We start from the raw sequence: 56,168 nt of genomic DNA, 5'->3' as shown, positions 1-56,168 counted from the left end.
GGCTGATCACCCCGTGGACCAGGGCGGGCCGCGGATGAGCGTGCTGACCGACGCCTGGCACTGGCTCACCGACCCCGCCCACTGGAGCGGCGAGGACGGCATCGGCAACCGGCTCCTCCAGCACTTCGTGCTCACCGTCGTCTGCCTCGTCGTCAGCTGCCTGATCGCGCTGCCCGTCGCCTACGTGCTCGGGCACCTCGGCCGCGGCGGCGCCCTCGCGGTGAACATCTCCAACGTGGGCCGGGCCGTCCCCACCTTCGCCGTGCTGGTCCTGCTGCTGCTCACCCCCGTGGGCGACTGGGGCGAGGGCCCCACCGTCGTCGCGCTCGTCCTGTTCGCCGTACCGCCCCTGCTCACCAACGCCTACGTCGGGATGCGCGGTGTCGACCAGGACGTCGTACGGGCCGCCCGCGGGATGGGCATGACCGGACGCCAGGTGCTGTTCCGCGTGGAGATGCCGCTGTCGCTGCCGCTGGTCCTCAACGGCGTCCGGATCGCGGCCGTGCAGCTCGTCGCCACCGCCACCATCGCCGCCCTCGCCGGCGGCGGCGGACTCGGCCGGATCATCACCGCCGGGTTCAACCTCGCCAGCACCCCGATGGTCGTCGCCGGAGCCGTCCTCGTCGCCGTCTTCGCCCTGCTGGTCGAGGGCGTCTTCGAGATCGCCGAACGCTACGGGGTCTCCCGCGCCCGGAGCGCCCGGTGAGGCGCGGCGCGGTGCTCGCCGTCCTCCTGCTGCTCACCCTCACCGGCTGCTCCACCGGCCCCTCGCTGGAGACCCAGGGCGAGGTCACCGCCCCGCCCGGCGACAGCCACCATCTGACGGTCGGGTCCGCCGGGTTCACCGAGAGCGACCTGCTCGCGCAGATGTACGCCCTGCTCCTGGACCACGCCGGCTACAGCACGACCCTGCTCACCGTCTCCAACCGGGAGCTGTACGAACCGGCCCTGGAGTCCGGCCAGATCGACGTCGTCCCGGAGTACGCGGCGACCTTCGCCGACTGGCTCAACGCGAAGGCCAACGGCGCCGACGCGCCGCCCGTCGGCTCGCCCGACCTCGACGCGACGATGAAGGCGCTGCGCCGCCTCGCGACCCCCCGCGGCCTCACGGTCCTGCCGCCCGGCCGGGCCGTCGACCAGAACGCGTTCGCCGTCAGCCGCGCCTACGCCGACAAGCACCACCTGAGGACCCTCAGCGACCTCGGCAGGTCGGGCCTGCCCGTCCGCCTCGCGGCGGGCGACGAGTGCGTCCAACGTCCGTACTGCGAACCGGGGTTGAAGAAGGTCTACGGCATCGACATCACGGCCGTCGACCCGAAGGGCGTCGGTACCACCCAGGCCAAGCGTGCCGTCCAGAACGGCCAGGACCAGATGGTGCTGACCACCACCACCGACGCCACCCTCGACCAGTTCGGCCTGGTCATCCTCGCGGACGACAAGCACCTCCAGAACGCCGACTACGTCGTCCCGGTCGTCAACCGCTCCCGCGCCGGCGGCGAACGCACCACGAAGGCCCTGGACCGCCTCAACAAGGTCCTCACCACCGCCGACCTGGCCGCCATGAACCAGCAGGTCGACAGCTGGCGCCGCCTCCCCGAGGACGTGGCCCGCACGTATCTGGAGGACAAGGGCCTGCTGAAGAAGTAACCGTCGCAGGCGTCTGCGGCTGGTCGCAGCACGCGGTCCGCCGTTCGCCGAGGGGCCCGTTGCTATCCGGCGAGCCCTGCGAGTGCCGTGCAGGCGGCCCCGGCTGCGGCGATCAGCAGGGAGAGGCGCACCAGGGTGTACTTGCGCCACGCGATGCGGGACATGGAGACGATCTGGTGACTCAACGAGGTGAGAGGGTCCGCATCGCGGAGCCGGGCTGCAAGGGGGTCCGGCTCCCACAGGCGCAGGTGGCCGAAATAGGTGAAATTGTCGCGCAGGTCCGGGCGCGACCCGACGTCCCGCATCCGGGGAATGACCACCGCGATGGCGAGCAGGACCGCGACGGCCAGCAGGAGCATGGCGGTCCGTAGCAGCCAGATTCCCGCCGGGGCGGTGACACCGAGCGGGGAGGGAGAGCCGCTGGACAGGGCCGCGGTCGCGGCGAGCATCACCGACTCGATGCTCAATGCGAAGACCGCCTTGTTGTCCACCTTGCCGGTTCCGTCGGCGAGGGACGAGTGGATCCGCCACGCCGTGTCGAGCGCGCGGGCACCTTCGGCCTCGCCGGGAACGTGCACGGGATCGCCCGCGCACGGCTCGCCGCCCCGGCGGGGCGCCGCCGGATCGGAGTCCGCCTGTACGGTTGCCTCGTCGCTCGCCAAGACCGTTCCTCCGGATCCGCGATGTCTTCGGGCCGGCTTCCCGGCCCGCGTCCCCCACCCGAACTTCGCACATAGCACGGTCACATGGGGCATTGACAGACTTCTGCGCCATTTGACCCACAGAGGCCTCTTTCTTTCTACGATGTGTCGGTCAGCGTCGGGGGAGGGCGATGTCACGTGAAAGCAGAAGACCGTTTGCCGCCAGGGCTGTCCGGTCCGCCCGAACCCTTTGGGCAGGAAGAGCTGATCGTGTTGCGTGCGGCGGGCAGGGCAAGGGCCTGGGAACGCAACGAGGTGCTCATCCGTCAAGGCGGTCACCCCGACTGCGTCATTCTCATCACCGACGGCCTGACAAAGGTCACCTCCGACTCCGGCAACGGCTACACCAGCCTGCTGGCGCTGCGCGGTCCCGGAGAACTCGTCGGTGAACTGTCCTGCCTGGACGGAGCGCCCCGGTCGGCCACCGTGACCGCCATGGTCAGGGTGGACGGCGTCGTGGTGGCCGCCGAGACCTTCCGGCGGCTGATGGGGGAACACGAGAAGCTGTCGGCCTCCGTGCTGTGCAGCGTGGTGGCGCGACTGCGCGACTCCGACATCCTGCGGGCAGGGCACGGCGCGCACACGGCCCGGGTGCGTGTGGCGCGGGTGCTCGTCGAACTCGCCAGGCGCTACGGGGTTCCCGAACGGACCCGCGCGGGTGCGATCTCGGTACACATGAACCAGCAGGAACTCGCGGGTGCGTCGGCCACCTCCCGCGAGTCGGTGGTGCGTTGCCTGCGGTCGATGCAGGACGAGGGACTGGTGGAGACCTACCGGGGGCGGACAGTCGTGCTCGACCTCGCCGGACTGCGGAAACTCGCGGAGAGCTGAGCTCTTCCGGCTCCTGGAACGAGGGCGAACAGGTGCGCACCGCAGCACACTTGGGGAACGCCATTAGCTGACGTTCCGTCATCAACCATGCACAGAAGCCAAGTTGAGCAGGCAAGGCAAACCTCGCTACTCGACGCCCAACCACATGTCCGACCCCATGTGCGTCAAATGACGCTGTGCGCACACGTTGCCGGGTCTTGCATGAAGCAGGGGCCAGAACCGGCCGACGGAGGCCTCCCGATTCATGGAGGGGCGAGCTCGATGAGAGTCAAGGCACAGCACTACGCAATCGTCGCGGTCGATGTGGAGAAGTTCGGTACCCGCGACAACCCCACCGCATTCCTGCTGCGAAAGCAGCTCTACTCGTTGGTGGAGACGGCACTCGACGACGCCGGCATCGACAGGTCCGCGGCACCGGACGCCGCGGACCGCGGCGACGGTTTCTTCCACCTGCTGCCCGGTGACGTGGACAAGCTGGATCTCACGGGTCCCTTCGTCACTGGACTGCACAACGCGTTGCGGGATCACGCGGCCGTCAGCAACTCCCGCGGTGCGCTGCGGATCAGGCTCGTTCTGCACTCGGGCGATGTCGGCTGGGACGGCCGCGGTTGGGTCGGGGAGGAACTCAACACGGCCTGCCGGCTGCTCGACATCGACCCGTTGCGCACCACGCTCGCGCAGGCGCATCGAGCCGGGCTCGCCCTGGCCGTCACCGACGACTGGTACCGGCGAGTCGTCTGCCACGGGAGCGCGGAGGCGGAGCGGGAGTCCTTCCGCGAAGTCCCCTTCGACGCCAAGGAGATCAGGGGCGCGAGCGCGTGGATCAGGGTGCCCGGCTACGACGCGCCGCCGGGCGTCCCGCCCATGCTCCGGGCGGAACCCGCCGACCGGGGCGGGCCCGTGCCGGCGAGCACGGTCACCCCCGTCGGAGCGGTGGACGCCCCGGGCCGGCTCACGGTCGGCGACGTCGGACAGCTCGTGCAGGGCGATCAGCACGTCACGGGCGGATTCACCATCCGGATGCCCGGCCGCGGCGAAGGCGGTCAGTGATGGTGGACCCCGCCGCGAATGCCGTTCCGGGACCGGCACCGGCCTCGCCGCAGGAGTCGCCCGCAGCAGCGGGCCCCCCGGCTGCCGAGGCACCCGGGCTGCTCTCCACGCTGGCCGGTCTGGCCGGGCACTCCGGCGCCGCCGACGAGCGGCTCGGCGCCGAACGTGACGCCATCAGGGGCCTTCAGGTCGGACAGTTGGTCGGCGGCAGCATCTACAACATGGTCGCGGGCCCCGCGTCGATCCGGATGTACCGCCTCTCCACGGAGGAGCTCCACGAGACCAGGGAGGCGTTCGTCCGCCCCCCGGACTGGACCGCGCTGCGACGGAGCACCCTCCAGCGGTCGGTGACACTCCTGCGCGGTCCGCGCGGCGGCGGCAAGTACGCGCTCGCCCGGGACCTGTTGCTCGACGCGGGCCACCGGACTCTTTTTCTGCTGGACCCCGACACCGACCTGAGCGTGCTCGGCCGGGCCGATCTTCAGCAGGGGGCCGGCTACCTCCTCACCGACTTCGCGAACGCCGGCGCGCTCACCGGCTTCGAGCTGAGCCGGCTGGAACACGAACTGCGTTACCGGCAGGCCCGGTTGATCGTGACCGTCGAGCAGTCCGCCACACGTGTGGACCCGGGGACGCACGGTCATCTGCTGGACGCCACCAGGAGGGCCGCCGGCCCGGAGATCGTCTCCGCGCAGGTGGCTTGGCGCCTCGGCATCGGGGCCGACGGGCGGGTCAAACGGCTCATGGCTCGTCCCGACGTGATCGCGCTGCTGCGGGAACTGCTGTCCGGAGCGCCCGCAGGGCGGGCCGCGGAGCTGGGGCAACTGGTGGCCGAGGCGGCCGAGGCGAACGCCGACGACGAGGTCGTCGCCAGGGTCAGGACCCGGCTCGCCCTGCGGGACGGCGACTCGCTTGCCACCTGGTTCGAGAACCTCGGGGACCTGGCCCGGCAGTGTCTCGCGGTGAGCGTGGCCATCTTCGGCGGCGAGGCCTATGCCTCCGTTGCGGCGCTGGCACACGACCTGGAGGAGCGGCTCCAGGTGAAGGAGACGGCCGAACACCCCGACCGGGCTCGTGGCACGGCGCTGATCGGCAGCACGAGCGGCCGGCTTGCCGCGATCCAGGCCACCCTGGTCACGTCGGCGGTGGCTACGCGGTACGGCGGTGCCCAGGGACAGGTGGTCCGGTTCCGCGACCAGGGTGTGTCCGCCCGTGTACTCGAACATGTGTGGACCGAGTACGACCGGGTCCGGCTGGTGCTCCCCGACTGGTTGCGCGACTGCGCGGTGAACGAGTCGCAGACCCTCCGGGTGCGGGCGGCAGTGGCGGCGGGGACGCTCGCCAAGCAGTACTTCGAGACTGTCAGGGCACGCATCCTGCGCCCCTGGGCGGCGAGCGACCGGGCCGAACTGCGCGACGCGGCCGCGGTCGCCGTCCGGGTGGCCGCGGTGGAGTCGGGGCACGCGCAGGCCGCCCACGCCCTGGTACGCAGTTGGAGTTTCGAGTCCAACACCCGGCTGCGCGCCACCGCCGCGCGGGCCTGGCGGGTGGTCTTCGAACTCGACGGCACCGAGGCGGCCTGGTCCCTTCTGCACGATCTCGCCGACACCGACCGCGACGACGTCATCGACGCGGTCTGCCGCAGCCTCACCGAGTACATGGCCCTGGAGCAGGGGCACTACTACCGGGACGCCCTCGACCTCATCGACCAGTGGTGCGGCGGCGGTGGCCACGGAGCGCGGCGGTCGACGGTCGGCGAGATCGCGTTTCTCTACGCGGCCGCCGACCTGGTCGAACGCCGGGGACCGGGGGCCGGGCCCGACACGACGAGGGCGGCTGCGCACCCTGGCGGACCTTTCGGCGGTTCCGGCGGGAAGGCGGCCCGCGGCCGGTCGGGCGGTCAGAACGGGCTCGGCACCATCGCGCCGCCGGGCAGTCGTCCCGCCACCGGCAACCGGGGTCCCCGGGTGTGGCCGATGCTGCTCGCCGCCGCGGACCGTGACGACGTGCGCCGCCAGGAAGTGGCGCTGCTGTGGATGCGGACGGTCAACTCGCCCCGCGTCTACGAGGCCGCCCACGAGGTGCTGGCGGAATGGGCCCGGCTTGCCGAGCCCGACCCGGTGGCCCGCGTCGCGCTGGGTCGGCTGCTTGCCGTGGCGGCAGCCGACGTGCGTACCGAGCGGATCCTCCGCAAGCAGGCCGACACGTGGATAGCGGCGGGCGAAGGACGCGGTGCCCCGCTGGCGGGACAGGAAGTGATCACCCACCTCGGAAGGAAGCCTCGATGAACGATCAGCAGTCCGGCCGGCCGGGGCCGGCCCCCCGTCCCCACCCGCAGACCGCCGACACGACGCCGCTCGTCGCCGGTCCGTACCCGGTGACGATGGGCAATCGCGGCACCCCGCCGCTGCCCAGCCAGGCCCTGGTGTTCACGACCGACGACGGCGCCGTGGTCGAACTCCCGCGCCTGCCCTCGGCGATGGGCTCCTTCAAGTACAGCTACCGGTACGAGGTCGACACCAGCGATCAGTGGTCGTCGTGGACGGAGGTACTGCCCAGCGCCACCGGCGGCTACGGCTTCCAGGCCTCTTTGGACGCCACTTGGACGGTCACCGCACCGGGTGAGGTGGTGCGGCGCAACATCAACACGGTCGGCCACGGGCGTACCGCTGTCGCCCTCGCGATGCGCAACCTGCTCTGGCCGCATGCCGGTTTGTACACCATCGACAGGCTGGCCGACCTCGACACCTTCGTCCGCTCCACCTTCTGCGCGAACCACCACACCCTTCCCGAGGGGCTGACCGTCTCCGCGCTGACCGTCGGGCTCTCCCTGGACCAGGACGCGGTGAACCACTTGCGGGCTCTGCGGCAGGCGGCCGACAAGCAGACGCTGCTCCAGGCCGAGCACCGGACCGACCGCACCCGGCAGCAGTTGGAGCAGGTTCTCCAGTCCGACCGGGAGAACGCCATCAGGCAGGCGGCCCAGGGCGACGGCGGCATTCTGATCCATCTCATCGGCCAGGACCCGGGCAAACTCCGGGAGATCGTGATGGATCTCGGCCAGCGGCAGGACGTCGCCACCGATCGCAAGATCAAGACGCTGCGGGACCTGATCGACGCGAAGCTGATCCAGCCGGCCGAGGCACAGCAGATGTGGCAGGAGATGCATCGTGCGACGCCATTGTTCGGACCGGACCCGGGCGCGGCTCTGCCCCAGGCGGGCACGCAGGCGCAGTTGATGCCCGGAGCGTTCACCCAGGCCCCTGCCTCCGCCCCGCCCGCGCCGGGCGCGCCCGCGGCGGCGCCGCAGTCGCCCGCGCAGGCACAGGTGGTGGCGGGCGTGGTGCTGGGGACCGGCCAGAACCCCGCCCCGCCCAAACCCCGGGTGCGCAGCTTCGCGCAGCCACCGCCGGGAAGCCCGGCGTCCCCGGCGCACACACCGGCACCCCCGACCCATGCCCCGGACCCTGGGGCGGCACCCTTCTCTCCCGACCCCGCGCCCGGTTCCGCCGCCGAGCCCGCCCGGCAGGGAGACGGCGGACCGGGCTCGCCCAACGTCGTCGGCACCACCCCGGTGGGATCGAACAGGCGGCCTCGCAAGCGCGGGGAGGGGACGTGAAAGGGCTTCGCCGCACAGCCGACCCCGCGCCGCGGCGGCAACAGGTGCCTGAGGCCGCCGCGCCCGAGCAGCCCCCCTCCCACCGCAGGCGGGATTCCGCGCCCGCCGTCATGCGTCGCCGACGCTGGATCATTCTCGGCGTGGCGGTGCTGACCGTGGTGCTTCTGGTGCTCACGTGCGCGGTGTCCGGGCTTCTCACACGTGTCCTGTTCACCACCACGGCCGCCGTGGCCACCCTGTTCGCGGCCTTCCTCGCCGTGGCCAACCTCCCCGGCGGCGAGTCCGCAGCACGTCCCGCCGACTCCTCGGCCCCCGCCGCCGACCGGTCCTGCCGCAAGCGCGGGAGGGATGCCTCCGGTCGGGACGGGATCGCCGCAGCCGAACCGAAGGGAAAGGCAAAAGCCGTGGAGACCTCCGTCGTCGGCACCGGTCCGGACCCGGGACCGCAGCCCTGGGGCACTGATCCCCGAACGCCGGCGCCCGACGTCGCTCCGGCGCCCGTCCGGTCGCCCGCAACTCAGGGTGTTGTCCCCCTGCCCGCCCGGTTCGCGCCGGCCGTCCCGGTGGCGGTGGGGGAGACACCGACCGGCGGGCCACCGGCGGCCCCCGGGCAGGTCGAGCCCTACACCCCGGCGGAGGGGCTGGGGCGGCCCGACGCGGATCGCGCCGAACAGCCCGGCCGGTTCCCCGTCCTGCGCAAGGCCTCGCCGGCCGCCATGGCTCCGTGGCTGCTGCCCGAGGCCCCGTCCGCAGCGGCGATCACCGCCGACGAGGCGGTCATCGGCGGACTGCAACTCCGCGCGGCCTCGGTGAGCGGTCCCTCCCACCGAAGCAGGGGCATTCCCCGGCAGGATGCGTACCGCATCGGCCGGGACCGCGCGGGACAGTACCTGGTAGTTGCGGTCGCCGATGGCATGTCCGACAGCACGCACTCGGACATCGGAGCGGGCGCGGCCGTCATAGCCCTGGTCAATACCCTGCGCGAACTGCTCGACCGGGGAACGCCGTTGGAGCAGATCAACGTCCGTGAGGTCTTCCTGTCGGCGGCTCGCCAGATGTACGGCGCGGCCAAGCAACGAGGCTGGACCGCCGACGAGGTGCGAGCCGTCGCGCTGGCGGCCGTGATCCCGGTACGGCCGGGCCAGGACGGTGTACGCAACTGCTGGCTCGGCGCCATCGGCGACGTGAGTGCCTGGCGGCTGGTCGGTGACAGCTGGGAGCGGCTGATCGGCAAGGAGAAGGGCGGCCTCGATCCCAGCGCGATCACCCACTTCCTGCCGCACCACGTGGACCATCTCGACTACGGGACGGTGCAGTTGGCACCCGGTGCCGTGATGAGCCTGACCACGGACGGTGTCGCGGACGCGTTCGCGCTCGGGGCGGACGCCCGGCAGTGGTTCGCCGAGCGCTGGCGGCAGCCGCCGTCCGTCGGAGCCTTCCTGCTCGACGTGGGCTTCGAACAGGCGCAGTTGCAGGACGACCGGACAGCGGTCGTCGTCTGGTGCGCGGACACCGTGCGCACCGCGGCCGGGGGAAGGCAACGGTGACGACGTCGGCGGCCGGCCCGTTCCGACCGGAGGTGACCAGGGCGGAGGTGCCCGAGGGACGGGTGCTGTCGTCTGACGACGGCGAGTCGCGACAAGTGTACGAGATCGCCGGACAGCCCGACTGGCTGGCCAAGCTGTACAGGACACCGGTGCCGAGAAGGGCGTCGCGCGGGCTGGAGGCACTGATCCGCCTGCCCGACGCGATGTCCGCTGCGGACCGGGCGTTGCTCGACGCCGCGACAGCGTGGCCCGTCGCCCGGATCATCGACGGCGATCACGTGCAGGGCATCGTCATGGCCAAGGCACCGGACCGGTTCTCCGCCCGGCTGCGCAACATCAAGGGGGAGTTCCAGGCCCCCGCCCCACTGCCGCTCGACTGGTTGGTGGCCTCCGACGACAAGTGCGGCAAGCGCGGCATCCTGCCCGCCGACCGTGAAGTGCGGGAGCGGGCCGTACGGTCGCTGCTCCTCGTCGGCGATCTCTTCGCGCGGCACGACGTCGTGTACGGCGACTGGTCCTACAGCAACGTCTTCTGGGAGCAGGGCACCGGCGCCATATTCGTGATCGACGTCGACACCTGCGGTATCGGCTCCCGTCCGTGGATCCAGTCGAACGGTTGGGAGGACCCGCTCTTCGACGAGACGCGCAAGCCCCCGCTGACCTCCCTCAGCGACCGCTACAAGCTCGCGGTCCTTACCGTGCGCTGTCTGACGGGGGAACGCGGCGACCCGATGGAGGCCCATCGCTCGCTGGAGCGTCGAAATGGCTTGACAGCACTGTCCGCGGCACTGGCGATCAGCCTCAACGCCCCTTCGGCGCAAGAGCGTTGTACGCCGGGCGAGCTTCTGGCCGCGTTCGACGGCCACGCGTCCAGCGGACGTGCGGACACGACCGGCCGATCCGCTCAGGGCACCGCGGCAGACCCTTCGAACGTGACCGGTTCGATTCCGGTGGGGCCGTCGTCGAGGACCACCACCGGGACGGCGCCCGGGGCCCGGACCGCGTCCGGCACGCCGTCCAACGTGACGGGAAGCGTGGACCTGCGCGCCAGATCCCGCACCGGGGACCCGTGGACGCGAACGCCGTCGACGCAGCCGGACCCGACGACCCGCAGCGCCCCGACAGGCGGCCCACGAACGGTGAACCCGTCCACCGCCGCGGAGGCGAGACCATCGGCGAGCTCCTGCTCGACACCCTTCGCGGGGACGCCGCGGCCGTCCTCAGCGGCAACACCCCCGCCCGCGGCCGGCTTCGGTCCGCCACCATCCATGGCCCGCCCCGACCCCTCGCCCGCCCCGCCAGGCCCTGGCGCCCAGCCCGGCTGGCCCCCGCCTGAATCGCGCAGGCCGGGCGCGCTCCTGACCTTCATATCCACCTTCCTCGTCGGCTCGATCGTCATCCTCCTGGTGATCCTCGGCGCGACGCTCCTCTTCAACTGAACCCTCGGAAAGCACGGCGGAGGAAACATGAGCACACAGCCCGGCTTCGACAACTCCTACAAGGCCAGGGGCCTGCCGACCTATCTGGTCCTCGACACCTCGACGTCCATGAAGGGCTTCGAGAAGCTCCTCAACGACACGCTGCTGCACATCTACGACACCCTCTTCACCCGCCCGGAGATCTCGGAGTTCATTCACCTCTCGGTGATCTCGTTCAACACCGCGGCCCACGTGGTCACCCCGATGACCGACATCGAGCAGTTGCAGAACCTGCCGACCGTCACCTGTTCTGGCGCCACCAACTTCCTGCCGATGGCCCAGCTCGTCCGCGACCAGATCGACCACGATGTGGAGACGCTGTCGGCGTCGTCCGTCGCCGTCCTGCGGCCGGTGGTGTTCCTGCTCACCGACGGCGCTCCCACGGACCGGCCGGTCGGTACCTGGATGAACGGCGTGGACCTCTTGCAGGACCCGGGCTGGAAGCGCCACCCGCACATCGTCACCTATGGCTTCGGCAGCGCCAGTGAACAGGTGCTGAGCAAACTGGCCACCGTGGCCGCGTACTTGGCCGAGGGGGACATGGCGAGCACCGGGGAGGCGCTGTCGGCGGCGCTGGCCAGTCTGCTGAACTCGCTGGTCGCGTCCGCGAAGGTGCGGCAGCTTCAAGTGCCGCAGGAGATCTCCGAGTTCAGGACGCTGCCGCTGGACCTGATGGACTGACGCCGCGAGGGGACGGGGGCAGGGAGGGAGACGCCGATGGTTCGACACCGCGGGGCCCGGCGCGTGCGTGCGCCTACGCGTCCGACACCGAGTCGAACGGCACCTGGCCCCGTGCCACCCCCCGCGCGTCCGCGTCCACCGAGCGGCGCAGTGCCTCGTGGAGTTTCGCCGGGGTCAGGACGCCCAGGAACCGGGCCCCGTCCAGCACCGCGACCCAGCCGGCGTCGTGCTGGAGCATCACCCCGAACGCCTGCTTGAGCGGCGCGCCCACCGGAACCCATGCCTTCATGCGGTGCCCCAGGGCGCTCACCGGCCGGTCGCCGCCCGCGGCGAGTTCGTCGATCCCGGCCCAGCCGTGCAGGTCGCCGCCCGGGTCCAGGACGACCGCCCAGCGGGCGCCCTGCGCGCGCAGCCGTCCCGCCGCCTCGCCGGCCGGCTCGTCGGGGCGGACGACGGGCGGCTGTTCCAGGTCGCCCGCCTCGATCGTCGTCACCGACAGCCGCTTCAGCCCGCGGTCGGCGCCCACGAACCCCGCGACGTACGGCGTCGCCGGGTTGCCGAGGACGGCCGCCGGGGTGTCGTACTGCTCGATGCGGCCCTCGCCGTACACCGCCATCCGGTCGCCGAGCCGCACGGCCTCCTCGATGTCGTGCGTGACCAGCAGCACCGTCTTGCGCACGGTGGCCTGCATGCGCAGGAACTCGTCCTGCAACTGCTCGCGCACCACCGGGTCCACCGCGCCGAACGGTTCGTCCATGAGCAGGACGGGCGGATCGGCGGCCAGCGCCCGCGCCACCCCGACGCGCTGGCGCTGGCCGCCCGACAGCTGCTCGGGGTAGCGCGGCCCGTACGTCGACGGGTCCAGGCCCACCATGTCGAGGAGCTCGGCGGCGCGCTCCCGCGCCTTCGCCTTCTTCCAGCCGACCAGGGCAGGCACGGTCGCCGTGTTGTCGAGGACCGTGCGGTGCGGGAAGAGGCCCACCTGCTGGATGACGTACCCGATGCGGCGGCGCAGCCGGACGGGGTCGACGGACGCGATGTCCTCGCCGTCGACCAGGATGCGTCCCGACGTCGGTTCGACGAGCCGGTTGACCATCATCATGGTCGTCGTCTTGCCGCAGCCCGACGGGCCCACCAGGGTGACGAGTTCGCCCTCGGAGACCTCGAAACTCAGGCCGTCCACGGCCGTCGTGCCGTCCGGGTAGCGCTTGGTGACCTCTTCGAACCGGATCATGACCTCACGCTAACCGCGCCGGTCAGTCCCCGCTCACCAGCACCACCTCCAGGGTGCGCGGCCCGTGCACCCCCTCGACGCGGTCCAGTTCGATGTCGCTCGTCGCCGACGGCCCGGAGATCCAGGTCTGCGGGCGCGACGGGACCAGCCGCTCCAGCCCCTGCGGCACCGACGACACCACCTGGTCCGGGACGCGCACCACGCAGACGTGATGGTCGGGCACCAGCGTGGTCCGCCGCCGCCCCTGCCCGGCCGACCCGTCCAGCACGATCGTGCCGGTCTCCGCGACCGCCACCGCGCACCCGGTGACCACGCTGTCCACCCGGTCGAGCTCCGCCGGGGTGGACTCCGCGACGTCCGGCACGCGCGTCGCGTCCGTCGCCGCGAGCCAGGCCGCGTCCAGACCGGACGGCACCAGCACCGACGTGGCGCCGTGCTCCGCCAGCAGCCGGCCCAGCACGCCGGGCAGCTCCGCCGCCGTGCAGCGGTGCACCCGTGCCCGGTAGTCGGCCAGGTTCTCCGCGAGCAGTTCCACCGTCGCGGCCGCGTCGAGACCGCCGTGCTCGCGCAGGTAGCCGCGGTCGACGGCACGCTCGTACGGGGCGTCGTCCGCGGGCACGTCCGCGAGCGCGCGCCGCACCCGGCCCAGGATCCGGTCCCTGCTGTTCACCGCTCGTTCTCCCTCGAAGCCGCGGCCGTCGCGGTGCCCGCGTCGCCCTGTGTGCGCCGCCACCAGTCGCGGAACGGCTCCGCCGGCACCGGCGGCAGGTCCCTGCTCGCACTCCACGCGCGGCCCGGACCGGGCAGGGTGCGCGGATGGAAGCGCCGGGTGCCGGACGCGAGGCGCTGCCCGGCGCGCAGCGCGGCCGGGTAGGTGAACGCCCAGCGTGCCGCCCGCATCGCGGCCCGCTCGGCGGCGTGCCCCTTGGCCGGCCGCAGCACCGCGCGGTTGCCGTCGCGGACCACCGGGCCGCCCTGCGCGACGCGTTCGCGCAGGTGCACCAGCACCTCGGGGATGTCGATGGCGACCGGGCACACCTCGTAGCAGGCACCGCACAGACTCGACGCGTACGGCAGTGACGCGTCGATCTCGCTGGCCGTGCCGCGCAGTTGGGGGCTGAGGATGGCACCGATCGGGCCCGGGTAGACCGAGCCGTACGCGTGGCCGCCCGCCCGTTCGTACACCGGGCACACGTTGAGGCAGGCCGAGCAGCGGATGCAGCGCAGCGCCTGGCGGCCGACCTCGTCGGCGAGGGTGTCGGTGCGGCCGTTGTCGAGCAGCACCAGGTGGAAGTCGCGGGGCCCGTCGCCGTCGGTGGTTCCCGTCCACATCGAGGTGTACGGGTTCATCCGCTCGGCGGTCGACGAGCGCGGCAGCGTCTGGAGGAACACCTCCAGGTCCCGCCAGGTCGGCACGATCTTCTCGATGCCGACGACCGAGATCAGCGTCTCGGGCAGCGTCAGGCACATCCGGCCGTTGCCCTCCGACTCGACCACGACCATCGTGCCGGTCTCCGCGACGACGAAGTTGGCGCCGGAGACGCCGACCTTCGCGCGCAGGAACTTCTCCCGCAGGTGCAGGCGCGCCGCCTCGGCGAGTTCGGCGGGGGTGTCGCTCAGGTTCTCCGGGGCGGGGCGGCCCCACTCGCTCATCTCGGCGGCGAAGATGTCGCGGATCTCGCCCCGGTTGCGGTGGATGGCCGGGACCAGGATGTGCGAGGGGCGGTCCTTGCCGAGCTGCACGATCAGTTCGGCGAGGTCCGTCTCGTAGGCGTGGATGCCCTCGGCCTCCAGCGCCTCGTTGAGGCCGATCTCCTGCGTGGCCATCGACTTGACCTTGACGACCTCGGTCTCGCCGGTCGCGCGCACCAGGTCCGCGACGATCCGGTTGGCCTCGTCGGCGTCCGCCGCCCAGTGGACGGTGCCCCCCGCCGCGGTGACCGCCGCCTCCACCTGGAGCAGGTACGTGTCGAGGTGGCGCAGCGTGTGGTCCTTGATCTGCCGTCCCGCCTCGCGCAGCCGGGCCCAGTCGGACACCTCCGCGACGGCCTTCGCGCGCTTGGCGCGGATGGTGTGGGTCGCGTGCCGCAGGTTCCCGCGCAGGGTCTCGTTGCCGACCGCGTCGTGCGCGGCCTTCGGGAAGCTCGGCATGCCGACGTACGTACCGCTCATGCGCCGCTCTCCTCCTTCGTGCCGGCCAGGATCTCCGCGATGTGCACCGGACGCATGCCGGAGCGCAGCCGGGTCATGGTGCCGCCGATGTGCATGAGGCAGGAGTTGTCCGCCGCGCACAGGGTCTCGGCACCGGTCGACTCGGCGTTGCGCACCTTGTCCGCGCCCATCGCCGCCGACACGTCCGCGTTCTTCACGGCGAACGTGCCGCCGAAGCCGCAGCACTCCTCGGCGCCCGGCAGCTCCCGCAGTTCCAGCCCCTCGACCGCTTCGAGCAGCCGCCGCGGCCGGTCGCCGAGCCCCAGGCTGCGCAGCCCGTGACAGGTGGGGTGGTAGGTGACGGTGTGCGGGTAGTACGCGCCGACGTCGGTGACGCCGAGGACGTCGACCAGGAACTCCGTCAGCTCGTACGTGCGCGGCACCACCGGCGCGAGGGTCGCCGCGAGCGTGCCGCCGCGGCCCTCCGCGCGCGCCCGCTCGCCCATCCGCGGGTACAGCTCGCGCACCATCGCCCCGCAGGAGCCCGACGGCGTCACGATCGCCTCGTAGCCGCCGAACACCTCGGCGAAGTGCTCGGCGAGCGGTTCGGCCTCGTGCCGGTAGCCGGTGTTGTAGTGCGCCTGCCCGCAGCAGGTCTGCCCCACGGGGAAGTCGACGTCCACGCCCAGCCGTGTCAGCAGGCGCACCACGGCCCGCCCGGTGTCCGGATAGAGCGTGTCGTTGACGCAGGTCAGGAACAGGGCGACACGCATCGCGGCTCCTTCGGGTCGGTCGGGGACGGGCGAGCCGCAGCCTAGCGACCCGCCCGCCGGGGACATCGGTTCGCTCACCGCGCGGCGAGCCGGTCGGCGGCGGCCTGCCACGCGGCCGGATCGCCACCCGGTTCGTAGCGCGTCAACTCCTGCGTACGGGCGAGGAGTCCGCGCATCCCGGCGCGGTCGCCGACCAGGCCGCGGGCGCGGGCCTGGACGAGGACGTTGCCCAGGGCCGCCGCCTCGGCGGGGCCGGCCACCACCGGCAGCCCGCAGGCGTCGGCGGTCAGCCGGCACAGCAGCGCGTTGCGGGTGCCGCCGCCGACGACGTGCACGACGTCCACCGGGTGGTCCGCGAGACGCTGGGCGTCGCGGACGGCGCGGCGATGGGCGAGCGCCAGGGAGTCGAGGATGCAGCGGGTGATCTCGGCGGGCGTGCCCGGCACCGGCTGCCCGGTGGCCCGGCACGCCTCCGCGACGCGCTCCGGCATCCGGCCCGGCGCGAGGAACGCGGGGTCCCCGGCGTCCACCACGGACCGCAGCCCCGGCACCTCGGCGGCCTCGCGCAGCAGGGCGTCGAGCGGCGGGTCGCCCCAGGCGCGCACGCACTCCTGGAGCAGCCACAGGCCCATGATGTTGCGCAGGTAGCGGACCGTGCCGTCCAGGCCCAGCTCGTTGGTGAAGTTCGCCGCCCGGCTCTCCTCGGTCAGCACCGGTGCGTCCAGCTCCAGTCCGGCCAGCGACCAGGTGCCGGTGCAGATGTAGGCGAACCGCTCGTTCACGGCGGGCACCGCGGCCACCGCCGACGCGGTGTCGTGCGAGCCGACCGCGGTGACCGGCACGGGGCCGGTCAGCCCCGTCTCCTCCAGCACCTCCGGCAGCAGCGTCCCGGCCGGGTCGCCGGGCCGGCGCAGCGGCGCGAACAGGCTCAGGTCGACACCGAGCCGCTCGGCGAGGCCGTACGACCAGTCACGCGTCGTCGGGTCGATCAACTGCGTGGTGGACGCGTTGGTCAGCTCGGTGCCCTGCTCGCCGGTGAGCCAGTGGGACAGCAGGTCGGGGACGAGCAACAGCCGCCGTGCGTGCGCCCATTGGGCCGATTCGCGGGCCGCCGCGAGCTGGTACAGGGTGTTGAACGGGGCGTACTGGAGGCCGGTCGCCGCGTACAGCTCCGGCGCGGGCACGCTCGCCCACACCTTCTCGGCGACGCCGTCCGTGCGTGTGTCGCGGTAGTGCACGGGGTTGCCCAGCAGCGCGCCGTCCGCGTCGAGCAGCCCGTAGTCCACCGCCCAGCTGTCGATGCCGACCGAGGCGAGCGGCCCGAGGCGGCCCGCCGCGCGCAGTCCGTCCAGGACGCCCGCGTACAGGCCGAGCACGTCCCAGCGCAGCCCCTCGGGCAGCCGGACGGGCCGGTTGGGGAACCGGTGGGCCTCGGTGAGGTCCAGGCGGTCCGGTCCGACGCGGCCGACCATGACACGTCCGCTGGACGCGCCGAGGTCGACCGCGGCGAACGCCGTCGTGTCCGTGCTCATCGCAGGAACGCCGCCGCGACGCCGGCGTCCACCGGAACGTGCAGGCCCGTCGTGTGCGTCAGGTCGCCGCCGGTCAGCGCGAACACGGCGTTGGCGACGTGCTCCGGCAGCACCTCCCGCTTGAGCAGGGTCCGTTGGGCGTAGAACTCGCCGAGCTTCTCCTCCTCGACGCCGTACACCGCGGCGCGCTTGGCGCCCCAGCCGCCGGCGAAGATGCCCGAGCCGCGCACCACGCCGTCCGGGTTCACCCCGTTGACGCGGATGCCGTGCTCGCCCAACTCGGCTGCCAGCAAGCGCACTTGATGGGCCTGGTCGGCCTTGGTGGCGGAGTACGCGATGTTGTTCGGGCCGGCGAACACGGCGTTCTTGGACGCGATGTAGACGATGTCGCCGCCCAGTTCCTGCGCGGTCATCACGCGGGCCGCCTCGCGGGAGACCAGGAACGAGCCGCGCGCCATGATGTTGTGCTGGAGGTCCCAGTCCCGCGCGGTGGTGTCCAGGAGCGGCTTGGAGATGGAGATGCCCGCGTTGTTGACGACCAGGTCGACCCCGCCGAACGCCAGGGCGGCCTCGGCGAACGCCGCCGCGATCTGCTCCTCCGACGTCACGTCCACGGTCACCGCGACCGCCCGGTCGGGGCCGCCCAGTTCCTCCGCGACCGCGGCGGCGCCCTCCGCGTTGAGGTCGGCCACCACGACGCAGGCACCCTCGGCGGCCAGACGGTGCGCGACGGCCCGCCCGATGCCGCTGCCCGCGCCGGTCACCAGCGCGACCCGGGTCGCCAACGGCTTCGGCCGCGGCATCCGGCGCAGCTTGGCCTCCTCCAGCGCCCAGTACTCGATGCGGAACTTCTCCGACTCCTCGATCGGCGCGTACGTGGAGACCGCCTCGGCGCCGCGCATCACGTTGATCGCGTTGACGTAGAACTCGCCGGCCACCCGTGCGGTCTGCCTGTCCTTGCCGAAGCTGAACATGCCCACGCCGGGCACCAGGACGATCGCCGGGTCGGCGCCGCGCATCGCGGGGGAGTCCGCGTCGGCGTGCCGGGCGTAGTAGGCGGCGTACTCCTCGCGGTACTCGGCGTGCAGCTCCTTCAGGCGGGCGACCGCCTCGTCGAGCGGGGCGGTGGGCGGCACGTCGAGGACGAGGGGCCGCACCTTGGTGCGCAGGAAGTGGTCCGGGCACGAGGTGCCCAGCGCCGCGAGCCGCGGGTGCTCGGCGCGGGAGAGGAAGTCGAGGACGACGTCCGTGTCGGTGAAGTGCCCGACCTGCGCGCGGTCCTGGGACGCGGCGGCCCGCACGTACGGCGCGAGGGCGGCGGCCCGCGCCCTGCGCTCGGTCTCCGGCAGCGGTGCGCGGTCGTCGAGCCGGGCGCCGAACGGGTCGGGCCGGCCCTTCTCGGCGAGGAACGCCTCGGCGGTGCGGATGATGTGCAGCGAGTTGCGCTCGCACTCCTCGGAGGTGTCGCCCCACGCGGTGATCCCGTGCCCGCCCAGCACGCACCCGATCGCCCGGGGGTTGGCCCGCTTCACCTCGGCGATGTCCAGGCCGAGCTGGAACCCCGGGCGGCGCCACGGCACCCACACCACGGTCTCGCCGAAGCACTCGGCGGTCAGCTTCTCGCCGTCGGCCGCGCAGGCCAGCGCGATCCCGGAGTCGGGGTGCAGGTGGTCGACGTGCGGGGCGTCCACCAGGCCGTGCATCGCGGTGTCGATGGAGGGGGCGGCGCCGCCCTTGCCGTGCAGGCAGTAGTCGAACGCGGCGACCATCTCGTCCTCGCGGTCGACGCCCGGGTACACCTCGGTCAGTGCGCGCAGCCGGTCCAGGCGCAGCACGGCGAGGCCGTCCTCGGTCAGCGTGCCGAGGTCGCCGCCGGAGCCCTTGACCCACATCAGGTCGACGTCGCCGCCGGTGACGGGGTCGGCCCCGGTGCCCTTGGCGGAGGTGTTGCCGCCCGCGTAGTTGGTGTTGCGCGGATCGGCGCCCAGCCGGTGGGAGCGGGCCAGGAGCGCGTCGGCTTCGGGGTGCGGTGCCATGTGGTCTCAGTCCTTGTCGGGAGCGTCGGTGGTGCGGCGGGTGCGGGGACGGGGCGCGAGCGCGGGGACCGCGGCGGGCGGGCGGCCGCCCGGCCCCTCCTGGCGAACCGGCCCCGGGGAAGGGGGAGTTCCGGCACGGCGTGTCCGGGAGGGGCCGGGCGCCGCGGGGGAGGAGGCGGGCCGGCGGGGGAGCGGAGGGAGGGCCGGGTCAGGCTCCCCAGCCGGCCTGTTCGCCGCCGACCCGCTCGGCCACGATCCGCTCGGCCCAGCCGGAGCGGCGGTAGGCGCCCATCGGGTCCGGGGCGATGCCGAGTTCCTCGCGGACCTCGGCGAGCAGCGGACGTACGTCGGTGTTGTAGGCGTCCATGAGCACGGCGTTGGCCTCCAGGACGTCGCCGTCGCGCTGGGCCGCGGCCAGCGCGTCGCGGTCCACGAGCAGCGCCTTCGCGGTGGCCTCCTGGACGTTCATCACCGAGCGGATGATCGCCGGGATCTTCGCCTCGATGTTGTGGCACTGGTCGAGCATGAAGGCGACGTCCGGGGTGAAGCCACCGCCGCGCACGACCTCGTACATGATCCGGAAGAGCTGGAAGGGGTCGGCGGCACCCGCCATCAGGTCGTCGTCCGCATAGAAGCGGGAGTTGAAGTCGAAGGCGCCGAGCTTCCCCTCGCGCAGCAGGGTCGTGACGATGAACTCGATGTTGGTGCCGGGCGCGTGGTGCCCGGTGTCGACGACGACCTGCGCCTTGGGGCCGAGCTTGAGGCAGTGCGCGTACGCCGTGCCCCAGTCCGGGACGTCGGTGGAGTAGAAGGCGGGCTCGAACAGCTTGTACTCCAGGAGCATGCGCTGGTCGTCGCCGAGCAGCGCGTACACCTCGGCGAGGCCCTCGGCGAGGCGGTCCTGGCGGGCCCGGAGGTCGTCCTGGCCGGGGTAGTTGGTGCCGTCGGCGAACCAGAACTTCACGTCCCGCGAGCCGGTCGCGTCCATGATCTCCACGCACTCGGCGAGGTGGCCGAGCGCCTTGCGGCGCACCGCCGCGTCCGGGTGGCAGATGCTGCCGAGCCGGTAGTCGTCGTCCTGGAAGGTGTTGGAGTTGACCGTGCCCAGCTTCACGCCGCGTTCCTCGGCGTGCTTGGCGAGGGCCGCGTAGTCGTCGACCTTGTCCCAGGGGATGTGCAGCGCGACGGTCGGCGCGACACCCGTGAACCGGTGGACCTGCGCCGCGTCGTCCAGCTTCTCGCGCGGGTCGCGGGGGACCCCGGGCTGGGCGAACACCTTGAAGCGGGTCCCCGAGTTCCCGTACGCCCAGGACGGCGTCTCCACTGCCTGGGTCTTGAGAGCGGCCTTCACCGCGGCAAGGTCGGTCACTTGGGGCTCCTCTGTCGGGTCTGCTCGACGTCGGTGGTGAGGGGATGACGGAATACAACGGGAGAGAACCGGGTCGAATTATGAATCGATTCAGACCGGAAGCTATGAGCCTCCCGAGAGAGTGTCAACCCCTCTCGTCATAACGGTTGTTCGCCGCACGAGCGGCGTCCTGGACGCCCAAAACTTTTTCGTGACGGGGCCATTGACGCGGCGCCGCGGATCCGCCTAACGTCCCGGCAACCGAATTGAAACCTTTCACGGCGCTGTGGGGGTGGCCCCGCCACTGCGTCGGCGAGGAGCTCCCATGACCCACCCGTCCGACACGGGGCCGGCCCCGGCGGCCCCGGTGCTGGCCCTCCAGGACATCTCCAAGTCCTTCGGCGCCGTCCGTGCCCTGAGGGACGTCTCCCTGGAGCTGTTCCCCGGCGAGGTGCACGCACTCGCCGGCGAGAACGGCGCGGGCAAGTCGACCCTCATCAAGACACTCGCCGGGGTCCACCGGCCCGACGCCGGGCAGGTCCTGCTGGACGGTGAGCCCGTCGTCTTCCACGGACCGGGCGACGCCCGGGACGCCGGCATCGCCGTCATCTACCAGGAACCGACGCTCTTCCCCGACCTGTCGATCGCCGAGAACATCTTCATGGGCCGCCAGCCCCGGCGCGCCCTCGGCCGCATCGACCACGGGGCGACCCGTGACGCGACCGCCGCGCTCATGACCCGGCTCGGGGTCGACCTCGACCCCGACCGGCCGGCCCGCGGCCTCTCCATCGCCGACCAGCAGATCGTCGAGATCGCCAAGGCGCTCTCCTTCGACGCGCGCGTCCTGATCATGGACGAGCCCACCGCCGCGCTCACCGGCAGCGAGGTCGCCCGCCTCTTCGGCGTCGTGCGCACCCTGCGCGACCAGGGCGCCGCCGTGCTGTTCATCTCGCACCGCCTGGAGGAGATCTTCCAGATCTGCCGCAAGGTCACCACCCTGCGCGACGGCGCCTGGATCGCCAGCGAACCCGTCGCCGGGATGACCGAGGACGACCTCGTGCGCCGCATGGTCGGCCGCGACCTGGACGAGCTGTACCCGAAGACGGACACCGAACGCGGCGAGGTCGCCCTCAGCGTCCGCCGGCTGACCCGCGAGGGCGTCTTCACCGACGTGTCCTTCGAGGTCCGGCACGGCGAGATCGTCGGCCTCGCCGGACTCGTCGGCGCGGGCCGCACCGAGGTCGCGCGCGCCGTGTTCGGCGTCGACCGGTGGGACGCCGGCGAGGTCGAGGTCGACGGCACCGCGCTCACCAACGGCGCGCCGTCGGTCGCCATGGCCGCCGGTCTCGCGCTCGTGCCCGAGGACCGGCGCGCCCAGGGCCTGGTGATGGGCATGTCCATCGAGCGCAACATCGGCCTCACCGGGCTGCGTTCCACCGCCCGCGGCGGACTGATGAACCGGGGCGCCGAACGCAGCCGCTCCCTGGACTGGGCGGTCCGGCTCCAGGTGAAGTACGCCCGGATCGCCGACAGCGTCTCCACCCTGTCCGGCGGCAACCAGCAGAAGGTCGTCCTCGCCAAGTGGCTCGCCACCGGCCCCCGGGTGCTGATCGTCGACGAGCCCACCCGCGGCATCGACGTCGGCACCAAGGCCGAGGTGCACCGGCTGCTCGGCGAGCTGGCCGCCGACGGGGTCGCCGTCCTGATGATCTCCTCCGACCTGCCCGAGATCCTCGGCATGGCCGACCGCGTGCTCGTCATGCACGAGGGCCGCCTCACCGCCGAGATCCCCCGTAACGAAGCCACCGAGGAAACCGTGATGGCCGCAGCCACCGGGAGGGCCGCCGCATGACGAGCGCGCCGCCCGCCCACCGGGCACGCCCCGGACGACCCGCACCGCACCGGACGCCCCCGCGTCCGGCCGCCCCGACGACCGCGAACCGGAGGCACCGCGCATGACGGTCACCGCCCCCGACCGCGCCCCCGCCGGCGAGGCACCCGAGTCCAGCGGCACCCGGCTGGTCGACCGCGTCTTCAAGATGCGCGAACTCGCCATCCTGCTCGTCTTCCTGGTGATGATCGGCATCACCCAGGCCGGCAACAGCGAGTTCCTGTCCGAACAGGGCATCAAGGACCTGCTGCTGAACGCGACCATCCTGGTCCTCGTCGCCACCGGGCAGTCCCTGGTCGTCATCACCCGCAACGTCGACCTGTCCGTCGGCTCGACGCTCGGCATCTGCGCCTTCGCGGCCGGCACGTTCCTGCAAGGCGGCGGCGACCCGTTCGTCGCGATCGTCCTCGCCGTGCTCCTGGGCATCGGCTGCGGTCTGCTGAACGGCCTGCTCGTCAGCCTCGGACAGGTCCCCGCCCTCGTCGTCACCCTCGGCACCCTCTACGTCATCCGCGGCCTCGACTCGATCTGGGTCGGCTCCCGGCAGATCACCGCGGCCGACCTGCCCGGCGGCTTCGTGGACTTCGGCTCCGGCGGCCTGTCCGCGGTGCCCTACCTCGCGCTCATCGCGCTGGTCGTCCTCGTCGTCACCGCGTACTACCTCAAGCACTTCGGCGGCGGGCGCGAGCTGTACGCGCTCGGCTCCAACCCCGAGGCGGCCCGGCTCGCCGGCATCCCGGTGCGCAAGCGCATCCTCATCGCCTACACCGTCTGCGGCGGACTGGCCGGCCTCGCCGGCGCCATGTACCTGGCGCGGTTCGGCAACGTCGACTCCGGCACCGGCAACGGCTACGAACTCACCGTCGTCAGCGCGGTCGTGGTCGGCGGCGTCGTCTTCACCGGCGGCTCCGGCAGCGTCTACGGCGCGGCCCTCGGCGCGCTGCTGCTGACCTCCGTCAACAGCGTGCTGCCCGCCCTCGGCGTCAGCTCCGTCTGGGTGCTCGCCATCAACGGCGTCCTGCTCATCCTCGCCATCGTGGTCGACCGGATCGTCGCGCTGCGGGTGGCCCTCGCCCTCAAGAAGAGGAACGCCCGCCATGCCTGACTCGTTGACGCGCGCGATCCGCTGGGACACGGTCGTCGGCGCCCTCCTCATCGTCCTGCTGCTGTTCTCCTTCGGCTTCGTCGACGGCTTCGGCAACTCCCTCAACCTGTCGTTCCTGATCGGCAACACCCTGCCGATCGCGCTCATCGCGCTCCCCATGACACTGCTCGTGGTGGCCGGCGAGATCGACCTGTCGGTCGCCTCCACCGCCGGTCTGTCCGGCGCCGTGATGGGCCGCCTGTGGAACGACGGCATGACCATCGAGACGATCATCCCGCTGTGCCTGGTGCTCGGCGTGGTGTGCGGGCTGATCAACGGCCTGCTCGTCACCCGCCTCGGTCTGCCGTCCCTCGCCGTCACCATCGGCACCCTCGCCGCCTACCGGGGCGTCGCGCAGATCGTGCTCGGCTCCGACGCGGTGACCGACTTCCCCACCCAGTACCTGGACTTCGCGGCCGGCCGCTTCGGCGACACCTTCGTGCCCTACGCGCTGGTGCCGTTCCTCGTGCTGCTCGCCATCGCCGTGGTCGTGCTGCACGCCACCCCGTTCGGCCGCTCGCTCTTCGCGGTCGGCGCGAGCGAGGAGGCGGCCCGCTTCGCCGGCATCCGGGTGCGCAGGTCGAAGCTGTGGCTGTTCGTCGCGACGGGCCTCATGTCGGCGCTGACCGGCGTCTTCTGGGCCCTGCACTACGCCAGCGCCCGCTACGACAACGCCACCGGCCTCGAACTGTCCGTCGTCGCCGCGGTGCTGCTCGGCGGCATCGACTTCGACGGCGGCCGGGGCACCCTCGGCGGCGCCGTCGCGGGAGTCTTCCTGCTCGGCGCGCTGACCAACGTGATGAGCCTGCTCAACGTCTCCGCGCAGTCGCAGACCGTCGTCACCGGCGTGCTGCTCGTCGTCTCCGTGCTCGGCCCGCGTGTCGCACGGCAGATCTCCGTCGGGAGGGCGGGCCGCAGAGCCGCACGGACGCCCGTCTCCAAGACGCCCGTCCCGTCCTCGTAATCCGCTCGACCACCCGTAAAGGACCTCCGCCATGCGTACGTCAGTCATCCGCCGCACCTGTGCGACCCTCGCCGCCGCGACCTCCCTCGCCCTCGCCCTCACGGCGTGCGGCGGCACGTCGAAGAACGACGTGAAGGAGGACAGCGGTGCCGCCGCCTCCTCGGCCGGCAAGGCCGACCCGAACGCGGCCACGAAGAAGGGCCTGACCGTCGGGTTCCTGCCCAAGCAGGTCAACAACCCGTACTTCACCTCCGCCGACAAGGGCGGCGAGACGGCCCTGAAGGAACTGGGCTCCAGCTACAAGGAGGTCGGCCCCAGCAGCGCCACGGACACCTCCGGCCAGGTCAGCTACGTCAACACGCTCACCCAGCAGCAGGTGGACGCGATGGCGGTCTCCGCGCAGGACCCGGGCGCGCTGTGCACCGCGCTGAAGCAGGCCATGAAGAACGGCATCAAGGTCGTCACCTACGACTCCGACACCACCGCGAGCTGCCGCAACGCGTTCGTCTCGCAGGCCAGCGCCGAGGACCTGGGCCGCACCGAGGTGCAGCTGCTGGCCAAGCAGATCGACTACAAGGGCGAGATCGCCATCCTCTCCGCCGCGCAGACCGCCACGAACCAGAACACGTGGATCGGTTACATGAAGGAGGAGCTGAAGGACCCGAAGTACAAGGACGTCAAGCTCGTCAAGATCGCGTACGGCAACGACGACGCGCAGCAGTCCTTCCAGCAGACGCAGGGCCTGCTCCAGGAGCACCCGAACCTGAAGGGGATCATCTCCCCGACCACGGTCGGCATCAAGGCGGCGGCGCAGTACCTGTCGGGCTCGAAGTACAAGGGCAAGGTCAAGCTGTCCGGTCTCGGCACGCCGAACGACATGCGCAAGTACGTCAAGAACGGCACCGTCGAGGGCTTCGAGCTGTGGGACCCGGCCAAGCTCGGCGAGCTCGCCGCCCGCACCGCGGTCGCGCTGTCCTCCGGGCAGATCACCGGCAAGGAGGGCGAGACCTTCAAGGCCGGCGACATGGGCTCCTTCACCATCGGCAAGGACGGCGTCATCAACCTCGGCAAGCCCACCGTCTTCGACGCCAAGAACATCGACCAGTTCGACTTCTGATCCCCGCGTCCCCGGGAAGGGCGGTACGTCATGCGGCGCGTCTGCTTTCTGCTCAAGGTCCGTGCGGACCGTGCGGCCGAGTACCGCGAGCTGCACGCCGAGGTGTGGCAGGAGATGCGTGAGGCGCTGTCGGCCACCGGCTGGCACAACTACTCGCTCTTCCTGCGGGACGACGGCCTGCTCGTGGGCTACCTGGAGACCGAGGACTTCGCGGCGGCGCGGGCCGCCATGGAGAGAACCGGCGTCAACGCCCGCTGGCAGGAACGGATGGCGCCGTTCTTCGAGTCCCTGGACGGCGCGAGACCCGACGAGGCGATGACACCTCTCACCGAGGTGTTCCACCTCGACTGACCCGCCCCGCCGGTGCCGAACAGCCGGGCGCCGCCGTGCCGTTCACCGGTACGGCGGCCCCGGACCCCCTCGGCCGGCGGCCGTGCACCGTAAGGGTGACCGGGCCTTCGGACACCGTGTGTGACGGTACTGTGATGGCCCGCCCGCCGCTCCCTCGTACTTCTCTGGAGGTCCCTCCCCGATGGCCCAGTCGGTGGGTATCAAGGACGTCGCCCGCGCCGCCGGAGTCTCGGTGGGCACCGTTTCCAACGTCATCAACCGGCCGGACACCGTGGCCGGCGAGACCAGGGCCCGCGTGCTGTCCGCGATCGACCGGCTCGGCTACGTCCGCAGCGAGTCCGCGCGTCAACTGCGCGCCGGCCGCAGCCGCATCATGGGACTGCTCGTCCTCGACATGGGCAACCCCTTCTTCGTCGACGTGGCCCGCGGCGCCGAACGCGCCGCCCGCGACGCCGGCCTCGGCGTCATGGTCTGCAACAGCGCGCAGAGCCCCAGCGAGGAGGCCGAGTACCTCTCCCTCTTCGCCGAGCAGCGGGTGCGCGGCGTGCTCCTCACCCCCGCCGACGCCACCGGCCGCAGCGTCGGCCACTTCCGGCGGCACGGCATCCCGTTCGTGCTGGTCGACCGGGTCGCCCAGGGCACCACCGAGTGCTCGGTCTCCGTCGACGACGTCGCGGGCGGCGCGCTCGCCGTGCGGCACCTCGTCGACGCCGGGCACCGCTCGCTCGCCTTCGTCAGCGGCCCGCCCGGCCTCACCCAGGTCCACGACCGGCGCACCGGCGCCCTCAACGCCCTCGCCGAGGCGGGCCTCGGCCCCGACGCCCTGCGCGAACTGCCCACCGAACGGCTCGACGTGGCCGCCGGACGGGACGCCGGCGCCCGCCTCCTGGGCCTCGCGGACCGCCCCACCGCCGTGTTCTGCGCCAACGACCTGCTCGCCCTCGGTGTCCTCCAGGCCATGTACGCGGCGGGCGTCGGCGTCCCCGACGACCTCGCCATCGTCGGCTACGACGACATCGAGTTCGCCGCCGCCGCCGCCGTGCCGCTCACCTCGGTGCGCCAGCCCGCGGTCACCATGGGCGCGCTCGCCGCCCAGCTCCTCCTGGAGGAGACCGAGGCGGAGAGCGCCGCCGAACCCCACGAGCACCGCCGGGTGGTGCTCCAGCCGGAACTCGTCGTCCGGCGCTCCAGCCTGCCGGGACGGTGACCCGGGCGGGGCGGCCCCGGACCGGGGTCGCCCCGCCCGGCGGCACGATTCCATGATCCCGGGGTCGGCGGCCGGACGGACATGTGCTGAACTGGTACGCGGCCGCAAATTCGTCCGTCCCGGGAGCCCCGTTGTCCCTCAGCTACCGCCAGCCCGGCGTCGTCCTCACCGACCGCCGCTTCACCGTCCCCCTCGACCACGACAACCCGTCGGGGGAGACCATCGGGCTCTACGCCCGCGAGGTCGTCGCGAGCCGCCGGGCGCACGAGGACCTGCCGTGGCTGGTGTACCTCCAGGGCGGCCCCGGCTTCGGCGCGAACCGTTTCGTCGGGAAGCCGGCCTGGCTCGGCCGTGCCCTGGAGGACTACCGCGTCCTGCTGCTCGACCAGCGCGGCACCGGCCACTCGACGCCCGCCAACCGCCAGACCCTCCCGCTGCGCGGCGGCCCGGCCGAACAGGCCGACTACCTCACGCACTTCCGCGGCGACTCCATCGTGCGCGACTGCGAGGCCGTCCGCCGCGAGGTCACCGGCGGCGCCCCCTGGACCGTGCTGGGCCAGAGCTTCGGCGGCTTCTGCACGGTCTCCTACCTCTCCCTGGCGCCCGAGGGGCTGAGCGCCGCCCTGATCACCGGCGGCCTGCCCACCCTGGACGGCCACGCCGACGACGTCTACCGCGCGGCCTACCCCCGCATCGAGCGCAAGGTCGCCCGGCACTACGACCGCTACCCGCAGGACGTCGCCCGCGCCCGCCGCATCGCCGAACACCTCCTCGAACACGACGTGGTCCTCCCGAACGGCTTCCGGCTGACCGTCGAGGGCTTCCAGTCGCTGGGCATCATGCTCGGCGGCAGCGAGGGCAGCCACCGGCTGCACTTCCTCCTGGAGGACGCCTTCGTGCGCACCCCCGGCGGCACCGAACTCTCCGACGCGTTCCAGGAGGAGGTCCAGGCGCTCCTGTCGTACGCCTCGCACCCCCTGTACGCGCTGGTCCACGAGGCGATCTACGGCCAGGACGACCGGCCCACCGCCTGGTCCGCCGAGCGGGTGCGCGGCGAGTTCCCGCAGTTCGACGCGGCCAAGACCCTCGCGGGCGACGGTCCGATCCAGTTCACGGGGGAGTCCGTGCACCCCTGGATGTTCGACTGCGACCCGGCGCTGCGCCCGCTGCGCGAGACCGCCGAGCTGCTCGCCGCGCGCACCGATTGGCGTCCGCTGTACGACCCGGCCCGCCTCGCCGCCAACGAGGTGCCCGCCGCGGCCGCCGTCTACCACGACGACATGTACGTCGACACCACGCACGCCCTCGCCACGGCCCGCTCGATCAAGGGCCTGCGCACCTGGGTCACCGACGAGTTCGAGCACGACGGCGTCCGCGCCGGCGGCCCCCGGGTGCTGGACCGGCTGCTCGCCCTCGCGCACGACGAGGCGTGAGACCGCGCGCGGGGGCGTTCCGGCAGGAGTTCCGCCCCCGCCGCCGTCCGTCCCGGGGGAGTGCCCCCGGACTCCCCGCCGGTCCCAACGGCCCCGCTCTCAGCGGCCGGACGGGCCGGTCGCGGCGGCGGGGCGACGGGTGAGGCCCAGGCGCAGACCGTCCGGCATCAGGGTCAGCCGCTCGGTCACCCGCAGCCGGTAGGCCGGGTCGGGGGTCAACTCGTAGCGGCGCAGCAGGAGTCCGAGCACCAGGGTCGCCTCGTGCAGCGCGAACTGGCGGCCGATGCAGGCGCGCGCCCCCGTCCCGAACGGCTTGAAGACGTGCGGGGGCCTGGCGCGCACGGCCGCGGCGTCGAAGCGGTCGGGGTCGAACTCCTCGGCGTCCGGGCCCCATACGTCCGGGTCGCGGTGCAGCATCGGCGTCAGCACCAGCGCCCACGCGCCGGTCCGCACCGGGTGCTCGCCGGCCAGCACGGTGTCGCCGAGCGCCTCGCGGGCGTAGGCGGGGGCGGTCGGCCACAGCCGCAGCGTCTCGTCCAACACCCGTCGCACGTAACGGAGTTTGGCCACCTGTTCGTAGCCGGGCTCGGCGGTGTCGCCCCACACCCGGTCCACCTCGGCGCGGGCGCGCGCGGCGACCTCCGGGTGGCGGGCCAGGTAGTGCAGCGCGAACGACAGCGCGCCGGAGGTGGTCTCGTGGCCGGCCACCAGGAAGGTGATGACCTGCCGCCGGACGTTCTCCGCCGACAGCCGTTCGCCCGTCCGCGGGTGCGTGGTGCGCAGCATCCGGTCCAGCAGGTCGCCGCCCTCGGCGCCCGGCCCGTCGTGCGCGGCCTCCCGCCGCGCCCGTACGAGGCCGTCGACCGTGCGGTTGAGGTACGTGATGTCGGCCGCGTTGCGCCGGGTCGCCGAGCGCAGCAGCAGGCCGGCCAGCGGCGCGGGCACGGAGTTGAGGCGCTGCGCGTAACCGAGGGTCCCGACCATCGCGGTGACGAAGGGGTGCGGCCGGTCCCGTTCGAAGGAGCCGAAGTCGTGCCCGAAGCCGGTGCCGGCGATGGTCTCCAGCGTCAGCCTGGTCATGTCGCCGGGGACGTCCACCGTGCGGCCCGCGCCGAGCGCGCGGTCCCAGTGCGCGGTGAGCCGCGCGGTGACCGCGAGCATCGTGCGGTGGTAGCCGGCCATGGCGTCCCGGCTGAAGCCCGGGGCCAGCACGTCGTGCGCCAACTGCCAGTTGGGCTCGTGGTTGTACGCGGTGAACAGCCCGTCCCCGGCCACCGGGCGCAGGTTGGCGACGCCGAGGCCGACGTGCTTGGCGAACCGTGTCTCGTCCGCCAGGTCCGCGACGTACGGCGCGCCCCACACGAACACGAACTCCTTGCCGAAGGCGCGGCGCCGGAAGACCGGCCCGAGCCGGCGCGCGATGCGCACCGAATCCTGGAGCGGCGTACGCCTGTTGGCGCCGACGACGTCGCCGAGGAACGGAACCCGGTGCGGCGGGTGGGGAATCCGGTGCAGCTCGGGCCAGCCCAGCTCGGCGGTGCGGAAACCCTTCGGCTGCGCCGCCGGTGCGGCGGCGGTCGTCGTCCCGGCCATGACGCGAACTCCCTTGACGCGGCGGCAAGTCGAGCGTGTTGTACGTCGGTTCAATAGCGCGTTCCAGTCTGGTCCCGTCGTTGAACCGGCGTCAAGTAAGGTGCGGGCATGGCCGGGAACGAGGGCGAGCGCGTCCGCCGCAGGCTCGGCACCGCGGAGCGTCGGGAGCAACTCCTGCTCGTCGGGGCGCGGTTGTTCTCGGAGAGCCCGTACGACGACGTCCGTATCGAGCGGGTCGCCGGTATCGCCGGGGTCTCGCGGGGGTTGCTCTACCACTATTTCCCCACCAAGCGGGACTTCTTCGCGGCGGTCGTCGAGCGGGAGAGTGACCGCATGCTGCGCATGACGGCCGCCGTGCCGGGGGTGCCCGTGCGTGAGCAGCTGACCGCCGGGCTCGACGCGTACCTGGAGTACGTGGCCGCCCACGCCCACGGCTACCGGGCGTTCCACCGCGCCGACGCGGCCGGTGACGAGACGGTGCGGCGGGTCTACCGCCAGGCGCTCGCGGCGCAGGAGCGGCAGATCCTGGCGGCGCTGGCCGCCGATCCCGAGTTCGGCACGGACGCGGCGCTCGCTCCCGGGGTGACGCTCGCCGTGCGCGGCTGGCTGGCGTTCACCACCGCGGTCTGCCTGGAGTGGCTGCGCGGTCCGGACCTGACCCGGCAGCAGGTGCGCGACCTGTGCGCCCGCGCGCTGCTCGGCGTCCTCGCGGCCTGAACCGGCCGGACCGGACGCACCGGCCCGGCGGGCTCAACCCGCTTCCGCCGCACGGTTCTCCGTGACACGCCGCGCCCGGTACGGGGGCGAGGTTGGCGTACACCCCGATCTTGGGTACGTTAGGCAAGGCTTACCTAATTACGGAGGTTGGGATGGCACACAGCCACACGTGGACCGCCGCACCGACCGCGGCCCAACGGGCGCGTTCGGTGCTCGCCGCCGCCTGGTCCTGCGCGGTGACCGCCGACGGCGGCCGCGAGGACCTCGTCGGCGCGCACGCGGTGTCCGACGACGGCCGGGTGCTCCTGCACGTGCCCGACGACAGCGCCCTCCTCGCGGCGGCGGTCCTCGCACCGCGCGGCGAGCCCTCCGCCGTACTGGAGTTCGCGGACGTCGCGCCGGTACCGGTGCGCAACCGGGTCCGCGCCCGGCTGTGGATCGCCGGCTGGTTCGCCCCCGACGGGCCGCACCTGGTCCTCCGGCCGACGCGCGTCATGCTGCGCCGCCCCTCGGGCGCCGTCGTCGTCGGCCTGGAGGACTTCGCGTCCTCCCAACCCGACCCGCTGGCCACGGCCGAGGCGCAGTTGCTCACCCACCTCGCCGACGCGCACGGCGACGCGGTCGAGCGCCTGACCCGGCTCGTCGAGCCCGAGAGCCTGCACGGCGCGGTACGGGTGCGGCCCCTCGCCGTCGACCGGCACGGCCTGACCCTGCGCATCGAGCGCGCCCGCACCCACGGCGACGTGCGCCTGCCGTTCCACACGCCCGCCGACACCGTCGGCGACCTCACCGAGCGCATGCACGTCCTGCTCACCCGGGCCAGCGCCCCGGCGTGCCCGCGGACCCTTCAGCGCAGGCACGCCGAGGGGGAGTAGACGACCCGGGTCCCCGCCGTGCCGGACGGCGCCTACCAGTCGCCGTCCGTCACCGCGCTGCCCGGCGCGTCCCCCAGCGGCTTCGTCTGGTGGGCCGACGGGTCCTGCCAGGCCGCCTGGTCGTCGCCGAGCCAGTCCCCGACCGGCTTGACCCCTTCCAGGGGCGCCGCCGCGTCGAGGTCGTCCGCGTCCTGGTCGTAGTAGTCGAACCACGGCAGCCCCGCCGCCGTGTACGCGGCCCGGTCCACGGGCGAGGGCGGAGGCGCCTCCCCGGTGATCCGCCGCCACTCGGGCGGGGTCAGCAGATGCACGAACACCCGGCCCGCCGGCTCGTCCGCCCAGTCCGCGAGCGGGCGTTCGTCGCGGTAGACCTCCTGGCGCATCGTGCCGCCCACCCCGAGCCCCATCGCCGCCGGAGCCCCCGAACGGGCGGCCGGCGAGGGCGGCGGGGCACCCGGAGCCGGGGGCGCCGCGCCGTAGGAGGCCATCGGGAACGGGACACCGCCCGCCGCCGCACCAGGTGCCGAGGCGCCGCGCGCCCGCTCCCGGGCGCGCAGCCGGCGCTGTGCCTCGCGCCAGCGCTCCAACGGCCCGGGAGCCAGCGGGCGGGACTGCAACTGCACGCCGCCCCAGACCTCCTCGCCGGTCACCTGCCCCTCCACGGTCGCGCCGAGACCGAGCGGCACCGCCACGAACTGACGCACCGTGCCGCGCCCGGAGTTGATGCCGTCCAGCCACGGCTGCCGCGGCAGGACCACGTAGTTCTGCGGGTCCCGCGCCAGCCGGTCGCTCCACGGCTCGCCCGACACCGCGCACACCTTGCCCACCCCGACCTGGAGCGCGGCGGGCTCCGCCGACCCGGCGAAGCTCAGCCACATCGCCTCGCGCAGGTACACCGGCAGCATCACCCCTCCCCGCGCCAGCCACTGCTCGGGCACGGTGTCCGGGTGGTCGGAGACCCGGCGCAGCGGGAAGTTGCCCAGGCCGGGCGGCAGCGGATGCGTGCCCGTCTCGGGCAGCCGCAGGGTGCGCACGAACCGCACCGACACCCCACCCGGCAGCCGCAGGGCGTCGCCGTCGATCCGTACGGTGCTCGCCATCTGTTCCGCTCCCCTCCGTCAAGACCCGCGCGCGGGCCGGGCGTTCACCGTCCGCACAGTACGGGCCCGCCCGCGCCGCCGTCAGGAGGAACGACGGGCCTGCGCCCCGGTCCGGTTCCGCCGCGCCAGGGGAGCCCCCAGCCGCGACCGCAGCCGGCTCAGCCGGGACCGGCGCTCGCGCTGTGCCACCGAGGCGCGGTCGAGTTCCTCGAAGAGCCTGCGGGTGCGGTGCTCGGTGTCCAGCTCGTCGAGCATGCGGTCGGCCTCGGTGAGCACCGCGCCCATCAGCTGCCAGTCCAGGGGGCTCTGCCTGACCTCGTCGAGGAGCACGTCGGCCAGCCGGTCGCGGGCGAGGGCCGCGGAGCGCAGTTCCTCCGCGAGCCGTTCCTCCGCCGACTCCGCGTTCGCGCTCAGGTCGGTGGTGACGAGCACCGCGAAGCTGACCACGGCGTCGGAGATCCGGGCGAGCAGTTCCTCCACCGCGGCCCCCGACTCGGGTCCGAACAGGGGCGACGCGTCCCGCTTCTTGGCCAGGTCCGTGAAGCTGCGCGCCAGCACCCGCAGCACCACCGTGACGATCTCCAGGGTGTCCAGGCCGGTCCGCAGCACCACCCGGTGCATCAGCCCCTCCTTGACCCGCGGGTTGAACCGCAGGCTGTCCTCGGCCTGGCGCAGCGACTCGTCCACCCCGGCGACGGCGTTGTCCAGCCGGCGGGCCTCGTAGAGCCGGGCGGCCTGCCGGTCGACGGGCGCGCGGCCCGCCGCCTCCTCGCCCATGCGCAGCATCAACTGCCGTACGTCGCGTGCCAGACCCTCGATGGACTCCCCGGCCCGGTCGGTCCACACCGGAGGTGCGAAGAGCAGGTTGAAGGTGAGTCCGACGACCGCGCCGATCAGGGTCTCCAGCACGCGGGCCCACGCGTAGTCGCCGACGGCGGTGACCCCCAGCACCAGCATGGCGCTGATCGCCACCTCGGCCACGAACTCGTCCACCCGCACCAGGTGGCCGACCCCCAGGGCGGCCAGGATCACCAGGGCCAGACTCCACCAGGTCAGACCCACCAGCAGGCTGAACGCGATGGCGACCAAGACGCCCGCCACCACGGAGTTCACACGTTTGATGCCGGTGGTGAGCGTCTGGTAGAGGGTCACCTGGACGACGAGCAGCGCGGTCAGCGGCGAGGTCAGCGGGGCCGACTCGGGGCTGAGGTGGAGGGCGATGACGTACGAGATCGTCGCCGCGGCGGTGGCCCGCAGGGCCTGCGCCAACACCGGATTGCGATACCGCTTGAGGCGCCTCGCGAGAAACGTCGGCCACTTTCGTACATCGAGCATCTTCGTGCTGTTCCCCCATCTCCCGCCCGAATACCTTGATCGTCCGTTTCCGAAGCTGACGCGCCGTGAAAAACCCCTGGTCGGCGGCGCGGACATCACGGGGGAGCGGCCGGAAGCGCAGCGGCACCCTGTTAATTCACTGTGTGAGTTAAGGGGGCGGGGAAATCGCGCCGGACGATCCCGCAGGGGTATCTTGCAGCTCGGACAGGGTTCGGAAGGAGCCACATGGCGGGGCGGAACGGGCGTACGGTGCGCGACCTCAGGCGAGGCAATCGCGCGGCCGTGCTGCAACGGCTCTATTTCGACGGGCCGCTCAGCCGCCTCGAACTCGGTCCCGCGACCGGGCTCAGCTCCGGCTCGGTCAGCAACGTCGTCGCCGACCTCGTCGCCGACGGCCTGGTCGAGGAGGCCGGCAGCGTCGACTCCGACGGCGGCCGGCCCCGCACCCTGCTGCGGGTCGCCGCGGACAGCGGTCACATGATCGGCGTCGACGTGGGGGAGACCCGGGTCCGGGTCGAGCTGTTCGACCTCGCCCTCACCGAACTGGCGCGCACCCACCGCCAGTTGGCCCATCACGGCTACGACGTCGACGTCATCGTCGGGCACATCCGCGACGGCATCGCCGAGGTGCTCGACACCGCGGGCATCGCCCCCGACGCGCTGCTCGGCGTCGGCATCGGCGTCCCCGGCATCGTGGAGCACACCCCGGAACGGGGCGCCGTCGTGCACGGCCAGACCATCGGCTGGGACGCCGTGCCGCTGGAGGAACTGCTCCGCGCCGGGTCCCGGCTGCCGGACAGCGTGCCCCACTTCATCGACAACGGCGCCAAGACGCTCGGCCAGGCCGAGATGTGGTTCGGCGGCGGCCGGGGCGCCCGCAACGCCGCGGTGGTCCTCTTCGGCTCCGGTGTCGGCGCCTGCCTGGTCACCCCGGAGGTCGAACAGGGCCGCGCGGTCGAGTGGGGGCACCTGACGGTGCGGGTCCGGGGGCGGCGCTGCCGCTGCGGCGCGCTGGGCTGCCTGGAGGCGTACGCGGGCGCCGAGTCGCTGCTGGCCCGCTGGCGCGAGGAGGGCGGCCGGGCACCCGACGGCATCGACGAGGAGAGCGCCCTGACGGCACTGCTCGACGCCGCCTATCCGCCCGAGGGCACCGGGTCCGGCGGCCCCGGCGGTACGGACGCGGCGGCCGCCGACCCCGTCGCGCTGGCCGTCCTGGAGGAGACCGCCGAGTACCTGGGCGCGGGCCTCTCCGACCTGATCAACCTGTTCCAGCCCGAGCGGATCCTCGTCGGCGGCTGGGCCGGCCTCCAGCTCGGCCGCCGCTTCCTGACCGCCGTACGGGACCACGCGACGGCGTACGCGCTGCGGTACCCGGCCGCCCGCGTCAGCATCGACCTCGGTCTGCTCGGCCCCGACGCGGTCACCGTCGGCGCCGCGATCCTGCCGCTGGCCGACTTCTTCGCCCGCGGCGGCCGGCGCGCCGAGCCCGTGCCGCAGGGCCCGCCCCCGGCCTGGCGCACCGCCCTCGACGAGCGCGCGCCGCACTGACGCGGTGCGCGCACCGCGCGCCGGGGTTTCGCGCCGGTCCGGCACGGTACCCGCGCCCACGCCCTGACCGGGCGGAGGGAGGAGACACCGTGACCGAATACCGCGACGAGGCACCCGGCGAGACCGGCGCACCCGTTCCCCGCGACATGCCGGACCAGCAGGCCGGGGCCGACGACGACCCCTGGGAGGTCGTCTCCGCACGGCCCGACGGCGGCGACGACCCGCACGACGGCGCCGCGGACACCGAACTGCCGGACACCGACGAGGCGGGCGCCGGCCGGCCCGGCGCACCGCGCTCGGGACAGGTCCGGCCGGAGAGCCCGGTGCCGGACGAGTCGCCGGCCTGACGCGGCGCACCCGGCGTGCGGACGGCCGCCCCGAGCGCGGGGCGGCCGTCCTTGCGCGTGCGCGGCGCCCGCCGGGCGCGGCGCGCGGTGCCTAGCGGTCCGCGAACGCGTTCACGCCGGTCAGCTCCGCCGACAGCGCCCACAGCCGGGCCGCCTGCTCCGGGTCGGTCGCCCAGGTCTTCACACCCCTGCGCCCGCCGTCCTCGGGGGCGGGTTCGGCGATGTCGCAGTCCTCCAGGTACACGCCGCCGAGCCCGTCGAGGCGCGGCGAGGTGGCCGCCCACACCTGGGTGGCGGCGCCCTGTTCCGGGGACTTGAAGCCGGCCGGGTTCAGCGGCTTGCCGTCCTCGTCGATCCAGCCCATCCGCACCTGCTCCTCCCGGGAGAGGTGCCGCTGCAACGGCGTGAGGATGCCGCCGGGGTGCAGCGAGAACGCCCGTACGCCGGACTCCCGGCCCAGCGCGTCCAGGTGCACGGCGAACAGCGCGTTCGCCGTCTTGGCCTGCCCGTAGGCGCCCCACTTGTCGTAGTCCTCGCGCCACTGGACGTCGTCCCAGCGGATGCCGGAGCGCTGGTGGCCGATCGAGGAGACCGACACCACGCGGGCCCCGCCCGGCTCGATGGCCGGCCACAGCCGGTTGACCAGGGCGAAGTGGCCCAGGTGGTTCGTGGCGAACTGCGCCTCCCAGCCCGGCCCCACCCGTGTCTCCGGGCAGGCCATGACGGCGGCGCTGTCGATGACGATGTCGATGGTGCGGCCCGAGGCGAGGAACCGTTCGGCGAAGCCGCGGACGCTGTCCAGGTCGCCGAGGTCCAGTTCGTCCACCTCGACGCCGTCGATGCCGGTCAGCGCCTCGGCGGCGGCTGCCGGGCGGCGGGCGGGCACCACCACGTGGGCGCCGGCCCGGGTCAGCGCCCGGGTGGTCTCCAGGCCCAGTCCCGAGTAGCCGCCGGTGACCACGGCGAGCTTCCCGGTCAGGTCGATGCCCGCGAGAACCTCCTCGGCGGTGCTCTCGGCGCCGAACCCGGATCCGATGCTGTGCTGTGCGGTACGCGTGTCGGTCATGTCCAGCACGCTACGGATTGGAGTGCTCTCGAAGTCAAGCCCGCGCCGCGTGCCGCTCGCGCCCCGGACCGCCGCCGGGCACGAGAAAGCCCCGACCGGACGGGGGAATCACGGTCGGGGCAGCCAGGGTGTGGGCGCGCATGGCGGTCGCCTCGCGGCGGAGGGCTCCACAGGGCTTCAGCCGAACGATCTTCCCTGTGGGCGGAAGGTGAGGCCCGGGGACACTGTCCCATCCGCACCCACGGACGGTTCAACGGTGAACCACCCTCGCGTGTTCCCCGCCCCGCCGCCGGCCCCCGTGACGTGCGTCACCGTCACCCGCGCCACCGTCACCCGCGTTTCGCGAACGGGCTGTCGGCCAGGGAGGCGAGCAGGTCCGCGGGGTCGTCGTGGATCGCGTCGGCGCCGGCCGCCTCCAGGGCCCGCCGGGGGATGCCGCCGCACAGCAGGCCCACGCACCGCGTCCCCGCGCGCCCGCCGGCCTCCATGTCCCACACCGTGTCCCCCACGAACACGGCCTGTTCCGGTGTCGCGCCGGCCAGTTCCAGGGCGTGCTCGACGGGGTCGGGGGCGGGCTTGCCGGACTCGACGTCGTCCGCGCTCGCCGTCGCCGTGATCGCGTCGTCCGCGTCGAGCGCCCCGAGCAGCGCCTCCAGCTCCGGGCCGCCGGCCGAGGTGGCGAGCACGACGCTCAGGCCGTCGTCGCGCAGCCGCCGCAGCAGGGCGGCCGCGTCCCGGAAGGCGGCCAGCCTGCCGAAGTACTGGCCGTACAGCGCGGTGTGGGCGGCACTGATGTCCGCGTCCGCGGACGTGTCGCGGTCGTCGCCCAGCAGGTGGGCGATCAGGTCGGTGGAGCCGAGCCCGACCGCCCGGTGCACGGCGTGCGTCGGCACCGTGTGACCGGCCTGGCGAAAGGCCTCCCACCAGGTGACGACGTGCAGGTGGTTGGTGTCGACGAGGGTGCCGTCGACGTCGAAGACCGCGGCCCGTACCGGTTCCATCGGTGTTTCCCCTTTCCTCGGCACCCGAGTACCACGCGTGACCGCGGCCAAGCGCCGTGCGGGCACCCGTCCGCGTCAGCGCCCCGGCCCGGTGGCCGGGACGCGGCGTTCGCGGGTCCACGCCAGCAGGTCCTCCCGCGCCCAGGTGTTCACCACGCGCTCCGGCGGCACCCCGCACTCCTCGGCCCGCGCGCAGCCGTACGGCTGCCAGTCGAGCTGGCCGGGCGCGTGCGCGTCGGTGTCGACGGCGAACAGGACCCCCGCCGCCACCGCCCGCCGCAGCAGCCGGCGCGGCGGGTCGAGCCGTTCGGGGCGGCTGTTGATCTCCACGGCGGTGCCCGTCTCGGCGCACGCGGCGAAGACCGCCTCCGCGTCGAACTCCGACTCGGGCCGGCCGCGCCCGGTGACCAGCCGCCCCGTGCAGTGGCCGAGGACGTCGGAGTGCGGGTCGCGCACGGCGGCCACCATGCGGCGGGTCATCGCGGCCGCGTCCATCCGCAGTTTCGAGTGCACGGATACCACCACCAGGTCCAGCCGCGCCAGCAGTTCCGGTTCCTGGTCGAGCGAGCCGTCGTCGAGGATGTCGCACTCGATCCCGGTCAGCAGCCGGAACGGTGCCCAGGTCTCGTTGAGCCGGGCCACCACGTCCAGTTGTTCGCGCAGCCGCTCGGGGGAGAGGCCGCGGGCCACCGTCAGCCGCGGCGAGTGGTCGGTGAGCACGGCCCACTCGTGGCCGAGCCGGGCGGCCGCGCGGCCCATCTCCTCGATCGGGCTGCCGCCGTCGGACCAGTCGGAGTGCAGGTGGCAGTCGCCGCGCAGCAGGGCGCGCAGTGCCTCGCCGCCCGCGGTGACCGGCCGCTCCCCGGCGTCCCCGCCCTCCAGCTTCTCCAGATAGCCGGGCACCCGTCCGGCCAGCGCCTCGCGCACCACCGCCGCGGTCTTCGGCCCGACGCCGCGCAGCGACTCCAGGGAGCCGTCGTCCGCCCGTGTGCGGACCTCGTCGGCGGGCAGGGCACGCAGCACCCGCTCGGCGGTGCGGAAGGCGCGCACGCGGTACGTGGGCGCCAGGGACCGTTCCAGCAGGAAGGCGATCCGGTCCAGTGCGTCCAGGGGGTCCATCGCCACCTCCGTGTCCAGGGTTGCGCAGGGCGGCGGGCGGCGCACGGCGGACGGGGCGGCCCCCGTGCGGGTGATCCCGACGTCCCGCGGTCGCCGCCCGCGATCTACCCTTTTGTCCATGACCGAGATCGCGAGCCCCCACCTTGCCGGCCCCAGGATCCTGGTGCTCGGTGTGCAGCCGGGCACGCCCCCGTTCCGGATCGTGGAGATCGACGGCGAGGTGGTCGGCGAGGCGACGACGGTGGTCGACGTCCTCGTGGCCGCCGCGGCGCGCGGCTTGACCGTGCACGACCTCGACGACCCGGACGTCGTGCGCTGGGTCGGCGGCGACAAGTTCACCTGGCAGCCGCACTGAGGCCGGACGTCGACGCACGGTGACGCGGGACGGCGACGCGGGACGGGCCCCGCGCCGCCGGGAGGCGGTGCGGGGCCCGTCGTGGACCGGTGCGGGAACGAGCGGCTCGGGGGCGCCGTTCCGGACGCCCGGTCAGGCGGTGCCGTAGGTGACGGTCACGGTCGTGAAGCCGAGGGAGTGCAGCAGCCCCTCCAGCATGTCCGTCGTGTTCGTCTCGGCGCGCTTGGTCAGTTCGCTGTCCTTGGCGGCCGCGCTGATGTGCTTGACCGCCAGCTTCTGCACGGCCTGTTCGCTGTTGGGGTTGTCCGAGAACAGGTCGCCGAGCCGGTCGAGCAGCCCGCGGGACTTGGAGACCGCGTAGGAGCGGTCGGGGTCCAGCGCCGGCTTGCCGAGCTGCGCGTGCGGCAGGTGCAGCGTGGCGACGGTCCGGTCGTCGTTGACCTGGACGTCCTTGCCGCCGATGCCGCCGAGGTTCACGTACGACTCGACGGTGCCCGCCCCGACGTAGAGGGTGCGGGTGCCGCGGATCGCGTCGGGCAGGTACTTGGCGTCCTTCTCCAGGTCCACGACCACCTGGAAGTTGCCGGACGCCGCGTTGTAACGGCTCATGTCCTGGATGGACTTGAGGAGCGCCGGGCCCGAACGGTCGTTGGTCTCCGTGCCGAAGAGATCCTTCAGCCCGGGGAGCACGCTCAGCCGGATGCCGGCGAAGAACACCACGAGCACCAGCACGATGGCGGTGACCACCTTCGCCCAGCCCGGCATGCGCCTGGGTTCGCGCCTGGGTTCGCGCTCGGAATCGCGCTCGCGCTTGACGGACGTCGTCATGACGGTCCTCCTCCTTCTTCCTGCTGACACTCAGATGCCCGCCAAATGCCGTGCCAGACCGGGCCGTTGGTTACACCCTCGTCCCGAAACGATCTGTGAAAGGACACCGGGGTGACAGAACGGGACAGTCTGTTCCACGATCCGGTCGTTCTCCCGCGCGGTCCGGGATGTGGACCGTGCGCCGGCCTCGAACAGGCGTCTTTTCCGGCCGTGTTGGCCGGACCCCGGCCGGTCCGGCGTCCGTCGCGGGGCCAGTACGATGAGGCCGCCCACCCGGATGATCATTCGAGGAGCGGACCGTGCGAGACATCGCCGTGTTCACCGGCAGTGCCCACCCCGAACTCGCGACGGAACTCTGCGCGCACCTGGGGGTGCCGTTGCGGCCCACCAGGGTCAGCCGTTTCGCCAACGACTGCCTGGAGGTGCAGCTCCAGGCCAACTGCCGTGAGCGGGACGTCTTCCTGGTGCAGCCGCTGGTGAAGCCGGTGCAGGAGAACCTGGTCGAACTGCTGCTGATGTGCGACGCGGCGCGAGGCGCCTCCGCCGGCCGCATCACCGTCGTGATGCCGCACTACTCGTATGCCCGCTCCGACAAGAAGGACGCTCCCCGCATCTCGCTGGGCGGGCGCATGGTGGCGGACCTGATGGTCGCGGCGGGGGCGAGCCGGGTGCTGGCGATGACGCTGCACTCGCCGCAGGTGCACGGCTTCTTCTCGGTGCCCGTGGACCATCTGCACGCACTGCGCGAACTCGCCGCGCACTTCCGGCAGTACGACCTGTCGCGCACCACCGTCGTCTCGCCCGACCTCGGCAACGCCAAGGAGGCCGCCGCCTTCGCCCGGCTGATCGGCGCGCGCGTCGCGGCCGGTGCCAAGCAGCGGTTCGCGGACGACCGGGTGAGCATCAGCTCCGTCATCGGCGACGTGGCGGGACGGGACGTCATCGTGCTCGACGACGAGATCGCCAAGGGCAGCACGGTGCTGGAACTGCTGGACCGGCTGCGGGAGTTGGGCCCGCGCTCGATCCGGGTCGCGTGCACGCACGGCCTGTTCGCGGCGGGCGCCCTGAAGCGCCTGAGCGACCAGGAGGACGTGCTGGAGATCGTGTGCACCAACACGGTGCCGGTCCCGGCGGAGGAGTACACGGACAAGCTGCGCGTCCTGTCGATCGCCCCGGCCCTCGCGGAGGCCGTGCGCCGCATCCACAACGGGGAGTCGGTCAGCGCCCTGTTCGACGCCCCCGTCGAATAACGGGAGTCGACCGGCCGCGCGCCTGCCGGGTCTCACGCGGGCGGTCCCCTGGTCTCACGCGGGCGGCCCGGACGCCGTCTCCTGGCTGTCGCTCTCCCTGGCCGCGGCGTCCAGCGCCGCCACCAGCGTCGGGCGGGGCGGCAGCAGCCGTGCGAGGCCGGTCAGCCGCAGGATGCGCAGGGTCAGCGGGTCGGCGCAGACCAGGTGCAGGGTGCCCTCGTGGTCGAGGACCCGGCGGCGGGCGCGGTAGAGCAGCCGCAGTCCGGAGCAGTCGAAGAAGTCGACCTCCCCGAGGTCGATCACGACCCGCGCGCCGGTCCGCCCGGTGACCCGGTCGAGCGGGGGCAGGATGTCGAGGGCCGCCGCGATGTCGATCTCGCCGAGGAACTCCAGGACGGTGTGACCCCGTTCCTCGCGCACGCGCAGATGCCGGCTGGGCGGGGCGGATTCCTGCTGCACGACGACTGGCCTCCAACCGGCAAACCTGTGTGAGGGGTCCGCATCTCACCGGGGGCCGGGGTGGCGACTCCCGATCAGGGTAGACGCGCCTCTTTCCCCCTTGGGGTGCCAATTCCCTTGCCCGCCCTGCAAGTTACCCCCGATCGAGTGAATCTGAGCATGTTCGATTGACATATGTCTTGGGATGCAGATCGACCGATCGGTCGGTCGCCGTGGCCCGTGCGGCACGGAGTCCGCGCGCCTGTCTCCCGCCGCGCCCGCGGCCGGTCCGCGGCGAACGCCGACCCCGCCGGTCAGAGCACCGTCCGGCGGTGCGCCCGGCGTACGCCCGTACCGCCGGACCGCTCTCCGCGTTGTGCTCAACGGGCCTGGTTCCGGCCGCCGTTCGGTCCGTCCGTCCGGGCCCCGCGCCGCACCGGACGGCCGGAAGTCGACTGAATCCGCCGTGCGCGGCAATCCGGAGGAAGCGGAGGGACGGGGCACCACCGCCCCGCCCCCGGCCTCACGACAACGACGGAGAAGACATGTCACTGGTGAAATCGGGCGTCGTGGTGCTGGACTGTGCCGAACCGGAGAAGCTCGCCGCGTTCTACGCGGAACTCCTGGACGGCGAGGAGACCCGCGCGACCCCCAACCTCGTGGAGATCACCGGCGCCGCGGGCACGAAGCTGGGCTTCCGCCGCGACGCGAACGCCACTCCGCCGAGCTGGCCCCGCCCGGAGAACTCCCTCCAGGTCCACCTCGACTTCCTGGTCGAGGACCTCGACGAGGCGGAGCTCCGGGTGATCGGCCTCGGCGGCCGCGCGCTGGAGACCCGCGACACCTCCGGCCGGTACGAGGAACGCGGCTACGCGGACCCCTCCGGACACTCCTTCACCCTGCGCCTGGCCCCGCAGTCCGCGCCCAAGACCGGCTGAGTCCCCGGAACGCACGAACGCAGAGGGGCGAACGGAAAGGGCCGACGGACGGCGGACGGGCGGTACGGAAAAGGCGGACGGCGGGCAATGCACCCGCCGTCCGTCCCGCGCGTCGGAACGCCGTCAGTCCCGGCCGCCCTTGCTCTTCGCGGGCCACACACCGGTGGAGCGCTCGATGGCCTTGGCGCCCGTGCGGTCCATGGCGCTCCGCGCCACCGCGAAGATGGCGCCCTGCACCGCCGCCGCGAACAGGATCTCGCCCCAGCCGCGCTCCGGGTCGAGGGCGTCGGGTGCGTCGTCCTCGTGCCGGATGGCCTTCCACGTCGCGCGGAAGGCCATCCCCGCGAGCGACCCGCCCACCCAGCCCAGGACGAAACCGACGGGCTGATACGCGAGCGGGAGCTTCCGCTTCGCGGTCTTCGACTTGGACACTGGAACTCCTTCAGGTGCTGGTTGGTCGTGGCGGTACGGGTGCTCGTCGGGTCTTCGCCGGCCCGGGGGAGTCCCCCGGGCCGGACCGGTCAGGGCCTGCCCCGCGGCGAGACCTCCTCGCCGAAGCGCACCGGACCGGGCGGCGTGCCGTCGCCGAACGGACGTCCGCCCAGCCGTTCCCGGTCCGAGGGGGCGAGCCAGCCGCCCAGGTCCGGACCCAGCGGCACGATCCTGGTCGGGTTGATCCCGGCGTGCACCTGGTAGTAGTGCCGTTTGATGTGGTCGAAGTCGACCGTGTCGCCGAATCCCGGGGTCTGGAAAAGATCGCGGGCGTACGCCCACAGGACCTCGTTCTCGGTCAGCTTCCATCGGTTGCACTTGAAATGGCCGTGGTAAACCGCGTCGAAGCGCACCAGCGTGGTGAACAGGCGGATGTCCGCCTCGGTGATCGTGTCGCCGACCAGGTACCGCTGCCGGGCCAGGTGCGGCGTCAGCAGGTCCAGCCGCCGGAACACGTCCGCGCACGCGCTCGCGTACTCCGCCTGGCCGGTGGCGAAGCCCGCCCGGTACACGCCGTTGTTGACGTCCTCGAAGATCGCCGCCGCCATCGCGTCGATGTCGGCGCGCAGTTCCCGCGGGTACAGATCGGGCGCCCCCGGCCGGTGCAGGTCGCGCCACTCGGTGGCGAGGTCCAGGGTGAGCTGCTGATAGTCGTTGGTGACGAGCCGGCCGCTGGGCACGTCGACGATCGCGGGCACGCTCACCCCGCCCGGATGGCCGGTCTCCCGCTTGTCGTAGGCCTCGCTCAGATAGCGGATCCCGAGCACCGGGTCCCGGCCGCCCTTGTCCAGCGTGAAGCGCCAGCTCCGGTCGTCCTGGACCGGGTCGGTGACCGCCAGCGACAGTGCCTGCTCCAGCCCGAGCAGCCGCCGCGAGATCACGGCACGGCTCGCCCACGGGCAGGCCCTGCTGACCACCAGCCGGTACCGTCCGGCCTCCACCGGCCAGCCGTCCCGGCCGTCGGCGGTGATCCGGTCCGCGAAGTGGCTCCGCGACCTCTTGAACGTCTTCCTGCCCAGCGCGCTGTTGCCCCCGCCCGGCGTGCCGCCCCCGTCGCCCTCACTCATGGCATCACTCCCTCTCGTCACGTCGTGCACGGACCCCGCGAACCTTCTTCCCGCGTTCCCCGATTTGCGCCGACGGCACGGTGTGATCCCTGACCGGAGGGGCATTCGGCGAAGGTGAGCGGGACATCCGAGAACAAGAAGACAGGCAAGGACGCGGACCGCAAGACACGCGTCACCGTTTGGGTTGCCCTGGCGGCCAACCTGGTGATCGCCGTGGCCAAGGCCGTCGGCGGTCTGATCGCCGGATCGCCGGCCCTCCTCTCGGAGGCGGCCCACTCGGTCGCGGACAGCCTCAACGAGGTGTTTCTGCTGGCCGCCCTGCGCCGCAGCCGCCGTCCGGCCGACGACCGGCACCCCTTCGGCTACGGCAAGGAGCGCTTCTTCTGGGCGCTTCTCGCAGCCGTCGGCATCTTCGTCATGGGCGGCTGCTTCTCCTTCTACCAGGGTTACGAGGCGATCCGTAAGGGCTCCGACGAGACGTTCACCGGATACATGGTGGGCCTGGCCGTCCTGGTCGTGTCGCTGCTGGCAGAGGGCGTCTCACTGCTGCGGGCGCTGCTCCAGGTGCGCAAGGCGGGCGGCAAGGAAGGCCTCAAGGACCCGGCGCTGCGCACGGTCGTCGCCGAGGACGGCACGGCGGTGCTCGGCGTGACGCTCGCCATCATCGGCATGGTGCTGCACATGGTCACCAAGAACGTCGTCTGGGAGGGCTCCGCGTCGATCGCGATCGGTGTCCTGCTGGTCTACGTGGCCTACCGCCTCGGCAAGGACGCCCGCGACCAGCTCATCGGGGAGGCGGCCGACCCCGAGACCAGTGCGAAGATCCGCGCCCTGCTGGAGGCCCAGCCCGAGATCGACAGCGTGGAGGCCCTGTTCACCATGAAGATGGGCCTCGACTCGGCCATCGTGACGGCCCGCGTCGACCTGGTGCCCGGCCTGGACAGCGAGGAGGTCGAGGACGTCGCCGTGCGCATCAAGCGCTCCATCTACAACACCGTCGGCGAGGCCGACCAGATCTTCCTCGACGTCACCGACCGCAACGCGCACCGGGAGGAGCACGGAAGCCCCGCCGCGACGGGGGAGCGCGGCGGGGCCTGACGGCCGGGTGCCCGATCGCCGGGCCGCCCACACACCGCGCGCCATGATTTTCCCGGGGCCGGGTCCCGCGGTCTCCCGCGGGGCCCGGCCCCCGCACGCACACCGGGGATCAGTGCCCGTCGGACGGCTCCAGCACGAACACCGGGATCTCGCGGGAGGTCTTCTTCTGGTACTCCGCGTAGGGCGGGAACGCCGCGACGGCCCGCTCCCACCACACGGCCTTCTCGTCGCCGGTGACCTCACGGGCCCTCATGTCCTGCTTGACCGGCCCGTCCTGGAGCTCGACCCGCGGCTCCGACTTCACGTTGAAGTACCACACGGGGTGCTTGGGCGCGCCGCCCTGCGAGGCGACCAGCGCGTACCTGCCGTCGTACTCGACGCGCATCAGCGGCGTCTTGCGGATCTTCCCGCTGCGGGCACCCAGGGTCGTCAGCAGGATGACGGGAAGTCCCGTGTCCCGCAAGGTCGTTCCCTCGGTGCCGCCGGAGCCCTCGTACTGCTCCACCTGGTCCCGCACCCACTTCTCGGGGCTGGGTTCGTACTCGCCCTCCAGAGGCATGGCACTTCCGTTCCGTCGTCGTCCGTCGCGGTGTCCCGCGGCCTGTCCGCACCACGGTCCAACATCGACCCGTACGAGGATCATCCCTATCGCGTTCCGTCCCGGAACGCTTCCTTCCGAAGGCAGGAGTACCAACGATGCAGTACGTGAAGCTCGGTTCGACCGGTCTGGACGTGTCGCGGATCTGTCTCGGGTGCATGACGTACGGGCTGCCCGACCGCGGCACCCACGACTGGACCCTCGACGAGGAGGCGTCCCGCCCCCTGATCCGGCAGGCGCTGGAGGCCGGGATCAACTTCTTCGACACGGCGAACGTCTACTCCGACGGCACCAGCGAGGAGATCGTCGGCCGCGCGCTGCGCGACTTCGCCCGCCGCGACGAGATCGTGCTCGCCACCAAGGTGCACGGCCGCACCCGGCCCGGACCCAACGGCGGCGGGCTGTCCCGCAAGGCGATCATGTCGGAGATCGACCTCAGCCTCGGCCGCCTCGGCACCGACTACGTCGACCTCTACCAGATCCACCGCTACGACCCGCACACCCCGGTCGAGGAGACCATGGAGGCCCTGCACGACCTGGTGAAGGCGGGCAAGGTCCGCTACATCGGCGCCAGTTCGATGTACGCGTGGCAGTTCTCCAAGGCGCAGTACACGGCGACCCTGCACGGCTGGACGCGGTTCGTGTCCATGCAGAACCACTACAACCTCCTCTACCGCGAGGAGGAGCGCGAGATGCTGCCGCTGTGCGCGGACCAGGGTGTCGGCGTGCTGCCGTGGAGCCCCCTGGCGCGCGGCCGGCTCACCCGCGACTGGGACGTCTCGACGCGGCGCAGCGCGAACGACCGCTTCGGCGACAGCCTCTACGCGGACGGCGACCGCGCCGTCGTCGAGGCCGTCACCCGGATCGCCGCCGAACGCGGTGTGCCGCGCGCCCGGGTGGCCCTCGCGTGGCTGCTGGGCCGGCCCGGGGTGAGCGCCCCGATCGTGGGCGCCTCGAAGCCGGGACACCTGGAGGACGCGGTGGCTGCGGTCGAACTGACGCTGGAGGAGAAGGAGTTGGAGGAGCTGGAGCGCCCGTACGCGCCGCACGCGGTCAAGGGGCACTGACCCGCCGGAGCCGTCAGGGGCGTGGCGGTCCGTGCGGCGGGGGCGGTGGCGGACCGTCGGGGTGGTGCGGCGGGGGCGGCGGGGGACCGTCCGGGCGGTGCGGCGGGGGCGGCGGGATGGTCGCCAGGTCCGGTGCCGCCTCCGGCCACACGAGCAGGACCGGGCACGGCGCGTGATCGACCGCGAACCGCACGGCGGGGCCCAGGCTGTGCGGGCCCAGGCGGTCACGGTCGCCGTCGCGGGCGAGGACCAGCAGGTCCGCGTCCTCGGCGGCGGCCACCACCTCCCGCTCGACCCGGCCCGCCCGCTCCACCCGGGTGCACGGCCGGCCGAGCCGCGCGGCCGCCGCGTCCATGAGCTCCGCCGCGGAGGCGCTGCCGAGGTCGGTGAGCCGGACGCCCGGGTCGCGCTCGGGTCTGCCCCGCCCGAGCAGTCCCGCGAACGCCCCGTGCGCCACGTCGGGCAGGGTGTCCTCGCTGACGTGCAGCAGGACCACCTCCGACGCGTCGGGGGCGTGGGTGCCCACGGCGTCCACGCACGCGGGCCAGGTGCCTTCGACGAGCCAGACGATCACACGCACAGCGGTCGGCCTCCTCGGGCCTCAGAGAACCTGGAGCGACACCCACAGTGCCACCACGGCCGGGACGAGCGCCGACGGCACGGCGAGCAGTCCCAGCCGGGTGAACTCCTTGAGGTCCACACCATGGTCGTGCTGGTGCACGATCCGCCGCCAGAGCAGCGTCGCCAGCGAACCCGCGTAGGTGAGGTTCGGGCCGATGTTCACCCCCAGCAGCACCGCCAGCACGGCACCGGGGCCGGCCGCCGACGTCAGCGGCAGCAGCACGAGGACCGCGGGCAGGTTGTTGATCACGTTGGCCAGGACCGCGGCGAGCGCCGCGATGCCGAGCAGCGCCCACAGGCCCGTACCGTCGGGCAGCAGGTGACGCAGCGCGTCGGTGAGCCCGTTGTCGACGACCGCCCGCACCACCACGCCGAGGGCGAGGACGAACGCCAGGAACATCGGCGCCGCCGCCCGCACCACCGTGACCGGCGTCGCCTGCCGCCGCACCGTCGCCCGTACCGCGAGCACCAGGGCCCCGGCGAACGCGGCCCACGCCGGCTCGATGCCGATCGCCGAGGCCACCACGAACCCGGCCAGCGTGCAGCCGACGGTGACCAGCGCGAACAGCGGCAGCGGCGGCGGCTCCTCCGTGCTCGGCGCCGGGGCGGCCGACGCGAGGTCGCGGGCGAAGAAGCGCCGGAAGACCAGGTACTCCGCGCCGATCGCGACCAGCCACGGCAGCACCATCAGCCCCGCGAAGTGCAGGAAGGTCAGCCCGCTCGCCGTGAACGCCAGCAGGTTGGTGAGGTTGGAGACCGGCAGCAGCAGCGAGGCCGTGTTCGACAGGTGCGTGCACGCGTACACGTGCGGCTTGGGCCGGGCGCCCATGCGCGACGCGGTGGCGAAGACGACCGGCGTGAGCAGCACGATCGTGGCGTCCAGGCTGAGGACCGCGGTGATCACCGACGCCAGCGCGAACACCGCCGTCAGCAGCCGCACCGGCCGGCCGCGCGCCCAGCGGGCCGTCCACGCGCCGCTCGCCCGGAACAGGCCCTCCACGTCGCAGAAGTGCGCCAGCACCAGCACCGCGGCCAGGAAGCCGACGACGGGCGCCAGCGTGGTGATCTCGTCCTTCGCGTGGTCGAGGGAGATCGCCCCGGTGGCGATCGCGACACCGGCCGCCGGGACGGCGAGCGCCGCCTCGGGCCAGCCGCGCGGCCGGACGACGGCCCACACCAGCACGGCGGCGAGCAGGACGACCGACAGGGCCTCGGCGAGCGGGGTGTTCAGGGCTCTGTCCTCCTGGACGCGATCAGCGGGGCGAGCCCATCAAAGCAGGTCACCGCCCCGGGACCGGGCGCACGGGGCCCTGCGCGCCGCGCCCGCCCCGTGCGCCCGTTCCCGGATGCGTCAGGCGCCGCTGCCCGCGCTGAACACGGTCAGCCGTACCGAGGACGAGTTGCCCGAGACCGGCACCGCGCCGCCCTTCCACGGCACCTTCAGCGGGTCCTCCTCGTCGGGCGGCGTGACCACCAGGGTGGCCGGTGTCGCCGTCTTCGCGCCGCTGATCCCGGGGTTGGAGAAGGTCAGCCCCGCCCACGCGCTCTGGCCGGGCTTCAGCGTGACCGTCTTCGCGGTGGAGCCGGCGGCCCGCTCCGGGTCGGAACCGAGCTGCTTGCCCGACCCGTCGACGAAGGCCGCGCCGGGGAAGCCGCGCACGGTGCAGGTGGCGCCGGAGGAGTTGGTGAGGACGACCGGGAAGTTCTCCTGGCCGGCGCCCGGGTCGTTGCCGCCCACCGAGACGCTCAGTTCCGAGGTGTGGCAGCGGCCGCCGGAGCCGGAACCCGGGTCGGACTTCGGCGTGCTGCTCCCGGACGACGCCTTCCCGCTCGCCGTCACCGTCGACGTGCCCGCGTCCTCGGGGGCCGCGCTGTCCGGCGCGGTGCTCGCGTCGCCGGAGGGGGAGCCGGACGCCGAGGGGTTCTCGGTCGCGGGTGCGGCCGTGCCCGACTCGTGCTCCGGCGACGCCGAGGAACCGCCGTTGCCGCAGGCGGTCAACAGACCCAGCACGGCGGCCGAACTCGCGAGCACGGCCGCCCGCCGCGACGACCGGGTTGTCTTCGCCATCTTCCTCACCACTCCTGACGTGTCGGGGCACGCGGTAGCTCCCGTGCCCGAGGCGCTCGCGCGCCGTCATGACAGTCCGATGCGCGTACGGCGCGAAAAGTTCGCGCGCTCACCGAATTCTTTCCGGACCGGCGTCGAAGCTCCTGCCCGCTGCTGGTCAGGTGACCCGCAGCGAGCGGAGTATGCCGTCCGTGGCCTTCGCGTCGCCGTCCTGCCTGACCTGGACGTAGACCTGCGGCTGCGCGGACGTGTCCTTCGCCGGGTCCTGCCCGGCGGGTGCCAGCGCGGTCTCGGTCACCGAGCCGCCGCCGGGGCAGTCGTCCCAGGTGCGCACCTGCCCGTGCCAGTCCGTGCCGCTCCAGGCGCGGGTGCCGTCGTCGTGGCAGCCGGAGTGGGTGAGCGCCGCCACCCGCGCGGCCAGGTCGCCGTGCTCGCCGATCCCGACGAAGACGCCGTTGACGGCGGACCCGAGGTCCTGCCAGTGCCCGAGGTCGTCCGCGACGGCGAGCCCCGGCTCGTGCCCGGCCGCGAGGCCCAGCGAGGCCGGGTCCCAGCCGGAGTCCCGCAGCGCGCCGCCCCAGCCGTCCGGCACCCGGACCGACACCCGGCCCGTGCTGTCCGTGACCCGCAGGGTGTCGCCGCCGCTGGCGCCGCTGCCGCCGTGCGGCACCACCGCGTACGTCACCCCGGCCGCCGCGGCCACCGCCACCCCGGCGCCCACCGCAGCGGCGGCCCGCCAGCGGCGGGGGCGGCGCGGGGCGGTGCGCGCCGCCAGCCGCTCCAGCTCCTCGGCGAACGCCAGCGCGGTCGGCCAGCGCCGCTCCCGGTCGGGCTCCAGGGCCCGCAGCAGGGCCCGCTGCACCTCCGGGTCGAGGTCCGCGCGCAGCCGCTCGGGCCGCACGACGCGGCCGGGCGCCGCGGGGACGGTGCCGGTGACCAGCTCGTAGCCGACCGCGCCCAGGCTGTACACGTCGGCCCGCTCGTCGATGCCGTCGCCCGGCTCGGCCTGCTCGGGCGGCTGGTAGCCGGCCGAACCGGCGGCCAGGGTGAGCCCGGAAGCCTGCGCCAGGTTCTTGGCGAGGCCGAGGTCCGCGAGCAGCACCCGCCGCTCCCCGTCGGGGGTGCCGCGCAGCAGGACGTTCGTGGGCTTGATGTCCCGGTGCACTATCCCCGCCGCGTGCACGGCGGCGGCCCCCCGGGCGGCGAGCGCGGTCAGCCTCAGCGCCTCGGCCACGGGCAGCGGTCCGGCGGCCAGCAGGTCGGCGAGGGTGCCCGCGTCCGCGTACTCCATGACGAAGTACGGCCTGCCGTCCGGGAGTTCGCCGATGTCGAAGACCTGCACCACGCGGCTGGAGTCGGTGCGGCGCAGCAGCCGTGCCTCGGTGACGAAACGGTCGGTGATGTCGAGGCGGTGCGCCCAGTTCTCGGCGAGGACCTTGACCGCCACCGGTGCGTCGAGGGCCTCGTCGTGCGCCAGCCACACCGTCGCGAACGCACCGGCCCCCAGGCGTCGTTCCACGGGGTACCGGCCGATCCGTTCATGGGGCTGCATACGACTATCATGCCTGGCCTGAGATCCACATCGACGGGAGCATCCCAGTGCAGGACGCCGCGGCCACCGAAGACCTCGCCCGGCGGGCGGCCGCCGCCGACCCGGCGGCCCTCGACGAGCTGCTCCTGGTGATCCGGCCGGACGTGCTGCGGCGCTGCGCGCGGTTCCTGCCCTGCCGCGAGGACGCCGAGGAGGCGGCCCAGGACGTGCTGCTCCAAGTCGCCCGCAAGATCACCTCGTTCGAGGGCCGCAGCCGCTTCAGCACCTGGCTCTACACCGTCGTCGCCAACTGCTCCCGGCAGAAGTACCGCGAGCTGAAGCGCCGCGCGGCCGAGCAGCCGGACACCGTGGACACCACGCAGCACCCCGACCCGCGCACCACCAGCGTCATCGCGGGCTCCCGCATCGACCTCCTGGAGGCGCTGGAGCGCCTGGAGCGGGAGTCCCCGCACCTGGTGGCCCCGCTGGTCTACCGGGATTTGTGCCAGCTCGACTACGCGGAGGTCGCCGAACGCGTCGGCATCCCGCTCGGCACGCTCAAGTCCCGTCTGCACGAGGCCCGCAAGCAGGTCCGGCCCTGGCTGGCCGACGCCTCCTGAACCGCCCGCGGCCGGAGCGGACCCCTCGCCGTGCCGCAACTCACGTGCCTGGTGGGGCCGTTGATACGGCCGGCGCGGCAACCGGCCGGAGTGTGGGGTGTGTGAAGAGTGCACGCGGTGCGCGGAACCCTCTCCCGCGGTCTTGACGGCGGGGTCGGCGGCCTTCACATTACTTGCCAGTAAGACCTTCGTTAACCGCACCGAAACACGACGCCACCGTGTCCGTCACGTGTGGCCGTCCTCCCACGCGTGCGCTCAACACGCTCCAACAGGCCACCGGCGCACAGCCGTTGGCCTCCCGGTCGCACGTCCCGCCCGGTCGTCCCGAACTCCTGGCCGCACGCCGTCCCGCACCGCCGTGTCCGACGTCAAGGAGAACTCCCATGCCCCAGCACGCCCTTCGCCGTGCCCTGACGGCGACGCTCACCGCCGTCGGCGCCCTCGCCCTCGGTCTCGCCGCCCCCGCCGCGCACGCCGCGGAACCCCTCCCGTACGCCGCCCTCGGCGACAGCTACAGCGCCGCCACGGGAGTCTCGCCCACCGACTCCACCTCGCCGCTCTGTCTGCGCTCGACGGCGAACTACCCGCACGTCATCGCCTCCCGCCTCGGCGCCGCCCTCACCGACGTCACCTGCGGCGGCGCCCAGACCAAGGACATCACCGCGGCCCAGTACCCGGGCGTGGGACCGCAGTTGAACGCGGTCACCGCCTCCACCCGGCTGGTGACCCTCACCATCGGCGGCAACGACGAGAACACCTTCATTGGCGCCCTGCTGGCCTGCGGCAGCGCGGGCATCGCCACCGCCGGCCTCGGCAGCCCGTGCAAGACGCTGTACGGGAGCACCTTCGACGACAAGATCGACGCGAGTGTCTACCCGGCGGTGAGATCCGCGCTCCAGGCGATCCGGGCCAAGGCGCCGCAGGCACGCGTGGCGATCCTCGGCTACCCGTGGATCGTGCCGGCCAAGGCGGTGTCCGGCTGCTTCGTGAAGCTGCCGATCGCCTCCGGCGACGTGCCCTACCTGCGCGCCCTCCAGGCCCACCTCAACACGGTGGTCGCCCGCGCCGCCGCCGAGACCGGGTCGACGTTCGTCGACCTCGCCGGGGTGTCCAACGGGCACGATGCCTGCCAGGCGGCCGGCACCCGCTGGGTCGAGCCCGTCCTGTTCGGTTCGGGCGCCGCGCCGGCCCATCCGAACACCCTCGGCGAGACGAAGATGGCCGACCAGACCCTGAGCACGCTGGGCCTGGGCTGACCACCTGCGCCACCGCGGGCGCGACGGCACCCCGCCGCGCCCGCGGACCGCGTCATGGGTCGGCGAACAGCGACAGCTCCGCCCAGATGGTCTTGCCGTCCGCGGTGTGCCGGGTGCCCCAGCGCCGGGTGAGCTGCGCGACGAGCAGCAGCCCGCGCCCGCCCTCGTCGAACGTGCGCGCCCGGCGCAGGTGCGGCGCGGTGTGGCTGCTGTCCGACACCTCGCAGATCAGCGTCGTCGCGTCGTGGATCAGCCGCAGCCGGATCGGCCGCGCGCCGTACCGGATGGCGTTGGTGACCAGCTCGCTGACCACCAGCTCCGCGGTGAACACCGCGTCGCTCAGCTCCCACTCGTCGAGCCGGTCGACGACCTGCTTGCGCAGCGGTGCCACCAGCGCCGGGTCCGAGGGCACGTCCCAGGTCGCGACCTGCCCGGCCGGCAGCCCCTGGGTACGGGCGAGCAGCAGCGCCACGTCGTCGGCGGCACCGCCCTCCGGCAGCAGCGCGCGCAGGACGTCGTCGCACGTCGCGTCCAGCGACCCGTCGTACGTCGCGAGGACCTCGCGGAGCAGCCGGTGGCTCGCGTCCAGGTCCCGGTCGCGGTGTTCGACCAGGCCGTCGGTGAACAGGGCGAGGACGGTGCCCTCGGGCAGTTCCAGCTCCGCGGACTCGAACGGCAGGCCGCCCACCCCCAGCGGCGGCCCCGCGGGCAGCTTCACCGTGCGGGGCGGCCCGCCCGGCGTCAGCATCAGCGGCGGCGGATGGCCGGCCCGCGCCAGCGTGCAGATCCGCGACACCGGGTCGTACACGGCGTACAGACAGCTCGCCCCGACCTCTCCCGGGCTGCCGTCGCCGCCGGACTCGGCGGACAGCCGGACCACCAGGTCGTCGAGGTGGGTGAGCAGTTCGTCCGGGGCCAGGTCGATGTCGGCGAGGGTGCGCACGGCGGTCCGCAGCCGGCCCATGGTCGCGGAGGCGCTGACCCCGTGCCCGACGACGTCCCCGACGACCATCGCGACCCGCATCCCGGACAGCGGGATCACGTCGAACCAGTCCCCGCCCACCCCCGCCCGCGCCGCCGGCAGGTAGCGCGACGCGGCCTCCAGCGCGGCCGTGCGCGGCAGCGTCCGGGGCAGCAGGCTGCGCTGGAGGGTGAGCGCGGCCTCGCGCTCGCGGGAGAAGCGGCGGGCGTTGTCGATGCAGACCGCGGCGCGCGCCGTGACCTCCTCGGCGAGCAGCACGTCCTCCGCGGTGAACGGGTCGGGCCGCTGCACCCGGGTCAGCACCGCCACGCCGAGGGTCGTGCCGCGGGCCTGGATCGGCACCGACATCGTGCAGTGCACCCCGTGCTCGCGGACCCGCGCGGCGACCACCGGGTCCTCGGCGAACCACGGGTCCAGGTCGCCCGCGGCCACCGACGCCACGACCGTGGTCCCCGAGACCAGGGAGTCCGCCTGCGGGGAGGTCAGCGGGTAGACGTCCACGTCGCCGAGCTTGCTCGCCGACCCCGGGTCGTCGACCGGGCCGACCGACCGGTGGGCGATCCTGCGCAGGGCGACGGGCGCGACGACCTGCCGCTGCGGCTCGCCGCCGTACCGCTCGGTGTCCAGCAGGTCGACGCTCACGAAGTCCGCGAGCGTGGGCACGCAGACGTCCGCGAGCTCCTGCGCCGTACGGGTGACGTCGAGGGTGCTGCCGATGCGGACGCTCGCCTCGTTGACGAGGACCAGCCGTTCGCGCGCGAGCCGGCTCTCGGTGACGTCGTGGGCCGTCAGGCACACGCCGCGCACCACCCGGCCGTCGTGGTCGGTCACCGGGGCCATGCGCGCCAGCCACGCCTGCGCCCGCTGGTCGCCGCCGGTCCGCATGTGCACCGTGACGTCCTTCGGGCGCCCGGTGGCCACCACCTCGCGCATGCAGTCCTCCAGCTCCGCGCTGCGCGGGCCGCCGCCCACCTCGGACAGCCGCAGGCCGCGGATCCGGTCGCCCGGCAGCCCGAGCACGGCGGCCATCGCGTCGTTGACGCGGCGCAGCCGCAGCCGGTCGTCGTAGACGGCGGTGGCGCACGGTGACTGGACCAGGGCCCGCGCGGTCAGCGCGGCGTCGGTGGGGCGCACCTCGCCGCCGGCCGCCGGGGCCAGCAGCAGCCAGCCGCCGGGCCCGCCGTCCGCGGTGTCCGGCCGGCGGTGGGCGAGCACCCACACGGGCAGGGTGCGGCCGTCGCCGTGACGCAGGGAGAGCGTGCCGTACCAGCGCGGGGCGTCGCCGGGCAGGCACGGACCGTCGACGGGAGCGGCCAGGAGCCGGGCCCCCGGGGTGCCCACGACGTCCTCGGGGGAGTGGCCGAGCAACCGGTGGGCGCCCTCGTTCCAGCCGGTCACCACGCCGGCGCCGTCGAGAACGGCACGCGCCGTCGCCGCGTCGTCGGTCGGCCGCTCCGGACTCATCGTCGCCACTCCATCGCACACTCACAGTGATCAGTCGTCACTTGCGTTCCAGGGTAGTG

52 protein-coding genes (1 of these 52 running past the window's edge) are annotated in these 56,168 nt (G+C 73.1%); 28 read left to right on the top strand and 24 right to left on the bottom strand.

Going from position 1 to position 56,168, the window contains the following annotated elements; translation table 11 throughout:
- The 3 genes in view from ACFZA0_RS08970 to ACFZA0_RS08960 are tightly spaced (each overlapping or abutting the next) and all read left to right on the top strand, a layout consistent with a single transcriptional unit that may run on beyond the window.
- Positions 1-38, top strand: the 3' portion of a protein-coding gene (locus ACFZA0_RS08970; RefSeq protein ID WP_391013400.1) for an ABC transporter permease subunit. It extends 643 nt beyond the left edge of the window; only the last 38 of its 681 coding nucleotides appear in the window; its start codon lies off the left edge, out of view; its stop codon occupies positions 36-38.
- Positions 35-706, top strand: coding sequence for an ABC transporter permease subunit (locus ACFZA0_RS08965; protein WP_391013399.1), 672 nt, complete (start codon positions 35-37; stop codon positions 704-706). Before ACFZA0_RS08970 ends, ACFZA0_RS08965 begins: the two co-directional genes overlap by 4 nt.
- A complete protein-coding gene (locus ACFZA0_RS08960; RefSeq protein ID WP_391013397.1) occupies positions 703-1,647 on the top strand; it encodes a glycine betaine ABC transporter substrate-binding protein in 945 nt (314 codons plus the stop codon). Before ACFZA0_RS08965 ends, ACFZA0_RS08960 begins: the two co-directional genes overlap by 4 nt.
- A 62-nt stretch (positions 1,648-1,709) precedes the next feature.
- Here ACFZA0_RS08960 and ACFZA0_RS08955 read toward each other — a convergent pair whose 3' ends face one another.
- Positions 1,710-2,309, bottom strand: a complete 600-nt coding sequence (locus ACFZA0_RS08955) for a Pycsar system effector family protein (protein WP_391013395.1) — start codon at positions 2,307-2,309, stop codon at positions 1,710-1,712.
- Positions 2,310-2,486: 177 nt separating this feature from the next.
- On the opposite strand from ACFZA0_RS08955, the gene ACFZA0_RS08950 reads away from it, so the two are divergent.
- From ACFZA0_RS08950 to ACFZA0_RS08920, 7 genes are all read left to right on the top strand, one after another.
- On the top strand, positions 2,487-3,179 hold the full coding sequence (locus tag ACFZA0_RS08950) for a cyclic nucleotide-binding domain-containing protein (RefSeq protein ID WP_391013394.1): 693 nt from the start codon (positions 2,487-2,489) through the stop codon (positions 3,177-3,179).
- A 261-nt stretch (positions 3,180-3,440) separates the two neighbouring features.
- The gene (locus ACFZA0_RS08945) at positions 3,441-4,229 is read left to right on the top strand and encodes a hypothetical protein (protein ID WP_391013392.1); all 789 of its coding nucleotides are present in this window, start codon (positions 3,441-3,443) and stop codon (positions 4,227-4,229) included.
- Positions 4,229-6,517 carry a hypothetical protein gene (locus ACFZA0_RS08940; protein ID WP_391013391.1) on the top strand — a complete coding sequence of 763 codons (2,289 nt, stop codon included), beginning with the start codon at positions 4,229-4,231 and terminating at the stop codon, positions 6,515-6,517. Before ACFZA0_RS08945 ends, ACFZA0_RS08940 begins: the two co-directional genes overlap by 1 nt.
- Complete coding sequence (locus ACFZA0_RS08935) at positions 6,514-7,848, top strand: hypothetical protein (RefSeq protein WP_391013390.1); 1,335 nt, start codon at positions 6,514-6,516, stop codon at positions 7,846-7,848. Before ACFZA0_RS08940 ends, ACFZA0_RS08935 begins: the two co-directional genes overlap by 4 nt.
- A 140-nt stretch (positions 7,849-7,988) precedes the next feature.
- Entirely contained in the window at positions 7,989-9,395 is a 1,407-nt protein-coding gene (locus ACFZA0_RS08930) for a protein phosphatase 2C domain-containing protein (RefSeq protein WP_391013388.1), read from the top strand.
- A gap of 32 nt (positions 9,396-9,427) precedes the next feature.
- Positions 9,428-10,834: a hypothetical protein gene (locus tag ACFZA0_RS08925; RefSeq protein ID WP_391013386.1), complete on the top strand. Its 1,407-nt coding sequence runs from the start codon at positions 9,428-9,430 to the stop codon at positions 10,832-10,834.
- Positions 10,835-10,861: 27 nt separating this feature from the next.
- Positions 10,862-11,554, top strand: a complete 693-nt coding sequence (locus ACFZA0_RS08920) for a hypothetical protein (RefSeq protein WP_391013384.1) — start codon at positions 10,862-10,864, stop codon at positions 11,552-11,554.
- A gap of 73 nt (positions 11,555-11,627) precedes the next feature.
- Here ACFZA0_RS08920 and ACFZA0_RS08915 read toward each other — a convergent pair whose 3' ends face one another.
- From ACFZA0_RS08915 to rhaI, 7 genes are all read right to left on the bottom strand, one after another.
- A complete protein-coding gene (locus ACFZA0_RS08915) occupies positions 11,628-12,788 on the bottom strand; it encodes a betaine/proline/choline family ABC transporter ATP-binding protein (protein ID WP_391013382.1) in 1,161 nt (386 codons plus the stop codon).
- A 22-nt stretch (positions 12,789-12,810) separates the two neighbouring features.
- Entirely contained in the window at positions 12,811-13,458 is a 648-nt protein-coding gene (locus tag ACFZA0_RS08910) for an LUD domain-containing protein (RefSeq protein ID WP_391013381.1), read from the bottom strand.
- Positions 13,455-14,960 (bottom strand): LUD domain-containing protein, encoded by a 1,506-nt coding sequence (locus tag ACFZA0_RS08905; protein WP_391013379.1) that lies wholly within the window; start codon positions 14,958-14,960, stop codon positions 13,455-13,457. Before ACFZA0_RS08905 ends, ACFZA0_RS08910 begins: the two co-directional genes overlap by 4 nt.
- On the bottom strand, positions 14,957-15,712 hold the full coding sequence (locus tag ACFZA0_RS08900) for a heterodisulfide reductase-related iron-sulfur binding cluster (protein WP_391013377.1): 756 nt from the start codon (positions 15,710-15,712) through the stop codon (positions 14,957-14,959). Before ACFZA0_RS08900 ends, ACFZA0_RS08905 begins: the two co-directional genes overlap by 4 nt.
- 74 nt (positions 15,713-15,786) lie before the next feature.
- Positions 15,787-17,244 (bottom strand): FGGY-family carbohydrate kinase, encoded by a 1,458-nt coding sequence (locus tag ACFZA0_RS08895; protein WP_391013375.1) that lies wholly within the window; start codon positions 17,242-17,244, stop codon positions 15,787-15,789.
- Positions 17,241-19,280, bottom strand: coding sequence for a bifunctional aldolase/short-chain dehydrogenase (locus ACFZA0_RS08890; RefSeq protein WP_391013373.1), 2,040 nt, complete (start codon positions 19,278-19,280; stop codon positions 17,241-17,243). Before ACFZA0_RS08890 ends, ACFZA0_RS08895 begins: the two co-directional genes overlap by 4 nt.
- 208 nt (positions 19,281-19,488) lie before the next feature.
- Positions 19,489-20,649: an L-rhamnose isomerase gene (rhaI, locus tag ACFZA0_RS08885; protein ID WP_391013371.1), complete on the bottom strand. Its 1,161-nt coding sequence runs from the start codon at positions 20,647-20,649 to the stop codon at positions 19,489-19,491.
- Positions 20,650-20,953: 304 nt separating this feature from the next.
- Here rhaI and ACFZA0_RS08880 point away from each other — a divergent pair, with 304 nt between their 5' ends.
- The 7 genes from ACFZA0_RS08880 to ACFZA0_RS08850 all read left to right on the top strand — a co-directional run bounded on the left by ACFZA0_RS08880 (position 20,954) and on the right by ACFZA0_RS08850 (position 28,735).
- Positions 20,954-22,480, top strand: a complete 1,527-nt coding sequence (locus ACFZA0_RS08880) for an ATP-binding cassette domain-containing protein (protein WP_391013369.1) — start codon at positions 20,954-20,956, stop codon at positions 22,478-22,480.
- Between the two features lie 103 nt (positions 22,481-22,583).
- A complete protein-coding gene (locus ACFZA0_RS08875; RefSeq protein ID WP_391013367.1) occupies positions 22,584-23,624 on the top strand; it encodes an ABC transporter permease in 1,041 nt (346 codons plus the stop codon).
- The gene (locus tag ACFZA0_RS08870; RefSeq protein ID WP_391013365.1) at positions 23,617-24,627 is read left to right on the top strand and encodes an ABC transporter permease; all 1,011 of its coding nucleotides are present in this window, start codon (positions 23,617-23,619) and stop codon (positions 24,625-24,627) included. Before ACFZA0_RS08875 ends, ACFZA0_RS08870 begins: the two co-directional genes overlap by 8 nt.
- 31 nt (positions 24,628-24,658) lie before the next feature.
- Positions 24,659-25,744: a rhamnose ABC transporter substrate-binding protein gene (gene rhaS / locus ACFZA0_RS08865; RefSeq protein ID WP_391013363.1), complete on the top strand. Its 1,086-nt coding sequence runs from the start codon at positions 24,659-24,661 to the stop codon at positions 25,742-25,744.
- Between the two features lie 30 nt (positions 25,745-25,774).
- Entirely contained in the window at positions 25,775-26,095 is a 321-nt protein-coding gene (locus ACFZA0_RS08860) for an L-rhamnose mutarotase (RefSeq protein WP_391013361.1), read from the top strand.
- Between the two features lie 181 nt (positions 26,096-26,276).
- The gene (locus ACFZA0_RS08855) at positions 26,277-27,302 is read left to right on the top strand and encodes a substrate-binding domain-containing protein (protein ID WP_391013359.1); all 1,026 of its coding nucleotides are present in this window, start codon (positions 26,277-26,279) and stop codon (positions 27,300-27,302) included.
- A gap of 131 nt (positions 27,303-27,433) precedes the next feature.
- Positions 27,434-28,735 carry an alpha/beta fold hydrolase gene (locus ACFZA0_RS08850; RefSeq protein ID WP_391013358.1) on the top strand — a complete coding sequence of 434 codons (1,302 nt, stop codon included), beginning with the start codon at positions 27,434-27,436 and terminating at the stop codon, positions 28,733-28,735.
- Positions 28,736-28,834: 99 nt separating this feature from the next.
- On the opposite strand, the gene ACFZA0_RS08845 is transcribed toward ACFZA0_RS08850, so the two are convergent.
- Positions 28,835-30,328, bottom strand: coding sequence for a cytochrome P450 (locus tag ACFZA0_RS08845; RefSeq protein WP_391013356.1), 1,494 nt, complete (start codon positions 30,326-30,328; stop codon positions 28,835-28,837).
- 108 nt (positions 30,329-30,436) lie between these two features.
- Between ACFZA0_RS08845 and ACFZA0_RS08840 the strand changes: the two genes are divergently transcribed.
- Both ACFZA0_RS08840 and ACFZA0_RS08835 read left to right on the top strand, forming a co-directional pair.
- Positions 30,437-31,045, top strand: a complete 609-nt coding sequence (locus ACFZA0_RS08840) for a TetR family transcriptional regulator (protein ID WP_391013354.1) — start codon at positions 30,437-30,439, stop codon at positions 31,043-31,045.
- 152 nt (positions 31,046-31,197) lie between these two features.
- Positions 31,198-31,920 (top strand): DUF2470 domain-containing protein, encoded by a 723-nt coding sequence (locus tag ACFZA0_RS08835; protein WP_391013352.1) that lies wholly within the window; start codon positions 31,198-31,200, stop codon positions 31,918-31,920.
- 32 nt (positions 31,921-31,952) lie between these two features.
- Here the strand turns inward: ACFZA0_RS08835 and ACFZA0_RS08830 are convergent, their stop codons facing one another.
- A complete protein-coding gene (locus ACFZA0_RS08830) occupies positions 31,953-33,020 on the bottom strand; it encodes a hypothetical protein (protein WP_391013351.1) in 1,068 nt (355 codons plus the stop codon).
- A gap of 81 nt (positions 33,021-33,101) precedes the next feature.
- The gene (locus ACFZA0_RS08825; RefSeq protein WP_391013349.1) at positions 33,102-34,355 is read right to left on the bottom strand and encodes an aromatic acid exporter family protein; all 1,254 of its coding nucleotides are present in this window, start codon (positions 34,353-34,355) and stop codon (positions 33,102-33,104) included.
- A gap of 225 nt (positions 34,356-34,580) precedes the next feature.
- Between ACFZA0_RS08825 and ACFZA0_RS08820 the strand changes: the two genes are divergently transcribed.
- The gene (locus ACFZA0_RS08820; protein ID WP_391013347.1) at positions 34,581-35,903 is read left to right on the top strand and encodes an ROK family protein; all 1,323 of its coding nucleotides are present in this window, start codon (positions 34,581-34,583) and stop codon (positions 35,901-35,903) included.
- 89 nt (positions 35,904-35,992) lie between these two features.
- A complete protein-coding gene (locus ACFZA0_RS08815) occupies positions 35,993-36,250 on the top strand; it encodes a hypothetical protein (protein WP_391013345.1) in 258 nt (85 codons plus the stop codon).
- A 91-nt stretch (positions 36,251-36,341) separates the two neighbouring features.
- Here the strand turns inward: ACFZA0_RS08815 and ACFZA0_RS08810 are convergent, their stop codons facing one another.
- The 3 genes from ACFZA0_RS08810 to ACFZA0_RS08800 all read right to left on the bottom strand — a co-directional run bounded on the left by ACFZA0_RS08810 (position 36,342) and on the right by ACFZA0_RS08800 (position 39,436).
- Complete coding sequence (locus tag ACFZA0_RS08810; RefSeq protein ID WP_391013343.1) at positions 36,342-37,316, bottom strand: oxidoreductase; 975 nt, start codon at positions 37,314-37,316, stop codon at positions 36,342-36,344.
- A gap of 329 nt (positions 37,317-37,645) precedes the next feature.
- Complete coding sequence (locus ACFZA0_RS08805; protein WP_391013341.1) at positions 37,646-38,317, bottom strand: HAD-IA family hydrolase; 672 nt, start codon at positions 38,315-38,317, stop codon at positions 37,646-37,648.
- A 75-nt stretch (positions 38,318-38,392) separates the two neighbouring features.
- Positions 38,393-39,436 carry a PHP domain-containing protein gene (locus ACFZA0_RS08800; RefSeq protein ID WP_391013339.1) on the bottom strand — a complete coding sequence of 348 codons (1,044 nt, stop codon included), beginning with the start codon at positions 39,434-39,436 and terminating at the stop codon, positions 38,393-38,395.
- Positions 39,437-39,554: 118 nt separating this feature from the next.
- On the opposite strand from ACFZA0_RS08800, the gene ACFZA0_RS08795 reads away from it, so the two are divergent.
- Positions 39,555-39,791, top strand: a complete 237-nt coding sequence (locus ACFZA0_RS08795; RefSeq protein WP_391013337.1) for a hypothetical protein — start codon at positions 39,555-39,557, stop codon at positions 39,789-39,791.
- A gap of 132 nt (positions 39,792-39,923) precedes the next feature.
- Here the strand turns inward: ACFZA0_RS08795 and ACFZA0_RS08790 are convergent, their stop codons facing one another.
- On the bottom strand, positions 39,924-40,619 hold the full coding sequence (locus ACFZA0_RS08790; RefSeq protein ID WP_391013335.1) for a DUF4230 domain-containing protein: 696 nt from the start codon (positions 40,617-40,619) through the stop codon (positions 39,924-39,926).
- 299 nt (positions 40,620-40,918) lie between these two features.
- Between ACFZA0_RS08790 and ACFZA0_RS08785 the strand changes: the two genes are divergently transcribed.
- Positions 40,919-41,869 (top strand): ribose-phosphate diphosphokinase, encoded by a 951-nt coding sequence (locus tag ACFZA0_RS08785; protein WP_391013333.1) that lies wholly within the window; start codon positions 40,919-40,921, stop codon positions 41,867-41,869.
- Positions 41,870-41,923: 54 nt separating this feature from the next.
- On the opposite strand, the gene ACFZA0_RS08780 is transcribed toward ACFZA0_RS08785, so the two are convergent.
- A complete protein-coding gene (locus ACFZA0_RS08780) occupies positions 41,924-42,328 on the bottom strand; it encodes an anti-sigma factor antagonist (RefSeq protein ID WP_391013331.1) in 405 nt (134 codons plus the stop codon).
- Positions 42,329-42,852: 524 nt separating this feature from the next.
- Here ACFZA0_RS08780 and ACFZA0_RS08775 point away from each other — a divergent pair.
- Positions 42,853-43,245, top strand: a complete 393-nt coding sequence (locus tag ACFZA0_RS08775; protein ID WP_391013329.1) for a VOC family protein — start codon at positions 42,853-42,855, stop codon at positions 43,243-43,245.
- A gap of 123 nt (positions 43,246-43,368) precedes the next feature.
- Here ACFZA0_RS08775 and ACFZA0_RS08770 read toward each other — a convergent pair whose 3' ends face one another.
- The gene (locus tag ACFZA0_RS08770) at positions 43,369-43,677 is read right to left on the bottom strand and encodes a DUF4235 domain-containing protein (RefSeq protein ID WP_391013327.1); all 309 of its coding nucleotides are present in this window, start codon (positions 43,675-43,677) and stop codon (positions 43,369-43,371) included.
- Positions 43,678-43,766: 89 nt separating this feature from the next.
- A complete protein-coding gene (locus tag ACFZA0_RS08765; protein WP_391013325.1) occupies positions 43,767-44,804 on the bottom strand; it encodes a glutathione S-transferase C-terminal domain-containing protein in 1,038 nt (345 codons plus the stop codon).
- 114 nt (positions 44,805-44,918) lie between these two features.
- On the opposite strand from ACFZA0_RS08765, the gene ACFZA0_RS08760 reads away from it, so the two are divergent.
- A complete protein-coding gene (locus ACFZA0_RS08760) occupies positions 44,919-45,902 on the top strand; it encodes a cation diffusion facilitator family transporter (RefSeq protein ID WP_391013323.1) in 984 nt (327 codons plus the stop codon).
- A gap of 109 nt (positions 45,903-46,011) precedes the next feature.
- On the opposite strand, the gene ACFZA0_RS08755 is transcribed toward ACFZA0_RS08760, so the two are convergent.
- A complete protein-coding gene (locus ACFZA0_RS08755) occupies positions 46,012-46,461 on the bottom strand; it encodes a nitroreductase/quinone reductase family protein (RefSeq protein WP_391013321.1) in 450 nt (149 codons plus the stop codon).
- 137 nt (positions 46,462-46,598) lie between these two features.
- Here ACFZA0_RS08755 and ACFZA0_RS08750 point away from each other — a divergent pair, with 137 nt between their 5' ends.
- Positions 46,599-47,567, top strand: a complete 969-nt coding sequence (locus tag ACFZA0_RS08750; RefSeq protein WP_391013319.1) for an aldo/keto reductase — start codon at positions 46,599-46,601, stop codon at positions 47,565-47,567.
- A gap of 13 nt (positions 47,568-47,580) precedes the next feature.
- Here ACFZA0_RS08750 and ACFZA0_RS08745 read toward each other — a convergent pair whose 3' ends face one another.
- From ACFZA0_RS08745 to ACFZA0_RS08730, 4 genes are all read right to left on the bottom strand, one after another.
- On the bottom strand, positions 47,581-48,147 hold the full coding sequence (locus ACFZA0_RS08745; protein WP_391013317.1) for a universal stress protein: 567 nt from the start codon (positions 48,145-48,147) through the stop codon (positions 47,581-47,583).
- A gap of 21 nt (positions 48,148-48,168) precedes the next feature.
- Positions 48,169-49,419: an SLC13 family permease gene (locus ACFZA0_RS08740; RefSeq protein ID WP_391013568.1), complete on the bottom strand. Its 1,251-nt coding sequence runs from the start codon at positions 49,417-49,419 to the stop codon at positions 48,169-48,171.
- Between the two features lie 120 nt (positions 49,420-49,539).
- On the bottom strand, positions 49,540-50,256 hold the full coding sequence (locus ACFZA0_RS08735) for a DUF4232 domain-containing protein (RefSeq protein ID WP_391013315.1): 717 nt from the start codon (positions 50,254-50,256) through the stop codon (positions 49,540-49,542).
- 157 nt (positions 50,257-50,413) lie between these two features.
- The gene (locus ACFZA0_RS08730) at positions 50,414-51,808 is read right to left on the bottom strand and encodes a protein kinase (protein ID WP_391013313.1); all 1,395 of its coding nucleotides are present in this window, start codon (positions 51,806-51,808) and stop codon (positions 50,414-50,416) included.
- Positions 51,809-51,855: 47 nt separating this feature from the next.
- Between ACFZA0_RS08730 and ACFZA0_RS08725 the strand changes: the two genes are divergently transcribed.
- Both ACFZA0_RS08725 and ACFZA0_RS08720 read left to right on the top strand, forming a co-directional pair.
- On the top strand, positions 51,856-52,407 hold the full coding sequence (locus ACFZA0_RS08725; RefSeq protein ID WP_391013311.1) for a sigma-70 family RNA polymerase sigma factor: 552 nt from the start codon (positions 51,856-51,858) through the stop codon (positions 52,405-52,407).
- Positions 52,408-52,790: 383 nt separating this feature from the next.
- Complete coding sequence (locus ACFZA0_RS08720) at positions 52,791-53,663, top strand: GDSL-type esterase/lipase family protein (protein ID WP_391013309.1); 873 nt, start codon at positions 52,791-52,793, stop codon at positions 53,661-53,663.
- Between the two features lie 52 nt (positions 53,664-53,715).
- Here the strand turns inward: ACFZA0_RS08720 and ACFZA0_RS08715 are convergent, their stop codons facing one another.
- A complete protein-coding gene (locus tag ACFZA0_RS08715; RefSeq protein ID WP_391013307.1) occupies positions 53,716-56,109 on the bottom strand; it encodes a SpoIIE family protein phosphatase in 2,394 nt (797 codons plus the stop codon).
- Between the last annotated feature and the right edge of the window lie 59 nt (positions 56,110-56,168).

Source organism: Streptomyces sp. NPDC008150 (assembly GCF_042956945.1).
Lineage (GTDB): Bacteria > Actinomycetota > Actinomycetes > Streptomycetales > Streptomycetaceae > Streptomyces.
Note: the sequence above shows the minus strand (reverse complement) of the source record. Positions and strands in the feature narration are given on the sequence as shown.

What these genes read in the sequence shown, in the direction of transcription:
- ACFZA0_RS08965 (WP_391013399.1), top strand. Translation starts at nt 35, where the DNA reads ATGAGCGTGCTGACCGACGCCTGGCACTGGCTCACCGACCCCGCCCAC.
- ACFZA0_RS08945 (WP_391013392.1), top strand. Translation starts at nt 3,441, where the DNA reads ATGAGAGTCAAGGCACAGCACTACGCAATCGTCGCGGTCGATGTGGAG.
- ACFZA0_RS08940 (WP_391013391.1), top strand. Translation starts at nt 4,229, where the DNA reads ATGGTGGACCCCGCCGCGAATGCCGTTCCGGGACCGGCACCGGCCTCG.
- ACFZA0_RS08935 (WP_391013390.1), top strand. Translation starts at nt 6,514, where the DNA reads ATGAACGATCAGCAGTCCGGCCGGCCGGGGCCGGCCCCCCGTCCCCAC.
- ACFZA0_RS08920 (WP_391013384.1), top strand. Translation starts at nt 10,862, where the DNA reads ATGAGCACACAGCCCGGCTTCGACAACTCCTACAAGGCCAGGGGCCTG.
- ACFZA0_RS08915 (WP_391013382.1), bottom strand. Translation starts at nt 12,788, where the DNA reads ATGATCCGGTTCGAAGAGGTCACCAAGCGCTACCCGGACGGCACGACG.
- ACFZA0_RS08905 (WP_391013379.1), bottom strand. Translation starts at nt 14,960, where the DNA reads ATGAGCGGTACGTACGTCGGCATGCCGAGCTTCCCGAAGGCCGCGCAC.
- ACFZA0_RS08900 (WP_391013377.1), bottom strand. Translation starts at nt 15,712, where the DNA reads ATGCGTGTCGCCCTGTTCCTGACCTGCGTCAACGACACGCTCTATCCG.
- ACFZA0_RS08895 (WP_391013375.1), bottom strand. Translation starts at nt 17,244, where the DNA reads ATGAGCACGGACACGACGGCGTTCGCCGCGGTCGACCTCGGCGCGTCC.
- ACFZA0_RS08890 (WP_391013373.1), bottom strand. Translation starts at nt 19,280, where the DNA reads ATGGCACCGCACCCCGAAGCCGACGCGCTCCTGGCCCGCTCCCACCGG.
- ACFZA0_RS08880 (WP_391013369.1), top strand. Translation starts at nt 20,954, where the DNA reads ATGACCCACCCGTCCGACACGGGGCCGGCCCCGGCGGCCCCGGTGCTG.
- ACFZA0_RS08875 (WP_391013367.1), top strand. Translation starts at nt 22,584, where the DNA reads ATGACGGTCACCGCCCCCGACCGCGCCCCCGCCGGCGAGGCACCCGAG.
- ACFZA0_RS08870 (WP_391013365.1), top strand. Translation starts at nt 23,617, where the DNA reads ATGCCTGACTCGTTGACGCGCGCGATCCGCTGGGACACGGTCGTCGGC.
- rhaS (WP_391013363.1), top strand. Translation starts at nt 24,659, where the DNA reads ATGCGTACGTCAGTCATCCGCCGCACCTGTGCGACCCTCGCCGCCGCG.
- ACFZA0_RS08860 (WP_391013361.1), top strand. Translation starts at nt 25,775, where the DNA reads ATGCGGCGCGTCTGCTTTCTGCTCAAGGTCCGTGCGGACCGTGCGGCC.
- ACFZA0_RS08855 (WP_391013359.1), top strand. Translation starts at nt 26,277, where the DNA reads ATGGCCCAGTCGGTGGGTATCAAGGACGTCGCCCGCGCCGCCGGAGTC.
- ACFZA0_RS08845 (WP_391013356.1), bottom strand. Translation starts at nt 30,328, where the DNA reads ATGGCCGGGACGACGACCGCCGCCGCACCGGCGGCGCAGCCGAAGGGT.
- ACFZA0_RS08840 (WP_391013354.1), top strand. Translation starts at nt 30,437, where the DNA reads ATGGCCGGGAACGAGGGCGAGCGCGTCCGCCGCAGGCTCGGCACCGCG.
- ACFZA0_RS08835 (WP_391013352.1), top strand. Translation starts at nt 31,198, where the DNA reads ATGGCACACAGCCACACGTGGACCGCCGCACCGACCGCGGCCCAACGG.
- ACFZA0_RS08830 (WP_391013351.1), bottom strand. Translation starts at nt 33,020, where the DNA reads ATGGCGAGCACCGTACGGATCGACGGCGACGCCCTGCGGCTGCCGGGT.
- ACFZA0_RS08825 (WP_391013349.1), bottom strand. Translation starts at nt 34,355, where the DNA reads ATGCTCGATGTACGAAAGTGGCCGACGTTTCTCGCGAGGCGCCTCAAG.
- ACFZA0_RS08820 (WP_391013347.1), top strand. Translation starts at nt 34,581, where the DNA reads ATGGCGGGGCGGAACGGGCGTACGGTGCGCGACCTCAGGCGAGGCAAT.
- ACFZA0_RS08810 (WP_391013343.1), bottom strand. Translation starts at nt 37,316, where the DNA reads ATGACCGACACGCGTACCGCACAGCACAGCATCGGATCCGGGTTCGGC.
- ACFZA0_RS08805 (WP_391013341.1), bottom strand. Translation starts at nt 38,317, where the DNA reads ATGGAACCGGTACGGGCCGCGGTCTTCGACGTCGACGGCACCCTCGTC.
- ACFZA0_RS08800 (WP_391013339.1), bottom strand. Translation starts at nt 39,436, where the DNA reads ATGGACCCCCTGGACGCACTGGACCGGATCGCCTTCCTGCTGGAACGG.
- ACFZA0_RS08795 (WP_391013337.1), top strand. Translation starts at nt 39,555, where the DNA reads ATGACCGAGATCGCGAGCCCCCACCTTGCCGGCCCCAGGATCCTGGTG.
- ACFZA0_RS08790 (WP_391013335.1), bottom strand. Translation starts at nt 40,619, where the DNA reads ATGACGACGTCCGTCAAGCGCGAGCGCGATTCCGAGCGCGAACCCAGG.
- ACFZA0_RS08775 (WP_391013329.1), top strand. Translation starts at nt 42,853, where the DNA reads ATGTCACTGGTGAAATCGGGCGTCGTGGTGCTGGACTGTGCCGAACCG.
- ACFZA0_RS08765 (WP_391013325.1), bottom strand. Translation starts at nt 44,804, where the DNA reads ATGAGTGAGGGCGACGGGGGCGGCACGCCGGGCGGGGGCAACAGCGCG.
- ACFZA0_RS08755 (WP_391013321.1), bottom strand. Translation starts at nt 46,461, where the DNA reads ATGCCTCTGGAGGGCGAGTACGAACCCAGCCCCGAGAAGTGGGTGCGG.
- ACFZA0_RS08750 (WP_391013319.1), top strand. Translation starts at nt 46,599, where the DNA reads ATGCAGTACGTGAAGCTCGGTTCGACCGGTCTGGACGTGTCGCGGATC.
- ACFZA0_RS08735 (WP_391013315.1), bottom strand. Translation starts at nt 50,256, where the DNA reads ATGGCGAAGACAACCCGGTCGTCGCGGCGGGCGGCCGTGCTCGCGAGT.
- ACFZA0_RS08730 (WP_391013313.1), bottom strand. Translation starts at nt 51,808, where the DNA reads ATGCAGCCCCATGAACGGATCGGCCGGTACCCCGTGGAACGACGCCTG.
- ACFZA0_RS08720 (WP_391013309.1), top strand. Translation starts at nt 52,791, where the DNA reads ATGCCCCAGCACGCCCTTCGCCGTGCCCTGACGGCGACGCTCACCGCC.
- ACFZA0_RS08715 (WP_391013307.1), bottom strand. Translation starts at nt 56,109, where the DNA reads ATGAGTCCGGAGCGGCCGACCGACGACGCGGCGACGGCGCGTGCCGTT.